A 57671-nucleotide genomic window follows, 5' to 3' on the forward strand; every position below is an offset into this window, starting at 1 on the left:
CTTCGGTGGTGGGAACGAACTGTCACCTTGCTCTGCATCACGAAAATGGACGCGGCATCGTCACCGAAGATTACGCCGATCAAATCGATGGCGAATGGTTAATCCAAAGTGGTCACGGGCGGATGTGTCCGCAAGTGCGAGACGAACTCGAGTCATGGTCATCGGAAGATTGGAACCGTCGCACCGGCTATCTGGCGGCCGACGCGACTGCGGTAAATTACCAATTGCGAGAATGGATCGAGAGCGAAGAGGCTAAGAACGAGCTACGCTATTTCCGGTTCTGGGAACAACATGCCGGTTCCATGCAGTGCAAACCGAAATGGAACCGCACGGTCGACACCAACGTCACGCCACGGAACAAACCGAATCAGATACGTTATCATCGCATACGGGTTTGACGATTCGCTGAAACGCACGCAGCGAGTTGGTGATCACACGTCGCCGTGTCACCGACCGGAAACGTGATCCGACGACACGATGAAATAGATGAGCGTAGTGAGAGGTGGTGGAGACACGGGTGTAGGTGTCGTCCGACTCATCACTATGCTCTTGCGCGAATTCACAGATTGGAAAATCAAACTCGGGCATCGTGGTGCCGCATTCTTGGAATCCGATCGATTTGAGTCGGCGAATATTGGTAGGACTTGCGCCAAACGAGACCATGCGGAAATCTTCGGCCATCGGATCGATCGACAACATCGCGATTTGGCAGAACACAGCGTAGCTGAGACTGTCGGTCACCTTGTACCATGCCGAACCTCCGACATCTTTGAATTCGACTGCGGAATCGAGCACCAGATTTTGGCTCTCGTCCAAAATGTCGTCCGGACCGATGTCCATGAACGAGATGACTCCATCACGCAATCGTTCATAGGCCGAATCGGTCACCGGCAACACCACGCTGGCGCCGTATCGCTTTCCATCTGCCGCCGCCAACAGAATCGTTTGCGGATGGCGTCGCCACAGCGCCAAATAGCGATCTTCGTAACGCACGTAGCGTTCGTTTAACTTCTTGTCGGCAGCAATAAACAAGCGGTCATCCTCGGTCGGATCCGAACCGTCAAGGTGCATTCGCCAACTGTCTCGCATCCGCTGGAAGACACCGCACGCGTCTGCTTCGTTTTCACAAAACGCTTCGTCGCTAGGTACCGTTTTGCTCTGAATGAATTGCGACAATGACCAGGGCCAAGCGTCAAATTGGTCATCTCGCTGCGAGGTGTCACTGATCACATCCTCGTAGGGCAACGACAAAGCATCGGCGATCCGGCGGAGCATTTTTGCAGACAAATGGCGTTTGCCTGCTTCTGCGAACTGCAAGGTCCGAACGGCAACTCCGGCCTGAACGGCAAGTTGAAGTTGAGAGAGCCCAAGTTCTTTTCGTGTCTGACTGATTTTGATGCTGCCTTTGGGCATTTCACGGTACTCGCTCGTGTGCGGAATAAACTGAAATTGACAACCGACTTGACCACTTTGCGCCAATATTGCGCACGGCAATATCGATATTATTCTAATCTGCAGCGTTCGGCGAGTCGGAGACTTGAGGCGGGTCTAGGAAAACAGACCAATGGGGCATCGCCTCAAGTCGCGGCTTACCCCATTTAACAGCCACACCGTATCGATTGCAAATCACGTGAATTCGGGTGCTTTCGCTAGTTTCAAGCGTTTTTAACGCCTTTAGGGACTCTTCTTAAACGCCATTAACGATTCTCCGCCCTCTCGCTGGCGTTCCAGTCTTCCTAGCTTACCAACAACGAAAAAGTTCCCAAATGAAAAATCTATCACAGGGCCCCAAAACTCCGTAAAAGCCGGATCAATGGGACTTTCCCTTCCTAAACACCTTCGTTGCCCCCCTACCCAACGTCTGCAATCCACCCGTCGCCAAACGACTTTTGTTCCCCATCGGTTAAGGGAAGCGAACATCGGCGTGACGACGGGCATCCAGGTGGGACCCTAAGACGAGCCAGACCCGGGGGACGTCTCCCGGCCCGATCGATGCGTACGACGGGGACGAGTCGCCAAGATTTTCCGCCCAGCCCTGCTGCTTTTGAATTCATAAGTCATGGAGGCAAAGATGATCGATGCTCCTGCACCTCTGAAAAAGGCATTCGCTTTACTTGCCAATGCCGAGGCGGGTGGCGATCCCGATTCCATCGCCGAGAGATCACCCTGGCAAGAGCTGGCCTGGGATAACTCGCCGCGACGCGGCAACGATGCTGATTCCCATCTTTGTCATCGGGTCGAGTCTCTTGCCGTCCTGTTTGACATTATTCCCCGCCGCTGTCGGTCCGAAATGAAGTCGATCGCGGCGATGTGGTGCGAGCAGTTTTCGGACCGTCAACGCGTCAGCCTGGATGAACTGCGAAGCGTCACGCGGCGTTGGTTGCGAGAACGCAACCGTCCTGCCGCCGCGATTCCTCGCTTTCTAGCCACCACGGTCTCGATCGCCCAATCCCCCATATCCACTCGCAGTACGTCCCCGCCCCGCGGTAACGATACCACCGGTCCATTCCCATCCTCGGTCCACCGTCCCGCAGCGGCGCATCGTCCTGCATCAGCCCACTGCACCGGCGGAATCCACGGTGCTGCGGAATCCGAACAACACTGTGTCTACGGACTTCAAACATGGTTTGAACATCTGTATCGCAAGCAGTGCTGGACCCACATTCCATCGGTAATCCCCGGCGACAAACCGGTGCCGATCGACGAGATGTTCGTGGAACTTGAACTGTACGAAGATCGAATTGATGAAATCGATGCGAACCTTGATGCCGACTGCTCGACGGAACCGAGGCGGCACGCGACGTCACCGCGCGCAGCGAGGCACCGCAAGATCATTGGATCGACGTACGATGTTCGTACCATCGTATCACGCACGCTTGATCGCTGCGTTATTGTGGGTGGCCCCGGCAGCGGCAAGTCGACGCTGATTCAATGGTTGGCACACACGATTGCGGAATCAGGCATCGGTGACTTTGACGTCCCCATCGTCGTCAAGCTAAAGGATTACGCAGAAGCGATTGCCGCGCAACCTGAGCTCACTCCGTTACAGTATTTCTTTGCTTCGCTTGACAATCACGACGTCGATGCAAACGCAGCTTCGCTGTGGCTTCGCCACGTCTCGCATGACCGACACCGTGTGCTATTGATGTGCGACGGATGGGACGAGGTGCCCGCAGCCCAACGAGACAACGTGCGAGAGCAATTGGAACGCGAATCCGACCACTTCGTGACGCTAATCACATCACGCCCGGCGGGATTGCCGCAATCGCTGCGGGACCGAGACCATGTCGATTTTTATCACATCGGCAAACTGACACCCCATTCGATGATCGATTTGGCGCACAATCTCGTTCGCAGCCGCTACCGGAAATCCCACCATCGTCGCGGCGATGCCAAACAAATAGTCGATCAAATCCGTGCCTCGGATGATTTGCAAACCTTAGCCCAACATCCGCTGTTTCTGGGCCAAATCGTGCATGTCCTGCTCGATGCCGACCACTACGATGGCGCGTTGTTATCGACCAAAGTGATCACACAGCTCGTCGCTTGGATGCGAAAACGCCCTCACTTTTCGGGAAATGCAACGGGGGGCATCACGCTGCAACATTTACAAGCGTTAAGCCAATTTTCGTACAATCGGCAATTTGGACCTCAGCGCGTACGCGACCCTTTTCACGAAACGGAATTGCAAAGGGCAACCGCCTCGTTCGGCGTTTCGGAATCGGCAATTTTGGAAAGCCGTCTGCTGGATCGAGGCAACGCGATGATCGATGAATACCATTTTTCCGATTCCGCGTTTCCAACTTACTTTGCGGCGCTGCAGATCGCAGAGATGGACGACGTCGATGCCCACACCGCGGTATTTGATCATGCGATCCAATCCGAACATCGCTCGGACGTTTTGTATCACGCCGCCGTGCTGAGCGAACGCTTCCGTAACGTTTGTTTGGAAAGGACCAAACACTGGCTTCGACATGGTGATTTGTTTCATCAAACTTTGCTGCGTTTGGCCAAGCTCGCCGCGGTCTCGCGAGACGCACAGCGGGACATGCATCAAAACGATTCCACACTGATCCAATGGTCTCGAACGATCGCCCCAATCCGCAACAAACTGTGGCGTTTGACACAGCAGAGCAGCGACCCGAGTGTGACGCGGTTGTACGTTGAGACGTTGGCATCGCTGGATCCAGCATTCTTGCAGTGGAAAGCAAATTCCCATGATGATTTAGACGATTTTGTCCTGCGACTGATTCGTCGGCTGATTCCCGACAGCGTTGGCGTTGCCAATGCATCGTCACTCGCAGGCACACCATCGATTGCCGCGGACGCTGGCCAAGATTCATCGACCTTGGAACATTGCTGTGTCGCATGCACCGGGATGCTCGGCCCCGTCCAACGTGATCAATGGGTACGCCGTCTGGCGATGTTGCCGCCGGATCACTCAGAAGTAAAACATTGCATCGAAACGCTCGCAGGCCACCCTGTCGATCAAGGGGCAAACGTGGTGATGGAAATTGCGTTGGCTCGCAGTTTGCCGGACGATTTACGCGTCAAAGCCATCGAGATCTCGATGCACTCCGCCGACCGAGCGATCGCCGAGTCATTGGTCAACCAGATTGATGTTACGCAATCCCCACGTTTGCAATCGTCGCTATTGCGTCTGGCGATCACGCGTCAGATCCCGCTCGACCTCGATTGGCTTGAAACGCAAATCAAAACAGACACGTCCAGCACACTGCAATCACTGCGGTTACAAGCCTATTGTGACACCGGTGCGGGACGGACGATGGCGGACCGGCAACGGATTCGTGATTTCTTAAGTGAATTGATGTTGTCGGCACTGAAGCACACCGAGGCCAAGTTACCGGGCCTGCTTAACCAACATTTTCGTCTGGTGGATGAACCGCGATGGTCATACTGGATCGATCACCGCGTCGTCACGGCAGCCATCGATTGCGTGATTCGTTTTGTTCACTCGCCGCAAGTGCAACACATCGATGCCACCGAACTCGCCGCCAATGTGTTGACCCACGCGCCGTGCGAAGGCAACCGAGTCCACTTGAGCAAAACGCTCGATGCGGCGTTAGGTTTGGTCAGATCGGCAACGTCGAATTCACGGTCCGGCAGCGATTTGATCCGCTGGGAACGATTCACCAAATTCATTGCCGATTGTCTGGCCAAAGTCGATCCTGGGACGTTGCTTCGCTACGAACCCTCATGTCGCCCGGTGCAGAACGCATTGCAGGATGCGGTTTACAAGCAAGGTTGGCTGATCTTCAACGACCGAATTTTGGACAACGATGGCATCGAGATCGCAGTTCGCGGCGATGATGATTGGCCGCAACTGGATCGCGGCACCGTCGCCGATGCGGACGTGATCGACGAAATCGTCCACGACCTTCCTCCGCGGCAACGCAATGATTTCCTCAGTTACTGGCACATGGTTTCCGAGGGTGATGCCGACTATGCGTTGACCGAGCGAGAACGGGTACACGAAGCAATTTGCACGCTGATGGCATCGGACCTAAACACCGAGTTGAGCGAGCGGCTATGGTCCTGTTACCAGGAAGGTCAACCGCCGAGTTTTGCCAGTTGGAAAAAGAATCTCGCTCGCGTGGTCCAGCGCTACGAGGACCGACCGGAATTGCTCGCCCATTTACAACAGCTTGGTTTGGGGATTCACAAGCGAAAACCACGCTAGGTTAGGGAAAGGTGCTTTGAATCAGCACGTGGATTTTCCCCTCGTTGTCACTTGGGTCGATATCAAACATTTTCAAAAACAATCGGCCTGTCTTTTTGTTAATGAAATCGAGTTGCTTGGCGACCACAAATGGTTTTTCAGTATCCAATTCTGACGGCGACGTTGCGATCACGCCGATCAGTGTCCCAAGTTTAATGTCGCTGCTTTTAGGTTTGATCTCATTGGGAATCTCTACCCCTTTGGCGTCGGTTTCGACCACCACTTTCCAGGCCCCTTTGACTTCCATGTGGACGGGCATTCCCTGAACCAGCGTGACTCCGGAATCTTGCCAACCGCGATTGGCGACGACTTCGGTCAATTTGCGATCTTGTACTGATTGGGCGGCGATCATCCGGCTGAGCCCCTCTTCGGCCGGTTGGTATTTGGGGACCAAACGCACAATCGCTTCGTAAACTTGGCGAGCTTCGGCGGTCTGTTTTTTCTTTTCGTAGTCGGCAGCTAACTTCTCGGCCTTGGTAATGAACTCTTTGTGTAGCCCCATCAACTGGGGATCGGTGGGCAGTGTGGGCGAGTTCTCAGCGGCCTCTTTGCGTTGTTGCTGTAAACGTTTCTGGAATTCTTGTTGCTGTTTCATCGCTCGCCGCATTTCGGCGGTTTGAGCCAAGCCGAGGTTGGCCGAGAAGGTGCCTGCGAAGGCCATCACGAGGGCGAGGATGACAAAATTGCGAGAGAATAGCAGCATGAGAACGAAACTCGTACGAGGAAACACCGGTTTTCGGACCTCCAGTCTACACGACACAAAATCGGATGTCCTGATTTTGCGAATCCGTCAAATTGCTCAACCCGCTGGAGACCAGTCTTCTAACGCCTCGGCAAAAACGTCGTATTGCCTTTGCTTAAATAGCACGAAGCGAACCAGCGAAATCGCTGGCGGCGTTTGCAGGAACGATGCCACCACATCGACCGCGATTCGCGCCGCGTCGACGATCGGAAATCGATAAGCCCCGGTTGAAATTGCGGGAAAGGCGACGGAACCACAGCCATGTTGCACCGCGGCTTGCAGAGCCAGCGTGTGGACCTGACGAAGCTGTGCATGGCATTTCTTGGCGTAACGCTCGTTGTAGAATGGCCCCACCGCGTGAATCACAAACTTTGCCGGCAAATTCCCCGCCGCCGTAACTTGAACATGGCCGGTCTGGCAACGGCGGCCCCGTTCATCCTCGGGCAGTTTTAGACACAGCTGTTTGAGCGTCGGACCAGCAGCACGATGAATCGCACCATCCACGCCGCCGCCACCGGCAAGCGAGGTGTTTGCTGCGTTGACAATGGCATCGGTGTCCTGATCAACGATATTGCCTAAGACAAGTTCCACACTGCCGTGTTTTAGTGGACGCATCAAGGGATCGCTCCTGCGTTCGTAGCATTCGCGGCATACCGGGAAAGTCCGCGTTACCTTAATTGTAACGCACTGCGAATCTTGGAGGTGACGATCGGGTCACGCTCGTCGGCCAACCGTGATCGCAGCTTCTGATTCATAGCCGCATCCTTCATGGTGGCGATCACCGAAATCGTTCGCAAACGCACCTCGCGATTGTCATCGTTCAATAACATCGTCAACCAAGGCCGCGGGTCGTCGATATTCGATCGTGATATCGTGTCAACCAATTCAAGACGCGATCCGACATCGGCTGAGACAACATGCGTCGCGATTTGAAGTTGAGCTTGCGAAAAACCACGACGAATCAATTCGTTTTTGGCTCGGTCCCGCAGCACCGCTTCGTCACTGGCAAGCCAGTAGATGACCGACTCGGTGGCGTACGTTTCCAGCGGCGACTGAGTTAAATAGCTGGTCGGCATCACTTCGCCCGCAGTCATCTGCGGTCGAGCAACGACTGCGGATGGGCCAGTGGATGAAGGGCCAGCGGGTGATGAGCCAGGTGAAGAAGAGGCTGCAATCGATTGCGACTGTGCTGCCGCGTCATGCACATCCTTCAAGTCAATCGCTTCGTTTGGCGAGACGGGTTTCAACAGGGTAGCGGAAGAGCGGTAAACCGATGCCGAGGGTTCGCCATCGCTGGAATTGGAATCGGTTGCCGGTGCACTCACCGAATCGGCGGACGTATTGCCTGGATCGTTTTTTCCCGATCCCCCCGACGAAATGATTGCCGGCTTGGCAAGCGGCCAATCGGTCCAAGTATCCAGCGCGTCGGCATCGGCAACGGGCAGCGGTTTGCTGCGGACCGCCAAGCGAACCGGTTGCCCTGGAACGAGCGGATCGTTGTCGATCACGCCAGGCACGGCACCTTCGGTGAGCGACATTTTTGACAGTGTGGTGGTGGCCAAGTTGTAAAGTGATTTGGATTCACTGTCATCTTTCTGGACCGATTCCATGATCGTTTGTTGCAGCAGCCCCGTGGTCCATCCGGTGCGGTCCTCGGGAAGCGACGCGGCGATCGAATCCATCGATGTCACCATCGTGTGGTGGTGTTGACGGGCGGCATCCCAATCGAGCGAGGTCCATGAATTCTGAGACTCGCGGAGCAATTCGTAAGCGGTCCGCGCCACTTCGGCCGATTCGTCGTTCAACGCACGGACCATCAACCCGATCGCAGGCGATCCGAGTTCCGAGATTTGAACCAACCGCTGTTGTTTTTCAGCGACACCGAGATCCTCAAAACCTCGCATCAAATGCGAAACGATCCACTGTTTGCTGTATCGGCCCACCGCCAACGTGCCGCCGAACAGAACCGCAACGATCAAAAAGAATTTTAGCGCCGCTTTGAATGCGTGGCCCCCAGAACCTGATTTGCCCGACCGCTTCACGGATCCATTGAGATGAAGTGCAAAAGGATTGGGAAGATCGTTTGGGTCGCCAGATTGCATGTCAAAATCACCAGAATCAAGGAGGCTGCGGGGCTGATGATTGTCGTGACAGACGGCTTTTCGAAGCAAGGTCATTTCGTGGACGTGCGAACAAGTCCCTGCTTTACTAAATCACTGTATTCGTCGCGTAAAACGCTGCGGTAAGCCGCCTGATCGCGTTCCTGTTGCTCCTTCATCCGCTGCGGAATATCAACTCCGCCGCTGATATCACTGACAATCGCCCCGAGCGATGGAAGCGATTGTGGCGTCACCCCAGGCTGGATCCAGACAATCCGTGCCGAGGAATCGACGAGCAACAAGGTGCCAGGGGCGATCGCAAACTTGCTAGCTAATTCGTTTTTTGGATCCCAGATCAGCGGCAGCATGATCGATTCTCGCAGCCACTGTTTAACCTCCTCTCGCAGTGCAACAGCGTCATGCAGCAACAGCACGACTCGCGTCTGGTCCGCCAATGCCGCCGGCAACTGCTGGCTCCACTGCTGAAGTACGACTGCGGAATTCAGTGCATTCACGTCATCGGCAAAACAGAGCACTGCCGTCACGGTGGGATTCGTTTCGGACCGGCTAGCCGAAAATTGAAATGGTTTGCGGCCCGAGGTGGTCAAGTCGACGCGATCAATCGGTGTCCCCAGAATCGCCGGAGGTGGCGAAGGAGGCAGCGGCACAAAATGACCGACAAACTTTGGGTTTTCCGGTAACGAATCGGCTTTCGGAGTCGTGGTGGGAACATCAAACGTTGCTGCTCGCAATTCCAGCGTCAATCGAATCGAAGGTGCCGCCGGATCCGCAGTGGCCGATACGGGGATCGACGGCAAATCGACTTGCCGGATTAATCCGCTGTGGATATCAACCCAAAAACCGTACTGCTGATCTCCCGCCTGGACTTGGATTTCTTGACATTGCGTTTGCTCGATCGTCTGTTGCTGGCCAAAGGCAAACTGGTGCTCCTCGAGAAACAACTGCTTCATCGGCTCTTCGGCGAACAACCATTCCAATTGAGGCGGCGGACCCGCCAATCCTGCGGCGACTTGTTCGACCAGAATCGGGTCGGTAAGCAATTGTTTCAATTCAGGTCGGCGGCCGATCGGCGGCGCTCGTAAGACTTGTGAATCAAAATTGCGAGTCGACGGGTCAACGATCCACGCCGTCACCCCTTCGGAATCGGACCACAACCGCGTGTCGTATGCTTGCAAATAGACCGTATCGTGGTTCGTCCAAACGCTCAGCGGAGCGACCTTGGTTTCGGATTGGGCGTCGGCGGTCTGCGGAACGGTCAGTCGAACGAGGCCTTCGTCGCGGTAGGAGCCCGCTGCGTGGTAGCGAGAAAAAATGGCTCGCAAATAATCACGCGGCTTCATTTCCTGGTACGCGACCGTGCGGACCGAACGGGTAGCGGCGTCATCGGTCGAGGTCGCGCTCACGCCATCGTCCGCTGAATCACATCCCGCGATCAAACCGGCAAACAGCGATCCACCGAGAAGCGACAAACAAAGAAGAATTCGCTTCATGGGGATCCTCGATTTGCAAGCAAAAATGCGTACGGCAACGGCACGGTACAACAACGGCACGGACAGACGGTTTATCTCGCTAGATTACGAAAACGGAGCGGTTGGTCACAATCGCAGCTGCACCCGCGATTTCGTCGCGGACGAGCCAAACTCCCTGCGGCTTGCGGGTGAAGATGAGGGAGGTTTTCCCGCGAAGCAACGCCGGGCGAAGGAGCCGGGCGACTTGGAGGCAAATTTTTTCTCACATTCCCCCCCTCGCCAGGACGATCTTGCAGAAATGGCCCTGGAGGAAGCGTGATATGCGAGCGTGCGGGGTGATGCCAATTTGCCTTACGCCAATTTGCCTGATGACTGAGTGGAACGATCAACATGCCAGACCGTCTTCGAAGCTTGGATGTTGCTCGCGGAATCGCAGCACTCGCAGTGGTCTTTTGGCATTGGCAGCATTTCTTTATGGACGTGAACCCGCTGGGGCACGACAACAACTTGGCGGCGTTCAATGCAGCGTCGCAGCCGCTGTACAGCTGGTTTAGCGGCTTCTATGACCATGGCTATCGAGCCGTCATGTTCTTCTTTGTGCTTTCAGGTTTCGTCTTTTTCTGGCTCTACAGTGATTCGATTTCCCAGCGTCGTTGTTCGCTTCAGAAATTTGCAGTCCTGCGATTTGCTCGACTTTATCCCCTGCACTTGGTAACGCTGCTGATTGTTGCGTTGCTGCAGTGGTATTGCCGCGAGCACTGGGAAAGCGATTTTGCCTATTCCTTTAACGACGGCTATCACTTTGGGCTGCATCTGATTGGGATTTCCTATTGGGGATTCGAAAGCGGCTATTCCTACAACGCTCCAACATGGTCGGTTTCGCTGGAACTCGGGCTGTACGCGATCTTCTTTCTTGTCGCTTACTTGGGTCACACCACATGGCGAAAGACGCTTGGAATCGCAGCGATTGCGTTGCTGCTTGAGCGTCTGCATCTTGGCGGGCGTTGGGCGGAACCGGTCGGTGCATTTTTTCTCGGGGGGCTGACTTACTATGGCTCGATGCAATATTTGAAGCGGCGAACGAATCGCAGCGACGCGGTCTTGTACGTCGCAACGCTGCTCGTTTGGGTTGGCTTTTCGATAACAGGAAAGTTCGTATTCCGAACGCCCGTGTTTCCCTTGACCATCCTGACACTGATCGTGACGGAGATTCGATTCAGCAAACTATTTCAGCCGCTCGCCTGGATCGGGGACATAACTTACTCCACATACCTGCTGCATTTTCCGCTACAGCTTGTCTTCGTGATCACTGCGATCGAGCTGGGATTTGATTCGGGGATTTTCTATCACCCGGCATCGCTTTTGATCTACCTTGCGATTCTGATTCCAGGTTCATGGCTCACGTTTCACTATTTCGAACGCCCACTCCAAACGTGGCTTCGCGGTGCGTTGATGTCGAAGCCCATCTCGCGCCCCGCTGAACGGCCGACCGCCCCATTGGCCGACGTTTCAGCAACATAATCACCGGCGTTCTCAGCAAATCCGATCCACCGCAGGGGTTGGCAACAAGGTTAACGTTCTTTGTTGCCATCGGTGGGTGCTGGCGAGCGACGCGGTTTTCAAGAGAATACAGGCTGATCACGCGGCGATTCCGTCGTCGTTGATTACTTTGGGGCGACGATTGGGTTGCCCATCGCAATCCCCCGCTGGCAGAGAACGCTGCATTGAATCCATCTACCAACGCCGCCCAGGTCGCCGACAAAGTCGCGGCGAATGAAGTTTGGCAATATGAAACCGGCTTTAACCAACGTGTCGGCGATGTCGCCAAGGCGACTCGCAACGCGCTTCGTGCCCCCGCCGATTTCCCTCCCCTGACCGCCGCAATCGCTCCGGGAGACCAGATCGCGTTGGCGGTCGACCCCAACGTGCCGGATCTGTGCAATGTCATTCGTGGCGTGCTGCTGGAGATCGAAGAGGCCGATGCGGAAACGATCGACATCGTGCTGTGGGATGAAACCAGTGACGAAATCCTGCAACAACTTGAAAGTGAATTCGAGACGATCGCGCATGTGATTCGCCATGATTCTCAGAAGCGTGACTTGCTGCGTTATCTCGGGGCCGACATCGATGCCGACCCGATCTACTTGAACCGCTTTCTTGCCGATGCCGATCTCGTCTTGCCAATACTGGCGGCTCGGCCGGGTGATGCCGTGGGCGATCATGAACTGAGTGGCGTCTATCCGATGCTGGCCGATTCCAACACTCGGTTGCGGCATCAGAAATCGCTGCAACAACCGCCGTCCAAGAACAAGACAACAAACGAGTCTCACGTTGGCTGGATGTTGGGGGTCCAAGTGATGTTGGCGGTGGCGGCGAATCCCGACGGCGATGTCGGCGGCGTTTTTGCCGGCACACCCGAAGCGACCCGTCGCTGGTTCGAACGGCCTCGCCACAGCGACGATGCCTTTCCTCCGTCCGCTCCCTTGGTGATCGCGACGCTCGAAGGAACGAAGCAGCAGAACTCGTGGGCTAATTTGGCCCGTGCCCTCGCCGCCGCTGCCACCCACACGATGCCTGGTGGCACCATCGTGCTGTGGAGCGAAATTGAGGATTCACCGAGTGATCGATTGGTGTTGCGACTGAGCAGCGATCGAGATCTTGAGGAAATCGAACGGGACAATGACGACGAGGACAACAGCGACGGGGATAACAGCGACGCACTCGCACAACGCTCACTGCTGGGCCAATCCGAGGACGGCTTTACGATCTGGGACGATTCGATCGCGATTGCTGATGCGATCCAACGTGTCGGCAGTGAATACCGGCTACTGCTGCACAGCAGACTTGGATCCGAGGTTGCGGAATCGCTGGGGCTCGGTGCGATTGAATCGCTCGATGCACTGCAGCATCTCAGCAAATCGTTCGACAGTTGCGGTATTCTACGAGCGGCACAGTTCGCGGGCAGCACGTTTGATCTGCCGCTCGCTGAATCCGACCCGGAATAATGCCGTTCGCTGCCCCGCCCCCAAAAAAACACTGCCAAGCTAAAACGAATGACCGAAGTCGCCATCGAATTTGCACATCGCTTTTGCCCTAACTGTGGCACCCCCAACGCCAACCTCGGCAGCATTCCGTTTCGCTGCGACGCGTGTGGGTTTGCAAATTTCTTTGGCCCCTGCGGCGCTGTCGGAGCGTTGGTCACCAACGAGCACAATCAATTGCTGCTAGTACGGCGAGCCCGCGACCCGGAACGCGGCAAATGGGGTTTGCCGGGCGGGTTCGTGGACCGCAGTGAAACGATTGAGCAGGCGCTCGCAAGAGAAGTCTTTGAGGAGACTCGATTAAAAGTTTCGAGCTACAAATTCTTGATGTCGCATCCGAATGATTATCACTATGGCGGAATCATTGTGGCGGTGATCGACACGTTCTTTGTTTGCAAAGTCAGTAACGCTGCGGAGATTGCCTTGCAGGCCTCGGAATTGACCGAGTTCCGTTATGTCGACAAGGACTCGCCACTGTTCGACCAGATGGCATTTCCTTCGAACCGAATCGCAATCGACTACTGGATCAACTCTGACTCAACCGATTGATTCTCTCAACCGATTCCCCTCTGCCAACTTGGATTCGGTCGGCGCATAAAAAAAGCTCCCGGAAAGTACGTAATCCTAGGGGGGCGGAGGACAACGCGCTTCAGTTCCGGGAGCCGGTGGATTGGGGGTTCGACTCAGTAGATACATCCTTGTATCAACTGGACGAACTCAACATTGCAAAATCATAGTCGCCGACGCAAGTTCACATCCGTGTGAAATTAACTTCGACGTGTTCCGCAGCAACAAATAATTTCGTTACCAAGTGCAGAATCGTCATGATTCTTTAATGCCTTCTCTGGGCGACACGCTGGGTGTCACTCAGTGATGGGCGAAGAATAGAGGTTAGCTTTTAGTCCGGTCAAGACGAGTTTTCCAAAAGTCGTAATTTGTTTCAGAATCGTTTCTTTTTACGGCAAAAACCGTGTTTTCAGTGCAACAAATTAAGCGTTGACAATCAATCACGCTGCATTCTTCGGTAAACCAGTTTGACATCATTGTCGCCGAGTCGCTGCAGACGGACCAATTGCAATGCTGCCGCATCAGCAACGCTTGCGAACCCGTCACCGGCGACCGGTCCTAAGGCACCGCGACCGCCAAACACTTTGGCACCAACATAGACCTCGTATTGATCGATGGCGTCGGCGGTTAAAAAACTCGCCATCAATTCACCACCTCCCTCGATCATTACGTTGGTCATTGATTGACTGCCCAGAAAATCAAGCGATTGATGGATCATGTGCACGAGATTGGAACTTGTACAGCGATAAACACTTGCACCAAGCTGTTCCAGTTTCGCAACCTCCGACGCGTCAATCTCCGGCGAGACGATCAACAGTACAGGCACCTCGGACGCCGATTGTATCAGACGCGAACGGGCTGTGGGCAATCGATGGGCACAGAAAACGACTCGCGTTGCGGTGCGAACGCCTGGCGGCCGGGCGGTCAACATCGGATCATCCGCGATAACCGTTCCCATTCCCACCGCAATCGCGTCGACACGGCCACGCAAAGCATGGACATCGGCGCGTGAGGCTTCGCTTGAAATCCACTGGCTCTGTCCCGTGCTGGTCGCGATTCGTCCATCGACGGTCATCGCCCATTTAGCGATCGTGAAGGGCCGACCGGTTTGCAGACGTTTCAAGTACGCCGCGTTCAGTTCTCGTGCTTCATGTTCGAGCACCCCAACGCGGGTTTCGATCCCGGCACGGTTCAATTGCGCCAACCCGCCACCGTCGACCTGTTCAAACGGATCGGCCATCGCCACGACAACGCGGCGGACTCCGGCGGAAATCAATGCGTCCGAACAGGGCGGCGTCTTGCCGTGGTGACAACACGGTTCAAGCGTCACGTAGGCTGTTGCGCCGCGAGCGTCACCTGCGTCGCGAAGTGCATGAACTTCGGCATGCGGCCCGCCAAAACGCTGGTGATATCCTTGGCCGATCACTTGGTTGTCACGGACGATGACACAACCAACCATCGGATTCGGTTCGACCGATCCGCGTCCCTGCTCGGCCAAGCCGAGCGCGAGACGCATCAAGTCATCATCGGATTCGAAACGAGAAGAGTTCATCAGCGATGGAATTCAGCGGTTTGAGATCACACAGATAAAAAGTGCAATGAGCTTTGAGCTCTGTCGCCAAAAGCCATGACAGGCTAGAAGCCTATCCCACAAAAGCCATGACAGGCTGGAAGCCTATCCCACTAAAGCCATGACAGGCTAGAAGCCTATCCCACGAAAGCCGCGACAGGCTGGAAGCCTATCCCACGATTAATCCATTCCGGGGACCCACAATTTGCTGCCGCCACCGGCAGCGGGATCCGCCGGCGGTGCTGCGGCACCGCCGCCATCGGGAGTCCAGATGCCGCCCGCTGCGGGTTCGGCACCTGCCGGAGCGACACCGCCGGGCGCGGGGCCACGTCGCGGGCTGCCATCGGGACGAATCAGTCCCATCGAAATCAGCATCTGCTGCAGCTGCGCCATCACTTCGGGTTCGTTGCCGTAACGCTGCGTCAGCGTTTCGATCGCTTTCTGGAATCCTTCGCCATCGCCCGCTTGCAATCGCAAACTGACTTCGCTGAGCAACAGATTCGCGGTCGGCAATTCGTTGGCTTCGGCGAATGCCTTCGCTTCATTGATGGTCGCGATCGCGTCCTTGGCGTTCCCCGACGCGTTGACCAAGGTGGAATAGGCCAACAGCTTCGCCATCTTCTGGTCTTCTGGCAAATCGGCTTCGATCAGCCGTTTTGCAAAGTGACGAATCGCCGGTGTCGACGAGATCTGCTGAGCTCGTTGCAACAAGTACAAGCAGGACTCTTCATTGAGCTGGCTCGAATCAATCCGGTTCAAATCGGTATTGGCAACCGATTCGATCTCGTCGTCGCCAATCGTCAATGTCGGCAGTGGCTCGATTTTGGCAAGTCGATAGACTTCACCGAGGACCTCCTCCCCTTTGGAAATGATCGCGTCGTACTGTTCTGCCACACGCACAACCACGGTTCGCTCAAGCAATTTCGAATCGTCGTCCGCGGTGTCAACCAAGGACGCGTTTCCGAGGATGCCCCATTTCGCGTTGGCAATCGCCAAAGGCATTCGCGTGTTGGTCAGTTCTTCTTGCATCGCGTCGGCTTCGACGGCGCTAGCTTTGAATCGCACCATGGCGACTTGCGGCTGCACGACGGCCAAGAACGGAAGCGGATCGCTTGGCTTCTGATTCAGCTGGACTGAATCGCCAATCGCTTTTTGAATTTGAGCTCGCACATCATCCAGAACCGACGAGGTGACGTCGTGGATTTCGACGCGGGCCGAGCGATCGGTCTGCTTGCCGTAGACGAACGCCATCGCGATCGCTTCGGGGATTTGATCGATCGGTGGCAAGCCTTCGGCGACTTCGGGGCGATCGCGGTCGAGTACTTGGAAACCGGCACGTGGCGGTACGTCGTCCTCGGACTCACGCATTTGAGCAAGCATTTCCGCGGGCAATGGGGCAAATCGCGAATCGGCGATCATTGCCATTTCCACCGGCTCGGCGCTTTCGATGTCGGCATCCAATCGGAAACATTCCGCCGCAAGGTCTTTGTCATCGGGATTGACCAAGCAGGAAACGGCACGGAACTGGACGCGTTCTTCGAAATCAAGCGATTCGCAAGCCGACAATTTCTTCAGGAAATCGCTTTGTGCGGCGACATCGCCACGCCAAATCGCACAGGTCAACAAGCCGGACAAGATCGCAGGTTCGTCGGGCAGCGTGCGGCGCAGCGACTGGAATTTGGCTTCGGCAAGCAAAACCTTGTTGCTGCGAAGCAGCGTGGCGGCTTCGTCATAACGTTCACCCCAATCGGCATCGTCAGGCCGTTGGATTGGCTGAGGAATCGATTTGACCAACTGGTTCAATGTCGGCGAGCTGTTGAGCTGACGCAGCAACGAGCCCGACATCTGGCTGCCTTCGTAGCCTTGCGCCATCATTGCCAAGCTGGCATAGACGCGAGCGGTCAAGAAAACGCCTTGGCGACCGAGCAAAAACGCGACGGCGGACGAGACGTCCAAGACAAACGCGTCGACGTCGCGACCGCTCTCGGTCAATGCTTCGAGCATCGAATCGGTGGCGGATTTGACATCACCACGGAAAACCTGAGCCGCAGCACGCTGGGTCAGCGCTAACGGGTTGCTGGGCTGCAAGCGAATAAATCGGTCCGCGTTCTCGGCGAGCGAGTCATATTCGCGTAAATCGAGCAGCAAACGTCCGCGAATGGCCAAAGCCCAAGCCGCATCGGGATGTTCCGAGAGAATCGTCGACAAACGATCCAGAGCGGGGACGACCTGCCCCCCCTCGACCATTTTCATCACGCGATCAAGCTCGCTCACGGATTCCTTGCACTTGCAAAACTTGATTTTTTTCCCACTGCCGCAGGGGCAGGTTGCATATTGGTCGACTGACATCAGATGCTAGCTTAAGCGATTAGGTATTTTTTGGTTGCCGTCGCACGACGCGGCGGCTTCCCAGGCCGAAGAATTTACCATGATTCACCCGCGAATCTGAACCCCCTGACCAAAATGGCTGAGATAAAAGCGTTCGTGCTCCGCAGCGGGCTAGTCCAACCCGGCTGAAAGCCGCAAAAATCAGGGCTTTGACGAGAATTCTTTGATCGATTCGAGCGAGGATCCCTCAGGAAACGCCTTTAATCCATGATCAGTCAACCGATCGAGCTCCTGGTAACGAATGTCGACGAGGTCAGAAATTCGCGAAAACAGATCCGCTACATTGGCGTCGACCAACGGATGGATGGTCGATTCATCGATCATTTCGCCTCGTTTAAATGATCGTGTGATCGACGCGTTGGCACGCAAATATTCTTGAAACCGTTTTTCGAGCAGCGGATCGATTGAAATCTGCACGTGATCGAGTTCGTGCAGCACCAACCGATCGGTCCAAAACGTCTCGGCCGCAGGCCGTTTGCGAAACCACACGGTGTGCTCGGTTTCGAGTCGTACGTCACTAAACCGCATGGTAATTCTCACTTCGCGAGATTCCGCGTTGCGATCTTGGCCAACAAACTTCCATCGATTGCGACTGCGATAGTGATACCCCATCCGGTATTCGGTCGTCGCTGCAAGTCGCCGCCCCTTTCGCGGTGCCGCAGACGAATCGCTCGATCGCAGCCCCGATTGCATCGATTCGGGTCGTGGCCCATAGACAAATTGCACTTTGCCAAGTTGGATCAGCGCCGCGATCTCAGCGGGGGGCGGCGGCAGGTCGGCTAATTCGATCGTTTGCAGATCGGCCGCGTCATCGCCAAACGTGGGCGGCGCGAATGTGAAAAACACGCAGCATGCCAGCGAGATCCCCAGTCCCCGCCTTGCTACGGTTCGCAGCAAACAGAGCCAATGCACAGGCGGTGTCGGGTTCATGAATCTCGCTTGTACACAGATGAATTCAAAAAAACGAACGTTACATCGATCCATTAAGTCTACACGATCACACCGTAGGATAGGCTTCCAGCCTGTCGACTCCACCGTGGGATCGGCTTCCAGCCTGTCGAGTGGGAAAGGTCTTTGCGTAGCAAAGAATCGCCAAAGGTTTTGGAGGGCGGTAGGAGGACACGAAAGTCTTCGCGACTTTCGCTACGAGAAGCCTATCCGACATTTTGTATCTACGGATCCCGGCGACATCCGGCGACGATTCAATCGCGATGTCCGGCGGCGACGAAATTGTCGCGTTGCGATACATGGGATTGGCGGCCCTCATCGAGCTTGTTCCGCCCGAGCAACTCGCGAGGCGAATCGATCAGTTTGCGGTAAACCTCGGCGGTTCCCCAGGCCATCGACAGGTCCGAAAACGATTGAGTTTGCCGCTGATGAGCGGCTTCCGCCATCGTGGTCCAATCATATTCACCCATCACCAGCGAGCGAATTTTGTTAGCGAGACTAACGGCATCACGAGGCTCGGCGAGCAAGCCTTCGACGCCATCGGTGACCGCTTCGGGGGTGCCTTCGACGCGAGTGGCAATCACCGGGACCGCAGCCGCCATCGCTTCGAGCACCACCATCGGCAACCCTTCGCCAAACAGACTCGGTAACACCAACGCATCGACTTTCGCGAGTTCTCTGGGCACATCGTCTGTAAACCCAACACGTTCCACGTAACGCCGCAGATTTAACCGATCGATCTGATCGTTGATCTCCGTTTCATACTCGGCGGTTTCAAACGGACCGATACAACGAAGCACCACATCGAGTCCTTCGCCACGAAGGATTTTTAAAGCATCCAACACCACTTCGAGTCCTTTCCGGGGCCGCATCAATGCGACCATGCCGAGCACCCAGCGACCGCCAACGACCGGATGATGAATCCGCTCGGGCCGAATGCTGGGAACGCCATTATGGACCACGGTAACCTTGTCTTCGCTGGCCCCTTTGGCAATGCAATCGAGCCGCAGACTTTCCGAAACCGTGATCAAATGTGAACACCCCGAAAGCGACGCGCGTTCCATCAGCGAGTTGATTCGATTGCTCCAACGATTGACCGAATCGCGTGCCGCAGGGCTGTGTACGTGATAGACCCACGGGACTCCGGTCAAGCGGGATGCTGCCGACGCGACCATCGCGGTCCGCGGGGTGTGAGCGTGCAAAAGTTCGTAACCATAGGCCCGCACCAAGTCACGGATGCGAAAGACGGCGCGTAGATCAAAGCGACTTTTCATCGGGGCCAGATGGCAACGTCCCCACTGCCGATCCTGTTCCGCCATCACTTGCGGGAATTTCCCAGGCTTGACGCAAACAAAATCGGCGGCGATTCCAAAGTTCGGCAAACAGCGGCCGAGATGGGACTGAACTCTTTCGGCCCCCGAAAAATACTCGCCATTGATCACATGCAACACACTGGCTTCGATCGAACACGGGGGTGACGCCGCCGGTTTGTTTGGCAGAACGACGGGCACCTGGACGGGGATCGACGCCAATTCGGTTTGGTTTTGCAGCATAATAGCGAGGGCAGAGAGTGTGTTTTGGCTAAGAGCGTGAGGGCAATGACCATCGGGTCAGCGACGGTTGCAGCGGTCAGGAAATCCCGCCGACAGAATCTCGACGGATACTGAAACTTGGGACGGTCTTGCGGCTCAGGCAGCCAGGATCCGGATGAACGTCTCGGCCTTGTTCACGCATCGATCGGGTTGCGACGGATGTAGGGATTGGGGCAGCGAGCAGGGCAGCGAGCAGGGCACGCGAGACATCCCCGGCCGCAACGGCCGTTTTTTTCTAGCGTGACATCGGATTGGGCAAACGAGGCGATTGGATTAAATTGGAGGCTCATCCATTCAAACCTCTCGCCCCAAGGGCACACCGTTGAAAGCGAATCTCGTACTATTGCCAGGCGATGGCATTGGCCCTGAAATCGTCTCCGAAGCCCAGCGAATCCTCGAAAAGATCGCGGAATTATTCGGTCACGAATTCTCGTTCTCGTCCCAATTGATCGGCGGCATCTCGATCGACAAAACGGGCGATCCTCTTCCTCAAGAAACCATCGACGCGTGCAAAGCCAGCGACGCGATCCTGTTGGGCGCCGTGGGCGGCCCGAAATGGGACGATCCGTCGGCGAAAACGCGTCCGGAAGCAGGACTGCTGAAAATCCGCAAGGAGCTCGGACTGTTCGCCAATTTGCGTCCGATCCGATTGTTCGACCAATTGGTCGACTCGTCGCCGCTGAAACGCGAAATCATCGAAGGCACCGACATCCTGTTCTTTCGTGAACTGACCGGCGGAATTTACTTTGGTGAATCCGGCCGCTCGGGCAGCGGCGAAGACGAAACCGCGTTCCAGTCGATGGCGTATAGCGTTCGCGAAGTCGAGCGAATCGTCCGCATGGCTGCCAAGGCGGCTCAGCAGCGTGATAATCGTTTGACCAGTGTCGACAAGGCCAACGTGCTCGAGCCAAGCCGCTTGTGGCGTCAAACCGCCGCTCGCGTGATGGCCGAAGAATTTCCTGACGTGCAGTACGATGTTGTGCTTGTCGATGCGATGGCGATGCACCTGATCAACCGCCCTCGTGACTTTGATGTCGTCGTTACCGGCAACCTGTTTGGCGACATTCTGACCGACGAAGCGTCGATGTTGCCCGGCTCGCTGGGGATGCTGCCAAGTGCGTCGCTCGGTTCGGACGGCCCTGGGTTGTACGAACCGATTCACGGTTCGGCGCCTGATATCGCCGGCCAAGAACTTGCCAACCCATTGGCCACGATCCTGGCTGCGGCCATGCTGCTGCGTCACTCGTTGTCGTTGTTGGACGAAGCGACCGCGATCGAAAATGCGGTCGCTGCCGTGCTCGCCGATGGACTTCGCACCAAAGATATCGCTCGCGGCGGAAAGCACATCGGCACCAAAGAAATGGGCGCCGCCGTGCTGGAGCGATTGAAGAAGTAGCTTTTAGGTAGGAGAAATATGGGATAGGCTTCCAGCCTGTCGTTTTGGGAAACGGCAAGCTTGGAAGGCTAAACCACGGTGAAAAAGGACAGGCAGGATGCCTGTCGGGACGCTTGATGACAGGCTAGAAGCCTATCCCACTGTGATTATTCGCGGGCGGTGGGTGTGATTTTCATCGGCACCGTCTTTTCGCCTCGCTGGACGACGATCTCGACTTCTTCGCCAATCTTCAACGCCTCGATCGCGTAGGTGTAGTCGTAGATATCTTCGATCTTGCGACCCGCCAAACGAATGATCACGTCACCTCCGCTGACGCCCGCTTTGGCGGCCGGCCCGTCGCCTGCCACGCCGCTCAGTTTCAATCCCTTGACCTCACCCGCTGCATAATCGGGGATCGTGCCAAGGTACGCGGTCAATACGGCTCGCGGTGCCTCTTCACGCTTCTCGCCTTCGTCGAGCTCAAACTTTGGTGGCTCGGCAGCGGTCAGAAAACCGCGAGCCAGCAAGGCAAACAAACGAGCGGTCTGCGCGGCACCGTCATAATTCAACTTGTCCGCCGTATCACGCGGTGTGTGATAGTCCTCGTGAGCCCCGGTGAACGCCGCCAGGATCGGCACGTCGCGTGCCACAAAGGCCGAAGCATCCGTGGGCAATCGTGTGCTGGTTTTATCGAGCTGCAATTCTAAACCGACCGGGACGTTTCGCCGCTGAACTTCGCCTGCGAAACCAGGCGAAGAACCGATCCCTTGCACGATCAACTTCTCGCGCAGTCGCCCCACCATGTCGAGGTTCAAATAGGCGGCAATCGCTTGAGTCAATGGTTCGGCGTCCGCCGCGACGCCGTGAGCGTGTGCTGCATGAGCATGCGCCGCGTCGCCGCCGTGATCGTGCGCTGGCGTTTCCAGTTTGGGAGCCTGCGGATAGAGATTGAAGAACTCGTTGACGTAATGCTGAGAACCAAACAGTCCCAATTCTTCGCCGCTCCAGGCGGCGATCAATAAATCGCGTTTTGGTTTCAGTCGCCCTGCGGCTTTTTCGGCTGCGAGATACTGAGCGATTTCGAGCATCGCTCCCACACCGCTGGCGTTGTCATCGGCGCCAAAGTGAATCAGCTCTTCTTCATCATCGCGAGCCAAACTGTTGCTGCCTCCGCCACGACCGAGATGATCGACGTGAGCTCCGATCATGACGGCGGGATAGGTCTGATGATTGGGTTTGACGGGCAAGCGAGCGACGACGTTTCGTCCCACCCCGGTTTTCCGTTCGATCTCGATCGTCGCCGAAACCGAGACGTTCTCCAACGGGAATCCCATTTGCGGTGATCCATCATCAAGCGATGCTTGAGTTTTCGCCAGATCCTTGTTGGCCTTCTGGAACATCCCTTTGGCAATTTCGTTGCTGACCGTCACCGCCGCGATACTAACGCCGGCCTGCGACGCGTTGCTATCGAACAGGATCAACTCTCGAGTCACTTTGCTGGTCGGTCCGGCCACGAACACGATTCCTTTGGCGCCGTGATCGCGAGCGACCGTGGCTTTCCGTCGCGGCGAGCTATAGCGAGCCATCTCTTGCCGCCGCTCGGGCGTGATCTCTTGAGGCATATCCCGTAGCACCATCACCCATTTGCCTGCGACGTCCAAGTGCACGTAGCTATCGTATTCTTCGACTTCATCGCCGCCGGGCACGTGCATTCCATAGCCGGCAAAGACCACTTCGGCGGCATCCGTTTTACCGTCGTCGGAAAACGAAAGCGGTCGCCAATCCTGGTTCAACTCGAGCGATTTATCCCCCACGGCCATTGCATTTTCGGGCGTCAAACTCGAACCGGCAGGGAACTGAAACTCTTGAAAAAACGTGCCGTTTTCGCCAGCGGGTTCAAACCCCAAGCTTTCCAAATAAGCCGCGACATACGCGGTCGCACGTCGTTCCCCTTCACTGCCCGTCAAACGGCCAGCCAACTCGGGACGCGTCAGAAAATCAACATGCCGCATCACGTCGGTCGGTGAAAATTCAGGAGATGTGTTCTCAGCCGATGCGACGGCTGCCTTCAAATCATCACTTGACCCCGAGTCGAGCCCTAGTAATTCGCGAGCATGAGCGTCATTCCAATCGCCCATGAAAATCTGAGATTGTTTTTCCTTGGTACGTGTCGAGGTCCACGACAATCGCTCGCCCTCGGGCAAGAACACTGGCAACCCATCAAAGCCATCGGTGTAAGTCACGCGAACCGGTTCCCCCTGGCCATCGGCCCGAACCAAGTACAGTTCAAAGTTGGCAAAGCCGTGCTTGTTGGTGGTAAAGATCAAATAGTCACCGCTGGGGTGATAAAACGGCGCCCAGCTCATCGCATTGAAATTGGTCAACCGGCGCACATCGCTGCCGTCGGTTTTCATCGTAAAGACTTCGGCAGTCGCACCATCCTCCGAGAAATGACGAAAACAGATGCGTTCGCCATCAGGCGAGAAAAAAGGACCTCCGTCGTAACCCGGCTCGGTCGTCAAACGGCGGACATTCGTGCCGTCGGCATTCATGATGTAGAGATCGATCATAAACGCGGGATCGATTTGGAACTTCTCTTGTTCCACCGCGGTTAATTCACGCGAATAGGCATCGCGATTCGATGCAAAGACAATTTGAGTGCCATCTGGGCTGTAACTCGCTTCGGCGTCATAGCCCTTAGCATCGGTCAATTGTTTGTATTGACCTTCGGCATTTCGCTCGACCAATTCATAGTTTTCGTCGTAATCCCATGCATAGCGGCGTTGCTTCCCACTGGCCCGCAGCTCCAGTTCGTCCTTCTGCTTTTGCTCTGCCGCCGGGTCCGCTTGCGTGCTGGCGAACAAGACGCGGTCGCCATCGGGATGGATCCATGCACAGGTGGTCTTTCCGATGCCGGGTGAAACCTTTTCGATGTCGCCGGTTTCCAGATCGGTTAAATAGATTTGATAGAACGGGTTCGCCGGATCCCGTTCGCTTTGAAAGACCATGCGTGTGCCGTCGGCGCTAAAATAGCCTTCGCCCGCACGGCGACCTTCGAACGTGATTTGGCGAACGTGATCGACCAAATCGAGCTCTTGTTGGCCGGTCTCGGGTTGGCCGGTATTGGGCGTTTGTAATTTGGCTGCGGCGGCCTCCGCGTCATTGTCCGCGTCGTTGTCCGCCGGGTTCACTTCGGCGTCCGCTGGCGCGGTCTTGCTCTCCGTCGGCTTGGTCACCGATGGTGGCTTTGCGGAGGCTCCGCTATCAGCAACGAAACAACGAGCCAACAACGTGGCAACCAAAACGAACGAGTACAGGAGCCTCGACATTTTCAATCCATTCGAGTTAAGGGTAACGCGTACAGTCGCGTACGATTCTAAGCGATTTCGTGAGGTTTAAGAGTTTTTTAGACCGTGAGCACCACGCAGGCAGATCATATCTTCGCTCCAACGAGTGAACAGAGAACGCCGCTCGTGTTCGCAATCAAACACTCGAACCACATTTATTTTGTGACGAATGTCGTCTTTCACCAACCCGTAGAGATCGTGATAAACCGGGGGCGGGTCCGCCATCTCGCTGTCCGCTTCGGGAGGGACGAGCCGAGCGGTCACATCGAAACGAAACACCTGCAGCCAACCGGGACGCTGGACTGCGACAATGCGAACGTTTCGAAACTTGGCAGTCCTGCCGTAGTAGCCGTTATCCGACAGGTGCTTGCGGATCGCCTCTTCCATATCGTGATCGCCGCACCAATTATCCCAGCGCTGGCGGAGATGTTTCAGCCAAGTCAGCATCACGTTCCCCCTCTCTTCCGCATGCCGCGTCGAAAATTGAACTGACGACGCTACAGTGACCTATTGATTTAGTGAGCCGCACGCGTGTGAACAGCGGGCATTGGACGTTACCCGGTGCCTTACGGCCCACGGCTTACACTTGCGTTCCGAGCATCAATTAGATCAACAAGCTGCTGACTCATTAGCCCACACGCGACAGGAAACTTTACTCGATAGGCAAGTCAAAGTCGCCGGTCAGGTCACGCCACACGCAGTGGATGTGATTGGCGGGATTCCCAGACGCATCGGCTTGTGTGTTGACAAACTCGATCAAAAAATCCTTGCCACGAATTCGGTAGTAATGTCCGACGCCCGGCTTCAGAGCCCCCGCCCAGGCGAAATAGACGTTCGACCAACCGTTGCTTTCGATCAAATCACGCCGCGCCCGCGATGTCTTTTCCGGAACCGCATCTGCGTAGACACCGACCAGCTTCTTCAGCACTTCAGCCTGCTTGGCATTCAGTTTGTCAAAGGGAATGCCTTCGGGCTCGCCCACTTTGGGTTGAGCCTCACCGGCGAACCGAATTTCTGCTAGTGCTTCGTCGGCGATCACAGCCGCTTGCTTTTGAGTATCGTTCAAGCTGTTGACCAACTCGAACCCAAGATCCTCTTCTTCGCGAAGCACGCGAGTTCCCTTGCCCAGCGGCCCTTCCACATCGGTCATGATCTTGGCAGGATTGGACGCAAAGAATTGAGGAGTGCTGTCGACCAACTCGCCGCCTCGGCAGCTGAAGTTCAGCGACATGTGATGCCCTTCGAAACTGAGCCCCCACGGTTCGGAATCGCTCGGGGTGCCAAAGATAGTGACATAGTATTTTTGAGGATCGCGGCGTGATTCGCTGCCGGGACCTTCGAGTTGGCGGAGCACGCCTTCGAGCAACATGATCTTGCTCGCCTTGCTGTACCCCGCTTCGCTCAACGCGGAACGCAGCAGCCGAAGGGCCGCGGTGCGCTGAGCCGTATTCATCTCTTTCAGCACAAGTCCCTTGCGAGTCGGCATGGGGATGAAGTGCCACGCGACACGCTCGGCCGAATCGTAGTCCATGGTCGCTTGCGCCGCCTGTTTTTCGTCGAGCGTCTGCAAAAAGGCGTCGGCGAAGGCCTTCATCTGCATCCCTGGCGGGTCACTGACCTTCATACCGAAGAAGGCCGCGAGAGTCACGGAAACAGCAAGAAACACCGCGGCGGGGGCCGCAAAACGGAACGAACGCATGAAACGTCTCTTTCACAGGAGAGGGTGGGATTCGGGTGGGACGCCCACAGTGTAGTAGACATCGCGTCGAACCGCAAAATGGGCACCGCGACACCAAGACCCTCTACTTTGGTAGCGGACGGCGCGGGAAATCGTCCAGCGTCAGCGAGTGAAACGTTCGAACGAGACCGCGCGGCATCGGTTACTGGCCTGCCAGACCTGAATCCGCAAACGCTTGGTCGACCACATGAGGCTGCAGCGGTCCGTAGGGGAGGGCAGTGGGGGGGGCGACCGAATCGATCGCCCTTGCAGCAAAGCGGCTCGCCGATCCAGGCCGGGAAAAATCAGAGCGTCCGACTAACGAAACGGGAACATAGGACTGTGGCGAAACCACCTCAGCGTTGGGCCCGCCAGGCCACGGACAGGGCTCGTCATGGATCAGCGGACGGTTGCCCCAATGATTTGCCCAAGACTCGCTCGATCGCTCATCGACTCGGGTCACGTGAGTCACGCTTTCGCTGGCCCGCGTGACGATCTTGCCGTCACTGGCGTCCGCACCAACGATGGGGGGCTCGGCTAACGAAATTTGGCCTTCGTTGAGCCGGACCTGCTGCAGGTCAATCTCAATCGGCTTGGGACTGGGGCGATCTTGTTTGACGGCAAAGCCAATATCAATCAGCCCTCCTTCATCGTGAGCCACCGGTTTGGTCGAGTAAACAAACGCGACAATCGTCCCGGCGTGTTCGTCAACGTTGGCAATCACCGTGCCGCGGCCATTCCATACCGAACCGGCTTGGATTCGCGTCGCATCGGTAGTGACTTCCGCGGGGTCGAATTGAATTCGCACCTCGGCAGCCCTTACACCTTGAGCCCCCGAGACTTCGACGGGGGTAGAGACTTCGACCGCCGTCGAGATTTCCGGGACCGAGTCAACGATGGCACTCGGCATGGAAACGCTTGCCAACAAGCGTCTCGATTCCAATTGCTGAACACCCAATTTGCATGCTTTTGTCGCCATCCGTTGCCCACTGATTTGAATTGCGAATCAACCGCTCACCGCAGCTTTCTATGCAGTGGTTGGTAACGAAAACACAACTCAATTCGCAATGGCACTTGGGGCGTGATTCTAGTTTCACGCCGCGGCGATGACGCGGTCTACCAAAGCGTGTTGGTAGCAAAAACCTGATCCACCGACTCGTATCCATCGCGGACCGAATCCTCTTTGCGATCCTCTTGATCACTCAATGACAACATGCTGTCAGCGGAGAATGAATCAGCAGCGGTCGATGGTAGCAAGAGGGGCAATTCGCCTTCCGCCGATCGTGAAACGCTCGCCACAGAATCGGCCGAGGGGTTGGTGGTCACCGCCATGGTGTCGGCAGCGCTGGACGCGGATGCGATCGCGGCGTCAGCGGAGGCAACGGGCGAGGAAGCGGCCACTGGTGCGACGCTTCCCGCCGTGGCATCAACGTTGATCTGCCGAATGACATCGGTCCACGCGGTCGATCCAGCGGGCTGAGTCGATGTCGTCAGCAATCGGTTGTAGATGAATTGCGGCAGGAGTCCGGTTTCACGAAAATTCTGATCTGCCGTCGTTTGCCCCGATACCAACGTTAACGACAACTCGTTCACTCCGCCTTCGGAGTAAGCAATCGGCTGGATCTCGGTCAGGGTATAGGCGCCAAACGCCAGATCGGTGAACTCGTATTTGCCGGTGGCGTCCGTGGTTGCCTGAGTCGTCGCGCCGGTGGACACATTGGTCAACGTGATCACGACACCTGGGATCCCCTCGACGGCATCGGGAAGATTATTGGTGTTGGTATCGGCGTACACGAACCCCGCTATCCGCTGGTCACCTGCCGACCCCGCAGTGACGGTCAACAATCCATCGGTCGAATCGGCACCAGCCACCGGGGCTGGATCTACCGTGATCTGGCCTTCATTCAGAACGACTTCGACAAGGTCAAACACCGCTGTATTGCCAGCAACCGCATCGTTGGCAATGGTGAACGACATTAGCACCAAGCTGCCGCTGGTCGATGAGAGCCCTGTCGACGCCGAGACAAAAATCACGACGGTTCCGGCGGCATCATCCACGTTTGCGGTAACCTGGGTGTCCTGTGATGCACTGAACACCGACCCCGCCGTCACGGCGGCCGACGTCAAATCGAGCAGATCGGTGTCATAGCTCAGCCGTATTTCGACGCCCCGAATTCCAGCAGCATTGTCCACATTGACCGGGACAGCGACCTGCGCCGACACATCTCCGGTCAAATCATCGGGGATGTCCACCGCGGCAAGCAGACGACGTGATTCGAGACTTTCAAGCCCCAGCCGACGTGATTTTTTTTGTTTCATGTTCGTTAGACTCGCAAAGTCAGAAGAGGTTTCCCAATTCTGGTTCCCAAGTGTCTTTTTTCCAGCGTCGAATAAATAAGTTGCTTCGACTTTTGCTTGTAGCGGCATGTGCTCAACGGTATTTAACGTTACAACCCAACTCACAAATAAATAATTTCATTTGCCGGAACTTACTCACGCTAGTGACTCTCTAAGCCCGGGTTCTAGAATGTCCCGACACCGGACATCTTCCATCATCGTCACCCTTTAACAAAGACAAGCAAAGCGACAGCGTTTCCACGTTGCTCGCTTCCCCCCAATAAGGATGTTCGAAACGTTTCGATTTCAAAAGCGACCTCAACATCCTTGAAGATGCGGCTCGCTTTCGATGCCCCAGCTCGGCTGGGCAGTCAAGTCGTCATCGTGTCGTTGTTGCCCCCCTACCAAACTCAAAGAGCAGCCCCCGGTCGCGGTGGGCCAGCCCTATAGAAACAAGCTCAGCAGAAATAGGTCAAACGTTATGCGCAAGTTCTTCAAATCGGTTCGTCCTCTACAGAAAAAACGTCGTGGTGCGGCCAAAGCAAGGCACCTGAGCTTGCAATCGCTTGAAAATCGCCGCGTATTGGCAGCGACGATCACCTCCTTTACCCCCACCGCCAGCGGTTTCACGGCGGAGCTGAGCGAAGAAGTCAGCACGTTGAACTTGAATCTGTATGACACCCAGGGGCAAGCGGCTGGCGCAGCCGACGTTACACTCACAGGAGCCTCCAGTGGCAATGTCCGCGGTTCGCTATTCGTCAAAGACAACACGGTTACCTTCATTGCCAGCGGCGGCGCATTGGTTCCGGATACTTATTCGGTAACGCTGCGAAGTGCGGCGGACGCGTTCACGGATCTCGCCGATGGCGAACTGCTGGACGGTGACGATGATGGCACCGCCGGCGGCGACTACACCAACACGTTTACGGTTGCGGCAGGCAATGCGTTGACTGTGGGATTACCTGACATTGTGCGAGGGCCGACACAGAGCATCCAAGTTCCCGCAGGTGGAAGCGGCGTCCCGCTGCCCGCCGGACTGCCCATCCAAATCAGTAATGCCGAAGGCGTCACCTCGGTCACCCTGACGATTCAGTATGATCCGGCGCTGCTGGATATCAGCGACGTGCAGCTCGGAGCCGATGCACCGTCGGGAAGTCAAGTCGAATCCAATTTGACCGTTCCTGGCACCGCGACCATCTCGTTTTTCTCGGTGGCACCGCTAGCGGCAGGCCAAACAAGCCTGGTCGATATCATCGCCTCGGTTCCCGAAGACGCTCCGTACGGTGAAACACAAGCGATTCGTATCACCTCGCTTGACGTCAACGCCGGAGCACTGACGGCAACCGCCGATGACGCTGTTCAGGTTGTCGCGTTTCCCGGCGATGTGAATCGCAACCAACGTTACGACGCCGAAGACGCTCGCTTGATCGCCCGCGTGGGTGTCGGACTCGATTCAGGGTTTGTGTTCTCGGAACCAACCAGCACCTCGGCGACCACGCGATTGTTTCCCACCATCGACCCTGTGTTGCTTGGCGATGTCACCGGAGCGGACGGACTGAGCCCTCTGGATGCCAGCGATCTCTTGCGACGCGTGGTGGGATTGTCGACACCTAACATTCCCGATCTGCCCGCTAACCAGGCTCCGATCAATTTATCGTTGTCGGTCAGCACGGTGGCGGAAGCACAACCGATCGGCACCACCGTGGGGACGTTGACCACCAATGACCCAGACATCAACCAAACACATACCTACACGTTGGTTTCGGGTACCGGCAGCACCGACAACGCATCCTTCACCATTAGCGGTAACCAGCTTAAAACCGCTGCGGTGTTTGATGCGGATGTCAAAGATAGCTACACCATCCGTGTCAGAACGACCGACCCCGAGGGCCGCACCTTCGAAAAGTCTTTGGTGATTAACATCACCGAAGCCAATGTGGCTCCGACAGCCGTTTCGATCACGAACAATTCGGTTGCCGAAGACACGGCGGTCGGCACCGCGGTTGGCACGCTGAGCACGACCGACGCGAATGCCAGCGACACACACACCTACACGATCGTTTCGGTCGACTCGGTCACCACCAGCAACCTGTTTACCGTTTCAGGCAACACGCTCAATGTCGGCGCCTCGTTGGACTTTGAAACCAAAGCCAGCCATACCGTCGTCGTCCGCACGACCGACCAAGCAGGCCTATCGTTCGACCAAACGCTGACGATCACCGTCACCAATGTCAACGAAGCTCCGACCGCGATTGCACTGAGCGAAACTTCGATCGCCGAAGATGCTGCAGTGGGCACCACCATCGGCACGCTTTCGAGCACCGATGTGGATGCCAGCGACACGCACACCTACACGTTTGTTAGCGGCACCGGCGATACCGACAATGGATCGTTCACGATCGACGGTGACACGCTAAAGACCGCCACAACGCTCGACTTCTCGACAAAATCCAGCTACAGCATCCGCGTCCAAAGCACCGATGCAGGTGGTGAGACCTTCGAGCAAACCTTTACCATTACCGTCACCGAGGTCACGGCCAACGTTGCACCGACTGCGATCACACTGAGCGAAACCTCGATCGCCGAAGACGCCGCAGTGGGCACCACCATTGGCACGCTTTCGAGCACCGATGCGAACGCAGGCGACACGCACACCTACACGTTCGTTAGCGGCACCGGCGACACCGACAACGGATCGTTCACGATCGACGGCAACACGCTAAAGACCGCCACAACGCTCGACTTCTCAACAAAATCCAGCTACAGCATCCGCGTCCAAAGCACCGATGCCGGCGGATTGACCTTCGAGCAAACCTTTACCATTACCGTCACCGAGGTCACCAATGTTGCACCGACTGCGATCGCACTGAGCGAAACCTCGATCGCCGAAGACGCCGCAGTGGGCACCACTATCGGCACGCTTTCGAGCACCGATGCGAACGCAGGCGACACGCACACCTACACGTTCGTCAGCGGCACCGGCGACACCGACAACGGATCGTTCACGATCGACGGCGACTCGATAAAGACCGCCACAACGCTCGACTTCTCGACAAAATCCAGCTACAGCGTCCGCGTCCAAAGCACCGATGCCGGCGGATTGACCTTCGAGCAAACCTTTACCATTACCGTCACCGAGGTCACCAATGTTGCACCGACTGCGATCGCACTGAGCGAAACCTCGATCGCCGAAGACGCCGCAGTGGGCACCACCATCGGCACGCTTTCAAGCACCGATGCGAACGCAGGTGACACACACAGCTACACGTTCGTCAGCGGCACCGGCGATACCGACAATGGATCGTTCACGATCGACGGCAACTCGATAAAGACCGCCACGGCGCTCGACTTCTCGACAAAGTCCAGCTACAGCATCCGCGTCCAAAGCACCGATGCCGGCGGATTGACGGTCGAAGAAACCTTTACCATCACTGTCACCGAGGTCACGCCCAACGTTGCACCGACCGCGATCGCACTGAGCGAAACCTCGATCGCCGAAGACGCCGCAGTGGGCACCACCATTGGCACGCTTTCGAGCACCGATGCGAACGCAGGTGACACACACACCTACACGTTTGTCAGCGGCACCGGCGACACCGACAACGGATCGTTCACGATCGACGGCAACTCGATAAAGACCGCCACGGCGCTCGACTTCTCAACCAAATCCAGCTACAGCATCCGCGTCCAAAGCACCGATGCCGGCGGATTGACGGCCGAAGAAACCTTTACCATCACTGTCACCGAGGTCACGCCCAACGTTGCACCGACCGCGATCGCACTGAGCGAAACCTCGATCGCCGAGGACGCCGCAGTGGGCACCACCATTGGCACGCTTTCGAGTACCGATGCGAACGCAGGTGACACACACACCTACACGTTTGTCAGCGGCACCGGCGACACCGACAACGGATCGTTCACGATCGACGGCGACTCGATAAAGACCGCCACAACGCTCGACTTCTCAACCAAATCCAGCTACAGCATCCGCGTCCAAAGCACCGATGCCGGCGGATTGACGGCCGAAGAAACCTTTACCATTACCGTCACCGAGGTCACCAACGTTGCCCCGACCGCGATCGCACTGAGCGAAACCTCGATCGCCGAGGACGCCGCAGTGGGCACCACCATCGGCACGCTTTCGAGTACCGATGCCGACTCGGGTGACTCGCATACCTACACGTTCGTCAGCGGCACCGGCGACACCGACAACGGATCGTTCACGATCGACGGCGACTCGCTGAAGACCGACACGACGTTCGACTTTGAAACGAAATCGAGTTACAGCGTTCGCGTTCAAAGCACCGATGCCGGCGGATTGACCGTGGAAGAAACCTTCACGATTAACGTCACCAATGTCAACGAAGCTCCGACAGCGATCTCGGTTTCACGCACCACCATTGCCGCGAACGAAGCCGCCGACACCGAGATTGGATTGCTGAGCAGCGAAGATCCCGACGCGGGCGACACATTCACCTACACCATCGTGCCTGAGGCCGGCGCAACGTCAGAACCATTCAAGATCGCGGATGGCAAACTTGTCTCGAACGAAGTTTTTGACGAGGCGATCCAGAGCTTGTATGCGGTCCGTGTCCGCAGTGAAGACGCGGGCGGATTGTCATTCGAACAAGTACTTGAGATCACGATCAGCGAACCCAACGTGGCTCCGACCGCGATCGCCCTTGATAACACCACGATCCCCGCCAATGCCGCGACCGGCACCTCGGTAGGCCTGTTGTCAACCACCGACGCGAACGCCGATGACGAACACATCTATCTGCTCGTTAGCGGATCCGGCAGCGATGACAACGCGTCATTCACGATCGAAGGCAATGTGCTAAAGACCAACGTCGATCTCGACTCGAGCTCGCCGACAACGTTTAGCATCCGCGTGCAGAGCATTGATCGTTACGGTGTTTCAACCGAAGAGATCCTTACGCTTTCCGTCGAAACGACGGCGTAAGCGTACTGGCTTGACGATTCGCGTTAGAACGAGAACTTCACGCCAGTCGTCAAGCCGTGGGCGACAAAATCGTCGGTTTCAAAGCCGAACCGGGGATTTCCGCTGCCCGATGAAGGTTCCGGTGGAAATTGCGAAACGCTGCGGTCGATGATGTCAGCGACTCGCGTGGCATTGGACCAATACAGCAGACTGTAACCAATCGAGAGCTCGACAAAATCATCGATTCGTTTGGACAAGGTGATTCCCACTTCGGGGATCACCGTGAACTGCGAATCGTCGTATTGACCGATGTTGGTTTGTTGAGCAAGCAACCCGCCCGTGAACGACGCGGAACCAGAACCAGGAACGGTATTGGTGGTCCCGCCATCAATCGTGACTTCGGCGGTATTGACGCCGAGCCCGACTTTCAGCAGCGTGGCCAATGTCCAGGTTCCCGAACGGCGGCGGTAATTGAATCCGACCTCCGCACCATTGAATTGGTTTTCAACGTCGAAATCATCAAACAAAACGACCGACGTTCCGGACACGATCTGGCCTCGCGCCGCCGTATAGGTGGACGCTTGATCGATGCGAAGCATTTCGTCCAGGCGAGCATGGCGATAACCAATCAACAGATCCAAGCTATCACAGGCCGACGAGACCAATCGTTGACGCCGTAGCACATCGAAGGCGTACAGTTCGTTTTCGACTTGCACTCGAACCGCCCCGCTGAGGAAATCGGGATGCGCAATTAACATCGCATCTTCCGCGCCGGTTTGTGTGTTGAAGACTGGCCGGGCGAGCAGGCTGCCGCTATTGCTGAAACTCTCGCCATCGCTGAACACGCCAAGCGCCGACAATTCAATTGCCCCGTCGCGGTTGGAGTCGATCCGTCCCACGCTGATGCGGGCCCCGGATCGCAGTGAATCCAAGATCTCGTCTCCCCCGAACAACACCGTCGTTCCCGATTGGCCGAGCACGCCGGTGTTTTCCGGCGTGGTGCCTGCGGGGCTGGTGGTCACCAACGGCGGCAAACGGATTCCATCAAGTGCCCACGCCAGATATTCGGCGCGTGCCCAAAATTGATTTCGGTGGCTCGCCATCCCCATGCTATCGCATGCGTCGCAGCCATCGCAAAATCCGCTGTCACAACCATCAAACTCGATGGCAAACTCTTCTCCGGGCGACAGCGGGTCGCCCACGAATGAATCATAAAAATCGTACGACACGGGAGCCACGGCGGAAGCCTCGGCGTCGGCCGATTCTCCGCTGGCTAACTTTACCGTCTCCGAATCCTGCGAAGCGTTTCCGGACACGGGTCGCCACGTCATTTTGCGGGGCGACGCCGTCTCGGCGGACTTGGTTTCCGGTGAATCTGCTGCGTAAAGAACGCAGACATCGACGAAAACGATCGCCATCGCAAAAATGGCAAGGCTCAGTCGGCTAATATTTGTTTTGATGGACAACATTGTCTTCAGGGCGCAGGGGAAGCACAAGTTTTGGCGTGAACCCTATGTCGCTGATCAAAGAAAGCGGTGTCAATGGCGAATATTGCCAGCTTTGCGGCCCCTAAGGTCCCCGGTGGGAAACCCAAAAATGATCCAAGTCGGCCAACATTGTTAGTTGCCCGAGGGATCCCCCCGCCGTATATTACCAGCGAGTTCCAGGCCGGGATGTGCAGATGAATGTACCGTAGAGGCCCTGAAACGCCGCTCCGATGTCGATGATGACGCTGGTGGCGGCTAGAGTAGGTCACAGCTCGAAATCCTTGTGACCCGCCGAAGTTTTTTGCTTCCCCGCTTTCGCCCTCGCATGCGAATCACCGCAAAAAACTTCCTCAGAAGGTATTCCAACTATGTTGGTTCTCTCTCGCCGCTCTCAGCAGCAAATTGTTTTTCCCAATCTCGGTGTCACCCTTCAAATCCTTCAAGTCCGCGGACAAATTGTGAAGGTTGGGATCGATGCACCACCGGAAGTCTCGATCCTTCGTCAAGAGATGCTTGCATCCCAATCGGATCTCGCAAGCGACACACATGCCGCAGGCCCACTGCGTGACGACGCCGAACATCGACGACGCAACCAGCTGAACGTGCTTCAGTTGCACCTCGATGCGATCCAGTCACGAATTGACCGAGGCGAATTGATCGACGCCAAAGCGATGATCGACACGCTCGTCGCACGGATGAACCAGGACAACCGCGAAGTCGATTCGTCTCGCGAAAGCGTCATCCCCCAAGCTGCCATCCCCCAATCCAGCAAGCCTCAAGCTTGCACGCGTGAATCCGGCATGACCGATCCGCGGGTGCGATTGCTTGTCGTGGAAGACTCTGATAACGAACGCAGCTTGATGACTTATCTACTCGCATCCCAAGGATTTGTCGTGCACGTGGCCCGCGACGGAGGCGAAGCGTGCGAGCGACTGCAATATTGGGGAACGCTGCCCGACGTGATCCTAATGGACATGCAGATGCCGATGCTGGGCGGACTCGAAACGCTGCGTCGGATTCGTGAGAACGAGCGGACACGAGACTTGCGCGTCTACGCGATCACAGGATCACGTCGCCGAATCGAAGACGAGCCCGCTGGCCGCGGATGGGACCGCTGGTTCGCCAAGCCACTGGATATCAAAGAATTGGTGCAAGCGATTCAGCAGGACCATTCACCTCGCCTCGCTTCGACGAATCTGCCGGCGACCGGAGGCCTGCAGTGGTATCGATCTTAAACGACCGCAGCAGTGGCCCATGGCGGGCACTGGTTCGACGTTATGGCACCGCGATCCTCAGCACGGGAGTCGTCATTTGGGTCCGTTCGCTTTTACAACCGTGGTTGAACGAGGAGTGTCCGTTTAGCCTGTTCTATCTCAGCGCGCTGTTGACGGTTTGGATCGCCGGCACGGGACCGGCGATCTTCGCGGTTGGGTTGGGCACCGTCGCCGCAGCCCACTTTTTCATTCCTCCCTCGTCGAGTTTGTTGATTGATGACGTTCCTGATTTGGTCCAATTGATCATTTACGTTTTCGTGAACTGCGTTGCAATCATGCTGTTCAATCGCGCCGAACGCCAACGCGACCTCGCTGAAAATCGTTCGCTCGAAAACGAACGACTCAGCGATGATTTGCGAAAAGCCGACCTGCGGAAAGACGAGTTCCTAGCGCTGTTGGCGCATGAACTTCGCAATCCCTTGGCTCCGATTCGCACAAGTCTGGCATTGCTCGAGCGAAACGAAAGTTCGCCTGATGTGGTCCGCCGCATGCGTGAAATCATCCATCGGCAAACCATCCACCTGATCCGCATCACCGATGATCTGCTTGACGTGTCACGCTTTTGTCGTGGCAAGGTCGAATTGCAAGTCCGGCGAATCGATCTCCGTTTAGCAATTGCCGATGCGATCGAAATGGTCGAGAGTTCGCTGGAGTCCAAATCGCAACGTTTCCAATCGCTGATCCCCGATGAACCAATTTGGGTCGACGGTGATCGAGTTCGACTCGCTCAATTGCTTGCCAACCTACTTGGCAACGCGTCCAAATACACGCCCGAGGCGGGACGGATCACGCTAAACTTAGAACCGATCGACGACTTGGTCTCGATCATGGTCAGCGACAATGGGATTGGCTTCGCTCCGGTGCAAGCCGACCGCATCTTTGAACCATTTGTTCAGATCGATGCGAGCCGCACTCGCGAGTACGGTGGGCTCGGCGTGGGATTGACCATCGTGAACCGCTTGGTCGCCTTGCACGGGGGTACGCTATCGGCAACCAGTCGCGGCCCCGGCATGGGCAGCTGCTTTACCGTAACGCTGCCAGCGGCAACGACGATGCAGCCGAGCGACGCAAGCTTGTTTGCTGATGATTTCGCGGACAACGCATCGCGAACGTCATGCAAATCCGAAACCTCCGTCACGACCAAAGGCAAATCGCTACTGTTGGTCGAAGACAACAAAGACGCATCGGCACTACTTGCCGAACTCTTTGAATCCGAAGGTTTCCAGGTGTACCAAGCCTACGATGGGGTCGAAGCGATCCAGAAGGCAACACAGGCCCATCCCGATGTGATCATCATGGACATCGGATTGCCTGGCATGGACGGCTATGAAACCGCGCGTCGCATTCGTCGTTCGCGAACCATTGCCGGCATCAAAATGATCGCGTTAACCGGATGGGGTGGCCCTACGGATCGTGACCTCGCCATCCAAGCGGGCTTCGACTTGCATCTGATCAAACCGATTGCCTTTCAAACGCTACACGACCGCGCTCAAGCTATGATTGATGAACTGGCTGCCTCGGAGAAGTGCGATAAGCCAAGTTTTGCGCAAACTTAACAGGCGGTGCCGTGCCGCTACCAAAGTAGACGGCATTGGGTTAACGCCGTCGGCTCCGTTTTGCCGTTCTAAGAACGGACAATATTTGAATGTTCGATCCTAGCCGAACAACACTTCGTCCTGGGGTTTGACTCCGGCGTCGCTGCGGCGCACATAGAGCCGCAACTTTTGCAGCGTCAATAAGGAAACGAAGGCGGGGTTCGTCGTCGCGTAGCGTTTCCATAATCGCTTGGGCTCGCGAGTAAAGCGAAATAACCACTCCAACCCATTGCGTTGCATCCATGGTGGCGCCTGGGCAAGCACGCCAGCGTGAAATGCGAACGCGGCACCGACTGCGATCAATGGCATGTTGACGCGGTCTCGCATTTCGTAAGCAAACACCTCTTGGCGAGGGCAGCCCAAACCGACAAAACAAATTCCAGCGCCGCTGTCGCGAATCTCTGCCGCTAACTCATCCCGTTCAGCGACTGACAAATTGCGGAACTTCGAAGCTCGCTTACCCGCGATTTGCAGCTTGGGAAATTTTGCACACAGGTTCTTGGCAAAACCGTCCAGCATCTCTTGGGTCGCTCCAAACAAGAAGATCGAAACTCCCGCCTCGGCCGCCGCTTCACAAATCTTTAGCGTCAGCGTTGGCCCGTACACCCGGTCGGGCAAGTCACATTGGTGCAGCCCGTTCAGCGCCCAACGAACCGGTTGGCCGTCGGGACAGACCACATCGAATTGGTTCAATCGATACTGGTGTTCCTTGTCGCCCACCCCTGTCATCACGCCATGTACCGCCAGCGCCGTGACGGCGAGCGGTTGGTGATGTTGGCCCGCTTCGATCACCCGTTTGACCGCGGCTTCGTAATCAATCGCACTGACGTTGATCCCCAGAACGTTGTATTTTCCTAAATCAATCATCATTTGGTTCCGCTGAGCTGATCTCACCGCCGGACTACCGTTCCAATTGAAACGCCGCGGGAGCGTCGTTTTGTACTGATGCCAATGTGTTACCACAAAGCCCAATGTGCCACCACGCAGCACTATTCCGTAAGCCCCCGAGCGTTCTGCAATCTGTTTGCCGGTTAAACAGCGTCCGTTCCGCTGCGGTGGCCAGGCAGCAAAACCATAAGATGGCTAACGGGGCACGGGTTTAATGCCCGATAGTAGTCAGACGAACACGTTTTGAAGTCGGCATCGCGAAATTTTCATAGATTGGGCCAGAAGCATCCCGTAAAATCTGCACTCACGTTGCACACCGCTCTGTCCTCTCACTTTTCAGGAATATTACGTGACACTCGCTCGTACGCTCGAACCTGAAACGATGGACGCATTTGACGAAGCGGTGGCCTATTTGCAGATGAACCATGCCGAGGTCAATCGCATTTTCGTCGACGATTTGTTTGCCGGCGGCACGACCGGCCCCCGGGTGATCGACTTGGGATGTGGCCCTGGGGTTCTGGCGATCGAAATTGCGTCACGTGACAAGGCAATCGAAGTCATGGCGGTCGATCTGTCGACCGAGATGCTGGGACTTGCCAAACAAGAAGTCGACTTCGCTGGAATGCTGGACCAAATTATGCTCCACCAAGCGGACGCAAAAACGATGACAGGGTATGAGGACGAGATTGCCGACACGGTGGTTTCCAACAGCCTGATCCATCATCTGGAACAGTCCGGTGACGCGATCAAAACCTCGATGCGATTAGTCAAGAGCGGGGGACGCGTGTTCATCCGTGACCTGATGCGTCCGGAATCCGCAGCCGAAGTCGAATCGCTAGTGCAAACTCACGCAGGGGACGAAAACGAGGTGGCCAAGCAATTGCTGCGACAATCGCTGCACGCCGCATTGACGCTGGACGAAATCCGAGTCGCTGCTGCGGAATGTGGAATCGACGCCGAGTGCGTTCATGCGACCAGCGACCGACACTGGACGCTCGATTGGACTCGGCCGTGACACGATACGGGCCGGGCTGACAGGGACCGGGCCGACAGGGACTGGGCCGACAGGGACTGGGCCGACAGGGACCGGGCGCCGAAGATATTGGAGATGCCAGCACTCGGCAAACTCATTCTTAACTGGATAGAATTAGCAATCGAATGATTGCGTGGTCGCCCGGCCGTGCCGTCGACCGACGTATCCTCTTATTTACTCTTATTAAATCCAAACTTCATCCGATGCGAACTTACCTTCAATTGCTCGACGAAGTCTTGAATCATGGCCTCGACCGCGACGACCGCACCGGGGTCGGAACGCGTGGCTTGTTTGGTCGCCAAATGCGATTTGACTTGAGCGAAGGCTTTCCGCTGCTGACGACCAAAAAGCTGCATATGCATTCGATTTTGCACGAATTGCTGTGGTTTTTGCGTGGCGATACCAACATCAGCTATCTCCGCGAAAATGGGGTCAGCATCTGGGACGAATGGGCTGACGAAGAGGGAAACCTGGGGCCGGTCTACGGCCAACAATGGCGTTCATGGGAAGGCGGCAACGGGGAAACGGTTGACCAAATCGCCTGGGTCACCAACGAAATCCGCGAGAACCCTCAATCCCGTCGCTTGATCGTTTCGGCCTGGAACGCTCATCAGATCGACAAAATGGCGTTGCCCCCCTGCCATCTGCTCTTTCAGTTCTACGTTGCGGGCGGAAAACTCTCTTGCCAACTGTACCAACGCAGTGCCGATTTGTTTCTTGGCGTTCCCTTTAATATCGCCAGCTACGCACTGCTGACGATGATGATGGCGAAGGTCACTGGACTCGAACCGGGCGATTTCGTTCATACCTTGGGGGACGTCCATCTTTACCGCAACCATTTTGACCAAGCTAGCGAGCAGCTGACACGGCATCCCAAACCGCTACCAAAGATGCAAATTCAATCGACCCCCGACTCGATCGACGGATTCAAGTTCGAGGATTTCCAGTTGACCGATTACGATCCGCACCCTCGCATCAAAGCCCCAATCGCCGTATGAGTTCTGCAGGTGTGAGGACCGACGACGCTGTGGCCGCCAAGCAGCGCACAGACCGATCGCGTGTGATTGCGTTGGTGGCGATGACCCCCACGGGAGTGATCGGCAAAGACGGCGATATGCCGTGGCGATTGCGGAGCGATCTGATGCGGTTCAAACAGCTGACGATGGGGGGGACGCTGATTATGGGTCGGCGGACGTACGATTCGATTGGCCGTCCGCTGCCGGGCCGCCGCACGATCGTGGTCACTCGCAACGCCGATTGGAAATGCGAAGGGGTGTGCCGCGCCGAAAATCCGGAACAAGCGGTCCAGATGGCCCGCCAAGCCCCAGCTTCGCAATCGTCCCCAACTTCTCAACAAGAAAGTTCCGCTGACTCGGACACTTCCTCCAAGAACCGTGGAATCTATGTGGTGGGCGGTGCCGAAATCTACCGACAATTGCTACCATGTTGCGACGAAGTTTGGCTAACTCGAGTGTGGTCCTCGGTTTGTGGAGACACGACTCTGTCGATCGAGCTCTCCAAATTCCGCCAAATCGAGCAAACCCGCGTCATCGCCTCTTCGAAAAACAGCGTCCCAACGGAGTTCATCCGAATGGTTCGTGAAAATTCTTAGAAAAATCATCCCACGTCCCCATTGAGCAAAAAGGGGGCCAGACGGTATAGTCCGGGATTCTTGGCCGATGCATCGTGCACCTTGACCCAATGTGTCACACGTTCGTCGTATTTTGCCGTCCCTCTGATCGATACTTGCAGGAGTTCCGTTATGCCCCGTCTGATGGGCGTCGATGTGCCAAACGACAAGCAAATCCAATATTCGCTGACCTATTTGTATGGGATCGGTTTGCATACGGCCCGTGAGGTGTGCGAAAAGCTTGGGATTGAGCCGACACGAAATGCAAACGACTTGGCTGAAGATGAGCTGAGCCGAATCACCGCACTACTTGAGCGTGAATACACGGTCGAAGGTCCTCTTCGTCGTCAAGTCACCCAAAATATTAACCGACTTCGCGAAGTCCGATGCTATCGCGGCATCCGTCATCGCGTCAGTTTGCCAGTACGTGGCCAGCGAACCAAAACCAACGCTCGGACTCGTAAAGGCCCTCGCAAGACGGTTGCGGGCAAGAAGGGCGTCAAGGATTTGCGTTAATCGCCGTCCTGTGGCTGAGAAACGCAGAAAGTCTTCGTTTCTCGTCCTGCCTGAAACACCCCATCGTCAACTTACTGAACCTCACCCAATTTCACTGATAGAGACTTTGCAGTGGCAAAGACCAACAAAAAGAAGCGAGTTCGTCGCAACGTCACCAGCGGCATTGCCCACATCCACGCAACGTTCAACAACACCACCGTCACAATCACCGATCCCAAAGGTGACACATTGTGCTGGGCGAGTGCGGGAACCAGTGGTTTCAAGGGAAGCCGTAAGAGCACCCCGTTTGCGGGCCAATGTGCTGCACAACAAGCCGCTGAAAAGGCAACCAAGTTCGGCATGCGTGACGTCGAAGTCCGCGTGAAGGGCCCAGGTTCAGGCCGCGAAAGTGCAATCACTTCGCTGCAAGCCGCTGGTTTGAACGTGAAGTTGATCGAAGAAGTCACTCCGATCCCTCACAACGGTTGCCGACCACGCAAGAAACGACGCGTGTAATCAACCTTGGCGTCCCGCTCCTGCGGTGACGCCCCCCTTTGTCTGCGTTGCGATGCAGGGCGGTGCGATCGACCCGACGTGTTCAATCACCGAGTGGCCGATTTACCTAGCCCGACGTAATTGCAGCTGACCCCACTCCCACACACCCACAAACATATTGAGGCTTTATGACGATGCACATTCGATGGCGTGGCATGGAACTTCCAAGCTCGCTCGAAGTCGATCGCGATACCCTCACATCGACCTACGGTAAGTTTTCAGCAGAACCATTCGAGCGCGGCTTTGGTGCAAGCGTCGGCAATAGCTTGCGTCGCGTACTGCTAAGTAGCTTGATGGGCAGTGCGGTCACTCAGATTAAAATCCGTGGCGCTCAACACGAATTCACCACCATCCCAGGCGTGATGGAAGACGTGACCGAAGTCGTGTTGAACGTGAAAAGCCTTGTCGTTCGCAACCACACCGAAGCGACTCGCGTGATCACGGTTGAACGTGACAAAGCGGGCCCGATCACCGGCGCGGACATCCAAACCGATGCCGATGTCGAAATCATTAACAAGAATCACGTCATCGCGACCCTCACCGACGATGTTCCATTCATGATGGAAATGGTTGTCGAAAATGGTCGTGGTTACGTGCCTAGCACCGAGCACAGCAGCGTTGACCACGAAATTGGAATCATTCCAATCGACGCGGTCTTCAGCCCGATCACCCGTGTCCGTTACGAAGTCGAGGAAACGCGTGTTGGTCAAAAGACCAACTTCGACCGTTTGATCCTCGAAGTCTGGACCGATGGCAGCCTGAACCCCGAATTGGCATTGGTGGAATCAGCGAAGATCCTTCGCAAACATCTCAACCCATTCGTTCAGTACCGCGAACTCGGACCGAGCATTTTCTCGGCTGCACGCGGTGGAACGGGATCGCCCGAGGCTCAACTCGAAGCGAAACTGAACATGACGCTAGCCGACCTGCGTTTGTCGGTCCGAGCCAACAATTGCTTGGAAAGCGAAAACATCATGACGGTTCGCGACCTAGTCCAACGCACCGAAGATTCGCTGCTTGAAGTTCGCAACTTTGGCGACACCACGCTAAACGAAGTACGCGAGAAACTTTCTCAGTACGGGCTGCATCTTGGCATGCGAGTGCCAAACCAACCTTTGTTCTAAGATGACGCTTGCGTCATCGAAAACCCCTTACAATTTCTATAGAAACTTTTTGACGGATATTCCGCCATGCGACACCGACGACGAGGCCGCGTGCTTGGACGAAGTCCAAGCCACCGCAAGGCGCTGCTGAAGAACTTGGCCAGTGCACTGTTCCTTACTGAACGCGATGCAACTTACGACGACAACGCCCCTAAGGTTGCCGGACGCATCACGACCACATTGCACAAAGCCAAAGAGGTTCGCCCCTTGGTAGAAAAGTGCATCACGATCGCGAAGAAATCGTTGGTTGCGGCTGAAGAAGCTCGCAAGTACGAAGCGCCAGCGGAACGTGGCACCGACGCCTACAAGAAATGGCGAACCAGCGACGATTGGGCAAAGTGGGCTGCAGCCCGTGCTCCCGTTGTTGCCGCTCAGCGACGCGTGGTGCAGTTGATTGGCGATCGCCAAGCGACTCGCATTCTGTTCGACACGATTGCCGAACGCTACGCGGATCGTCCCGGTGGATACACACGCATCTTGCGTCTGGCCACACCTCGTTTGGGCGACGCCGGTACCCGCGCAATCCTCGAACTCGTTGGCAAGAACGATCGCGTCAAGCGTAAAGCGGAACGCCCTTCGTTTGAATCCGAAGCTCCGCAACAAGAGCAAGAAACCGTTGCTGCAGGCAGCGACGAGTAATCGAAATCCTGAACCCGCGATCCCGCGGTTCAAAACACAAAAAGCCAATCTGCTTTTCGCAAAGCAGGTTGGCTTTTTTCATGGACTGATATCGCCCCCCAGGCTTCAATCGCAGAAGGCTTCAATCTCGGAAAGCTTCAAACGCAGAGAACCGTGCGACATTGACGGCCCTTTTCTAGCTGCCGCCGCTTTCGCTCGCGTTAGGCTCGAGCACAAATCGGTAGCCTGCGTCACGGATTGTCAGCAGATGGACGGGAACGGTGCTATCGGGCTCGATGATCTTTCGCAGCCGGGCGATGAATTGATCCACCGCTCGCGTCTGCAGATTGCCCGACATCCCCCATACCTCGCTTAACAATTCGTTGCGACTGATGACGCGATTCGGGTTTTCGACAAAGTAACGCAGCAGCCGCAACTCCTTGGGGGTCATCCGCACCGGTTTACCGGCAGCTTGAACTTCGTGGGTTTCAAAGTTGACGTCGAGCGAACCGAACTGCACTTCGGATACCGCTGTTCGAGCCTTTTTAGGTGCGGGCTTGTTCCGTTCGAAGCCTGCGATTTGGAGCAGGTTTTTCACCCGACTGAGCAATTCATCCAACTCGAACGGCTTGCTCATGTACTGGTTCGCCCCCACGTCGAAACCGCGAGTCCGATCCTCGGCAAGCGTGCGGGCGGACAACATTAGCACTGGAATCATCGATCCTTGCTCGCGAATCGCTTCGCAGACCGAATACCCGCTCATGCTGGGCAGCATCAGATCCAAGACGACCAAATCCACCGGTGCCGAACTGGCGTCAATCAAACGCAGCGCGGTGGGACCGTCCTCGACCAGCGAGACGCGATATCCCTCGGCCTCGAGGTTGTACTTGATACCGACCCCAAGGTGCTTTTCATCTTCAACAACAAGTATATGCGCGGGCATGACGATTACTTTCTAAATTCATCTCGTTGCGTGAGGATCTTCATTTGCTGCGTCGCGAGAGGAAGCCTCTTCGCCGCGAACGAGCCCTTTAAGAATCACCTGAAACTCAGTGCCGGGTTGATCACTGCGATCGAGAATTCGCACCGACCCTCCGACAGATTTGGTTACGTTACGAACCAGATGCAGCCCAAGCCCGGTTCCCGGTTGGCTGCGTTCGAGTTCGTTTCCCAGCCGAACAAAGCGACCAAAAACCTTGCGTTTCTGGTTCGCTGGAATGCCGTTGCCGTTGTCGATAATGGAGACGATGACCTGCTGCTCATCAGCCACTCGGGCGCGGACCACCACCGCCCTGGGGGTGCCGCCATATTTCACTGCATTGTCAATCAAGTTTCGAAACAGAATCTCTAACTGAACCGGTTGGCTTCGCAAGGTGATGGTGGGACTCTCGACGATGATCGTGTCCTCGGGAACACGATACCGCAAGCAGGCTGCCGAACTACATTGGAGCAACAATTGATCCAGCCGCACCTCTTCCTTTTCACTTGGCTCGGTCCCACGCTCGATGCGGGCGGCGTCAAGCAGATGGTTAATCAGCGAATCGAGTCGCTCGACATCCTCGAGCATGAACCGATGAAAGTCCTTTTGTTGCTCTTCGCCCACGTTCCGCCGGGTCAGCGTTTGCAGGTACAGCTTCAGTGACGCGATCGGGCTTTTCAGCTCGTGAGTCACCGAGTCAATGAAATTGGATTGCCGGCGATTCAAGTTCACCGCTTTGACGGTCAACGTCAAATAGGCGATCGAGCCAGCCAGCATGCCGGCGAGCAAAATCACTCCGGTGGCAAGAATTACCCAAAAAACAGGCTTCGATGCTTGCCCGCCTTGCGCGCTCAACCAGCTGGCAATAATCCACACCGCCGCCAACACCACGACGATCACAATCATCACCACCCCCAAAGTAATGGGAGCGGTCAAGGAACGGCGTTCAAACATGCTGATGGCCATAAGGGATATTGCTGCAATTCAGAGACAAAAAAACAAGCCGCAACGCCCCCCCCCACTCTAGAGAGTGATTTCGTTGCAACGAGGCTGTAAAAAGAATCGGCTTAGGAAAAATAAAAGAGGACGATCTTCGCGGATCCCCGCTGAGTTTTAAAAAAACGAGAGTTCTGGCAGTGACGCTACTACCGGAAGCCGCAATAATAATGGGATGAGGCGATATAACCCCCTTTAACGGCAAAATCCGGAGCAGGCCGATGGGCGCTGATACGCGAACACGACGTTTTTCAGAGCGAACGATCCGACAGGTTCGGTTGGATTGTAACCGCGCGATGACGCGAGCACGATTCTGTCCCGAGCGGAGTGACGTTGTCCAGTTGCGGTGCGTGGATGAATCGCTCGAATCCGAACATTCCTTCGGGAACCAGCTGTGGTATTTCGAGGGAGTCGGCGTCGATATCGATCAACATCGCTGCAGCGTGTTCGGGGTGGTCGAATATTCGGTTCAATTCGGGCTGCATGAATTAGTCGACGATGGCGTGTTTGATTCCGAACAACAGCGTGAACGATTTCGCCATATCTACGAACGCGAAGTTCATCCTCCATCGTGGCGTCAACCCGCCCACCGCTGGTTGGCGATTGGGATGGTCGCGGTGACCTTCACCTGGCTGTCGTATCTACTCCTCCGCATTTTGTCGGTCTAGCGTTTGGACATCACGGACCGCAACTCTGTGGATCTCGACGAGACGCCGCCCGCAGACCATCGACATCGCGAATCTGTCGATCCTTTGTCACATGGATCGCCATCGCAACGGGTGGTGATTGATGTTTCGGATCTGAAAAAGAAGTACTCGGCTTGGTCCTTTCGCGGCCGCCATGTGGTCGAGGCCCTGCGAGGGGCGAGTCTGCAAGTTCGCGCAGGCGAAGTATTTGGGTTGCTCGGCCCCAACGGTGCCGGCAAAACAACGCTGATCAAAATCTTACTCGGCGTCATTCGCAGCAGTTCAGGTTCCGCGTCGCTGTTTGGTGAACCCGCAGGCAGCATTGCCGCACGTATGCGAGTTGGTTACCTGCCAGAATCGCTGCGGGTTGATCGCCATCATTCCGCGCGATCCGCGCTACGCTATTACGCTCGCATGAGCCAAATGTCGGGTGCTGAAATCAACCGACGCAGCGACGAACTGCTGGAACTGGTCGGGCTACGAGGACGCGACCGCGAATCGGTTCGCCAATTCAGCAAGGGGATGTATCAGCGGCTCGGACTCGCCCAAGCGCTGATGCATGATCCCGATCTGCTCGTCCTGGACGAGCCCACCGACGGGCTCGACCCCGTGGGCCGCAACGAAGTCCGCAAGGTTATCGATCGATTGCGAGAATCAGGAAAGACGATTTTTCTGAACAGCCATATTTTGCAAGAAGTTGAACTGATCTGTTCCCGTGTCGCGATCATGTCTCATGGCAAGATCTGTGTCGCCGGACGCATCGACGAACTGACTCAATTTGATCGCTTCGAAGAAGTCGCATTCGAAGTCGCGATGCCCGCACCAGGGTCCTCGGCTCAAGACCCCGCGCAATGGCTGCGGCAAACCTTTCCTGCCATCCAATTCGCTGGCGGTACGCCCTCGGACCCCATACCGTCGGCGACCGATCTTGATGCTCCGCATGCGATGACGCTGGAGTTCACGTTGCCACTGTCCTCGCAAAGTGAGGTCGATGACGTGGTCGATGGCTTACGACGCAATGGATTTTCGCTCCGCGGGCTGAAACTGAAACGCGAATCGTTTGAAGAGACATTCATGCGTGAAGTCTCAAGATCCAAGGAGACGACGTGAGACGTTTGTGGCCTTACATCGCGATCATTCTTGATTCGTTTCACGCGGCGCTGTCGTCGCGAATTTTATGGGTGGCATTTATCGCGATTTGGATACTGCTAGGAGCTCTAGCGCCAATCGGGTATCGCGAAGACTTTACCACCACGTTCCGCGATCGTGATATCGATAACGGCGGTCGACTCAAAGCGATGTTGGCGGCGGGTATCGCCGACCCCAGCAAAGCGAACACACCGGTCGGCAAGATCGCAAATGGTTTGCCCGAAGATGTCAAACGCGAACTGCGTCAGGTTGGCCAAGGCGAAGATGTGCGGTTCTACTTCACCACGCTGGCGGATTCGCTTAACTCGTTGTTCGAGGACGAGTCGTGGTACGACGCCGAGCTATGGAAATCGACGGCCCGTCTGCGTGAGCTTCGCGAGCTCGATGAACTCGGCCCCGACGAAATCGACGAAACGCTACGCAAACGCCGGGCGCGACTGCGGATCGAGGCCGCGATCCCTGGTGTGTTTGAATCACGCTCGGCTCGTTCGATCATGCTGACCTATCTGGGCATCGATTTCCCTGCACGCTTTGCCGTCGACAAAACCCAATTTCTGATTTTGTTAAACCAGATCGTGGTGCCAACGATCATCAATTGGCTGCTCGGATTCATCCTGGTCTTTTTGGGAATCCTGGTCACAGCATCAATCATCCCCGACATGCTGCAGCCGGGGTCGCTTCACCTGCTGCTCAGCAAACCTGTCTCGCGTTGGCTGCTGCTGCTCAGCAAGTTTGTGGGGGGGTGTGCGTTTGTGTTTCTGTGCGTCATTCAATTGATCATCGGACTGTACTTGATCGCGGGACTACGGTTGGATGTCTGGAATGCCCGTCTGCTGCTGTGCATCCCAGTTTCGGTGTTTGTGTTTGCCGTCTTTTACAGCGTCTCGACGCTTGCGGGGCTTCGTTTTCGATCGCCCATTTTGGCGATTGGAATCACATGCATGTTTGGCGCCTATTTGGTCGTCGTGGGCATGATCGGCGGCTTCTTTGACGGCTTTGTCACACGCCCGAGCACGATCAACCAAATGACGATCGCAGGCGATGAAGTGTTCGCGACAACGCGGGGCGAGGGCCTGTTACGGTGGGACGCAAAAACCGAACAGTGGGACGAGATCTATGAATCCGAAGCCCTCGGACGCAACCGCGTGCTTGCGCCAGTGGCAATCGATGACTCGACCATCGTGACCGCGGTCGTCCGCGGCGGTCGCTTTAATCCATTTGGACTCGGCGGCTTTGATTTGCTCGTGCTCGACGAATCAAACCAGTGGCGTGCTCAACCAAGTCTGCGATTGCCGACGGCGACCTTGCAGCTAGTCAGTGCCGATAACGGCGTGTTTGCAATCAACTCCAGTGGCATTGCCGTTACGTCAAAACAACAAATCCGCGAAACGGTGGGGGATTCCAGCCACAACCCAAAAACAGACGACGATTCCGTAGCGGCAGCAGCGTCCGCCAGCGGAATGTCATCCGCGGCCCCACAGAACAGCTGGCTGCAAAAATTGGCGAGCATGATGGGGGCGGCTACCGAAGGATTCCAAGACATCCTGCCCAGCGACGTCCTGCTCACTCCGCCCCGCAGCGTTGGGATCAGTGCCTCGGGTGATACGATGGTGCTGTTTAGCGGCAGGCAACTGTCACGACTCCAACCGACAACGGATTCCACAACGACCCAACTTGCATCCAGCGCGGCATGGCAAGTCGTCGCCACACACACCATCGATGCCCCGCTACCTCGCTTTGCGTTTCTCTCGCTCAGTCGCGACTCGGTACTGCTAGCCAGCAACGACGACTCGCTTCAGATTTTTGATCGCGACACCCTCACACCGACGGCAAGCGTGCCGCTACCTGACCGTTTGTCGGTCGTGTCCTCGATTGCGATTGGCGACGATTCGCGTTTCGCCGTTTTAACCAGCGATCAGCGATGTCGCGTCTTGACGCGTGACCCTGATTCGGAAAAGTGGATCCTCGCTGATCCCTTGCCCCAATCCAACATCGAAGCGATTGCCACGGACAAACGATCCTCGACGCTGATGATCGCGCATGACATCGACCAAGTGGACCTGCTTGATGCCGATACATTGACGCTGCACCGCACGCTGCGACCGCAGTTGTCGACATGGCGTCAAATCGATCGTTTTCTGATCGGTCCGCTTCGCAGTATCACGCCTCAGACGAGCGAACTGGGGGGCACTATCGCTGCGATTGTCAGTGGCGAATCGTCGCTTGAAATGAATCGTGACGAGTTTGGCCCCGTCGAACTGGTCCGCTACAAAATCCTCGAACCGGTACTCAGCTGCACGCTGTTTATCGCGGTGCTGTTAACGACCAGCTGCGTCTACTTTTCACGACGTGACTTCTAGGCTCTGCCAGAGAACGCATCGGCGCCGGAAATTTAGCAGCGGAATTCGTCAAGAATTTCGATTTCCCAATGATTCATGCCATGCTTCCGAAAGTCTTGACGGCCTGCTGGTTTTATCAAGATGTGAATGCCCTTGGTGAGCCAAGGGCCGTAGGACGCCGGGTTATGCGTCGCGTCCGGCCGCTCACACGCCAGCGGCCCATAAACTTAACAAGCCGAATTTGCCGGTTAGGTAAGCATTGCTAGCAATGCCGATTTTGATGACGTTTTTCCCGCTGGGGAATGACAGAAAGAATATTTCAGAAAAAACGTAGGCCGGTGACCAGACGTGTCTGGACCTGCACTGATACTAAGAGTGTGGCAAGTAAATCGGACGGAGACGCAAGTTTCACCAAGCAAGTCACTGCGAATGCAAACGTAATGCTTGGCAGTCCCGCTTTACACCGGTACGATAAACACGTTCACCTCACACGAAGATTGACTGATCCAAGGTGCGGGAACTTTCACGGGATTTTTCTGAAAGGGAATAATACAGTGGCTAAGAAAGCAGCAAAATCAGCGGCAAGCAAAGGCGCAAAAGTCGATCCAAACTTGAAGGAAATCCTTTCCCGTGAGCCAGGATTAAAAACCACGCTTCAGCAGATCGAAAAGACCTTTGGCGAAGGTTCGATCATGCCTTTGGGTGCAAATCAAACCTTCAAAATCGACGGCATCCCGACAGGCAGCTTGGGGCTCGACATGGCCCTCGGTGGCTTTGGCGTTCCACGCGGTCGTATCATCGAAGTGTATGGTCCCGAATCGAGTGGTAAAACCACGTTGGCACTGCACATTGGCGGCGAAGCCCAGAAACTAGGCGGCATCGCCGCGATCATCGACGCCGAGCATGCGTTTGACCCCAGTTGGGCCAAAAAGCTTGGCGTCGAACTCGACACACTGTTGGTCAGCCAACCGAGCAGTGGTGAAGAAGCGATGCAAATCTGTGAAATGCTGGTCAAGAGCAATGCCGTTGACGTGATCATCATCGACTCGGTCGCCGCGTTGGTTCCCAAGAAAGAACTTGAGGGCGAAATTGGTGACAGCCACGTCGGTCTGCAAGCTCGACTGATGAGCCAGGCGATGCGTAAGTTGACCGGTGCGATCTCGAAGAGCAAGTGCTGTGTGATCTTCATCAACCAGATCCGCGAAAAGGTTGGAGTGATGTTCGGCAGCCCCGAAACGACTCCGGGCGGTCGAGCCCTAAAGTTTTACGCATCCTGCCGTATCGACGTGCGTCGAATCGGAGCCTTGAAAGATGGCGAAGAACAGGTCGGCCAACGAGTCAAGGCAAAGATCGTCAAAAACAAAGTGGCACCTCCCTTCCGCATCGCCGAGTTCGACATGATGCACAGCAACGGGATCAGCTACGAAGGCGACCTGCTGGATCTCGGTACGACTCACAACATCGTCAACCGCAGCGGTGCTTGGTTTAAATACGGTGAAACGTATCTGGGACAAGGCAAAGAGAAGGCTCGTAACTTCCTGATCGAGAACAAGGATGTCGCGGACGAAATCAAGCAACAAGTGCTTGCCGCTGGAGGGTATGCAGCTCCGATCGAAGAGGGCGAAGACGCGGAAGATGCAAGCGCGGAAGCGGAAGTCGCGAACGTTAACAATAGCTAGTTGGATTCAGCCGAATCGAAACTGAAAACGAACAGGGCACGGTTTACCGTGCCCTGTTTTTTTGTTGAATGAGCACGGTGATCAGATTGAAATCTCTCGCACACGCGCTTTGAAGATGCTCAATTTTGTGCCGGAGGCACTTTACGTGATAGCCTTGGACTTTAGCCCAAGGCTTTGGTTCTGAAATAGACACCAAGTCGCGGAGCAACGTTTTGTGGCGAATGATCGAATCGCAAAACTTCCACGAGCGACTCAGTTCGCTTTGCCCTTGGCTTCCATTTTGCCCCAGGTGTCGCGAAGCGAGACGATTCGATTGAAGACCCTCTTCTGCGGCGTGGTATCGGGATCGACAACGTAGTAGCCCAATCGCTCGAATTGAACGCGATCACCCAATTCGGCTTCCGCAAGCGCCGGTTCGAGATATCCGGTGATCACTTTTAGCGAATCGGGGTTCAAGTAATCAAGGAACGTTTTGCCTTCCTCGGGGTCGCCAGGGTTTTCGACGGTGAACAAGCGGTCGTACAAGCGGACTTCCGCCTCGACGGCATGCTCGGCGCTGACCCAGTGAATCGTTCCTTTGACTTTGCGTCCCGAGGAATCGGAGCCACTTTTGGTTTCCGGATCGTAGGTACAGAGAATTTCGATCACGTTGCCATCGGCGTCTTTGACTACATCGTGGCAATCAACGATGTAACCGGCACGCAGACGGACCGCGCCCCCTTTCTTTAGACGAAAGAACTTGCGTGGCGCCTCTTCGCGGAAATCATCTTGTTCGATCCACAAGCTGCCTGAAAAAGGAATCTCGCGTTTGCCTGCCGACGGGTCTTCGGGATTGTTGATTGCCTCGGTCATCTCGACCTTGCCCTCAGGCCAATTCGTGATCGTTAATTTGATCGGATCCAACACCGCCATTCGCCGCAGCGCGACCGCATTTAGATGTTCACGAACCGCGTTTTCAAGCCGGATAATGTCGATCGTACTGTTGAATTTTGCGATTCCCGCGTCAGCGCAAAAGTTGCGGATCGATTCGGGCGTGTAACCTCGACGGCGGTACCCCGAGATCGTCGGCATCCGCGGATCATCCCAACCGTTGACGTAGCCCTCTTTGACCATTCGCAACATGTGGCGTTTGCCCATCAACAGCGTGCTAAGTTTCAGCTTGGCAAACTCAATTTGACGCGGGTGATGGATGCCGAGTTTTTCACAGTACCAATCGTACAGCGGACGATGATTCTCGAACTCGAGCGTACAGATCGAAAAGGAAATCCCTTCGATCGAATCGCTTTGCCCGTGCGTCCAATCATAGGTTGGATAGATACACCAAGCATCCCCGGTGCGATGATGCGTTGCACGAAGAATGCGGTACATCACGGGGTCCCGCAGATTGATATTCGGCGATGCCATATCAATCTTGGCGCGTAGCACACGTGAACCATCGGGAAATTCCCCCGCACGCATCCGCCGAAACAGATCGAGGTTTTCTTCGACCGTGCGGTCGCGGAAGGGACTATTTTTCCCGGGCTCAGTCAGCGTTCCACGGTACTCGCGAGTCTGTTCCGCAGTCAAATCACAGACGTACGCGTGCCCTTCGCCGATCAGTTTCTCAGCCCACTGGTACAGTTGGTCAAAGTAGTCGCTGGCGTAATGCAAACTGTCCCACTCGAAGCCTAACCAACGGATGTCTTCTTGAATCGACTCGACGTACTCGGTTTCTTCTTTGGTGGGGTTGGTATCGTCAAAACGGAGGTTGCAGGTGCCACCATATTCCTTGGCCAATCCAAAGTTCAGGCAGATACTTTTAGCGTGCCCGATGTGCAGATAGCCATTCGGCTCAGGCGGAAACCGCGTGAACACGCCTGAAAAACGCCCCGCCGCCAAATCGGCCTCAATTGCCTGTTGAATAAAGTGTTTGCTTTCGCGTTTCGCTTCTTGCTCGCTCATAATCGCTTTGACTAATTAAAAAAGTGGGAATAGATAGGGCAACTTCCATCGGCGCTAAACGCGTTGTCGTAGCGAAAGTCGTGCGTGACTTTCGGCATCTCAGGATACATCCGAAACTCTTGACGAATTTCGTCACCCAAATACCCCGTTGCGATGAGATACCAGGAAAGGTATCGCTGTCGCTAGATCGCGGGGCTCGCTTTCGGCTCGGTGCCCACCGCTTCGCTTGCCGCCGCATCGGCACTCGCTGCATCCTCGGCATCTGCGGTTTGCAGCGAGCGAATGAAGTTGATCAGATGCCAAACATCTTGCTTTTCAAATTGGCCTTCGACAAACGTCGCTGCGGGCATCGGGCTACCGTCAATCCCTTGCGTGATCCGGCGGTACAGATCACTGGATTCCGAACCTCCGTGGAACAAGCCTTCCGAGAAGTTTCGAGGCACCGCATTGATTGGCGGCAGCGCTCCGCGGGCAAGCAGCGGGATCAACGCTTCGCGGTCTTCGGGTTTGATTCCGATTCGAGCGGTCCAGTCTTTGGTCCATTCGTCATAGTCGGTGGTCTGGCCGTTACCGAGCCCCTTCTCACCATGACATTTACTGCAGGACGCCACTTTGCCAAGGAATAGTTCGCGGCCTCGCTCAACCGACTTCGCCAACGCATCGGCCTGATCGCCTTGGCTCAGCTTGACGAAATCCTTGTGCGAATTGGCAACGGGAAAATCGCTTGGTGGCTCGGGTACCTCAAGCACTTCGTCTTCCGCTTCGAGCCAGGACTCGGCGATACCCATCGCGATCTCCTCCGAGATTTCCCATTGCTCCTCGTACAATTCCTGTTCTTCTTCGTCGGAACTGTTGGCCAATTCAGGATCGATGATGCGTTCGCCGCCTTCGAAATCGACACCTTCCATGACGGCGTCGTCGATCAAGGCTCGTTCGGTCTCACCACGCCACGACAAATAGATCACGTAGTCGGTGAGCGCTTGCACGTCGTCTTCGGTCAACTCGGGGATCTTGACCATCGCGGTACCCGCGATCCCGTTGCGAATCGAACGAGCGATGTCCTCTCGTGTTGGCTTGTAGCTAAGCGGAGTCGATTTGAACTTAAACACCCCCATCCGGTAATCGCGTGGATACGGGTTTAAGATTGCCGCAGTGGTGCCACGTCCATTTCCGGTCACGCCATGACACAACGCACAATGTTTGCGGTACAGGCCACGTCCCTCGGCATCAGCAGGCCCCGAAGCACGCACGAGCCGATCGAGATCTAGCAGCTCGGCAAAATCCTCTTCCTCGGCAACGAAGTCAGGCAGTTTGGGCTCGTCCGGCGTGCCGAACATCTTCGTCACCACCCACATCGAGTCTTTGGAGGCTTGATCCATCGAGACGTTGTCTTTGATTTGGTACTTCATCGCGTGGACAAAGTTGGGCTCAAATGTCACCGGTGTCTCTTCACGTTTGCATCCGGCCGCGAAAACGCAAACCGCCGCGCACACCACGATCGCGACGGAGGATGAGAAACGGAAACGTTGCATGGCTAACACTCGCAATGGAACAAAAAGGGGTGACGAAATATCCATGATACAGTTTACCCGAAATCACCCCAAATCTGCATGGGCACAGATTGTCGCGGTTTCGCGGGGCAAACGGGTTTGTGCGGCTGTCGGAACCGGCGTTACGTTTTTTGAAGTTGCGTTATTGTCGTTTTCCAGGCAAATCCGAACCCGAAGCGAGTCAGCGAGGGACCACGTCAAGATCGAGATGTCCTCGCTGACGCTTCGAGTTGTGAAGAAGACGCAACTTCAAACGTTACGCTTGGACCACCTTGTCGATTCGCGCCAACACTCGGTCTTTGCCGATCACCGCCAGCGTTTCGAACATGCCAAATCCGGCTGCGGTGCCCGTGGTCGCCACTCGCAACGCATGAATGATGTTGCCGAGTTTGATGCCTTCGCCCTCACAGAATTGCTTGACGAGCGTTTCAACCGACTGGATCGACCACGAGTCGGCGGCCGCAAACTGGTCTCTCAATTTTTTCAGCAGATCTTTCGCTGCCGCGTCACCGTCGATCCGCTTGGCGTAGGCTTTGGCATCGACCGGAAACTCGTCCAGAAAACAGTAATCAAAATCGAGGATATCGCCTGCGATCTTCAGTCGGTCACCGGCTCCGTGAACCACTTCGCCGAGCTTCGCGTCGGAGCCCGGTTCCTCGAGCAATCCTGCTCGCTCGGCGAACGGTTTGACTCGCTCGATTCGTTCTTCGAGCGGCAGTGCGGCAAACGCGTCCCCTTGGAACGACAACAGTTTTTGCGGATCAAATGAGGCGGGCGCCTTGGTGACTCGCTCGAGCGAAAACAGTTCGGTCATTTCAGCAATCGTGAATTTTTCGCGTTCGCCGTCGAGCGACCATCCCAACAGCAACAAGTAATTCAAAATCGCTTCGACCGTGAACCCAATTTCGCGATAAAAGTCGACAATCACGGGGTTAAACGTATCGGCTTCGGTTTGGATCCCACAGCGGTCTGCGATCCGACGTCCCCGTGCAAGCAGCTCGGCGAAATCTTTGTTCTTCTCGTATTTGGCCAGCTTTCGCTTGCTCAATTTTGCATGACCGCCGGGTTCGGCAACGTAGGGCAAATGCGCATAGGCCGGTCGTTGGTACCCGAGCGACTCGAGGATAAAGATCTGCCGCGGCGTGTTCGACAGATGTTCTTCGGAGCGGATTACGTGGGTGATCTCGTAGTCGTGGTCATCGACCACGCTGGCGAGGTGATACAAACAACTGCCATCGGCGCGTTGGATCACATGGTCTTGCTCGGCCCCCCATGCCACCCGCACTTCGCCGCGAACGAGGTCCGAAATGACACATTCGCCTTCGCGTGGCATCTTTAACCGAACGACGGCGGTGCGTCCTTCAGCTTCAAACGCCGCTGCGGCGGCATCATCCTCGGCCATCCAGCGGCGATCGTAGATGAACTGCTTGCCCGCCTTTTGTGCTTCCTCTCGCAGCGCCGCGAACTCTTCGGGGCGTGAGTAATCTCGGTAGGCATGACCACTCTCTAACAGCGACTTGGCAGCCGCAGCATGGCGATCGGCGCGTTGGGACTGGAAATAGGGCTCGTGGGGTCCGCCGACCTCGGGACCTTCATCCCAAGTCATTCCCAACCAGCGAAAGCCATCCAAGATCGGCTGGATCGCCTCGTTCACGTTCCGCCCGGCATCGGTGTCATCGATGCGAAGAATAAACTGACCGCCCATCTTTCGCGCGACCA

Annotated in this window: 42 protein-coding genes (2 of these 42 cut by a window edge); 21 read left to right on the forward strand and 21 right to left on the reverse strand. The window is 55.9% G+C overall.

Annotated elements, in window-relative coordinates; genetic code table 11:
* Positions 1 to 398, forward strand: partial view of a hypothetical protein gene (locus ABD971_RS17835; protein WP_345324263.1) — the end only. The gene continues 583 nt to the left of window position 1, outside the view; the window shows 398 of its 981 coding nt (coding positions 584-981); its start codon lies beyond the left edge, outside the window; it ends in the stop codon at positions 396 to 398.
* Here ABD971_RS17835 and ABD971_RS17840 read toward each other — a convergent pair.
* A complete protein-coding gene (locus ABD971_RS17840; protein WP_345324265.1) occupies positions 346 to 1413 on the reverse strand; it encodes a helix-turn-helix domain-containing protein in 1068 nt (355 codons plus the stop codon). The genes ABD971_RS17835 and ABD971_RS17840 overlap by 53 nt on opposite strands.
* A gap of 658 nt (positions 1414 to 2071) precedes the next feature.
* On the opposite strand from ABD971_RS17840, the gene ABD971_RS17845 reads away from it, so the two are divergent.
* On the forward strand, positions 2072 to 5701 hold the full coding sequence (locus tag ABD971_RS17845; RefSeq protein ID WP_345324267.1) for an NACHT domain-containing protein: 3630 nt from the start codon (positions 2072 to 2074) through the stop codon (positions 5699 to 5701).
* A gap of 1 nt (position 5702) precedes the next feature.
* On the opposite strand, the gene ABD971_RS17850 is transcribed toward ABD971_RS17845, so the two are convergent.
* The 4 genes from ABD971_RS17850 to ABD971_RS17865 all read right to left on the reverse strand — a co-directional run bounded on the left by ABD971_RS17850 (position 5703) and on the right by ABD971_RS17865 (position 10092).
* Entirely contained in the window at positions 5703 to 6443 is a 741-nt protein-coding gene (locus ABD971_RS17850) for a hypothetical protein (protein ID WP_339946287.1), read from the reverse strand.
* Between the two features lie 96 nt (positions 6444 to 6539).
* Positions 6540 to 7097 (reverse strand): macro domain-containing protein, encoded by a 558-nt coding sequence (locus ABD971_RS17855; protein ID WP_345324269.1) that lies wholly within the window; start codon positions 7095 to 7097, stop codon positions 6540 to 6542.
* A 53-nt stretch (positions 7098 to 7150) separates the two neighbouring features.
* Positions 7151 to 8584 carry a HEAT repeat domain-containing protein gene (locus ABD971_RS17860; RefSeq protein WP_345324271.1) on the reverse strand — a complete coding sequence of 478 codons (1434 nt, stop codon included), beginning with the start codon at positions 8582 to 8584 and terminating at the stop codon, positions 7151 to 7153.
* A gap of 71 nt (positions 8585 to 8655) precedes the next feature.
* Complete coding sequence (locus tag ABD971_RS17865; protein WP_345324273.1) at positions 8656 to 10092, reverse strand: hypothetical protein; 1437 nt, start codon at positions 10090 to 10092, stop codon at positions 8656 to 8658.
* Between ABD971_RS17865 and ABD971_RS17870 the strand changes: the two genes are divergently transcribed.
* The 4 genes from ABD971_RS17870 to ABD971_RS17885 all read left to right on the forward strand — a co-directional run bounded on the left by ABD971_RS17870 (position 10091) and on the right by ABD971_RS17885 (position 13661).
* Complete coding sequence (locus ABD971_RS17870; RefSeq protein ID WP_345324275.1) at positions 10091 to 10390, forward strand: hypothetical protein; 300 nt, start codon at positions 10091 to 10093, stop codon at positions 10388 to 10390. The genes ABD971_RS17865 and ABD971_RS17870 overlap by 2 nt on opposite strands.
* A 71-nt stretch (positions 10391 to 10461) precedes the next feature.
* Positions 10462 to 11592, forward strand: coding sequence for an acyltransferase family protein (locus ABD971_RS17875; RefSeq protein ID WP_345324277.1), 1131 nt, complete (start codon positions 10462 to 10464; stop codon positions 11590 to 11592).
* A 203-nt stretch (positions 11593 to 11795) separates the two neighbouring features.
* Positions 11796 to 13076: a nickel-dependent lactate racemase family protein gene (locus ABD971_RS17880; RefSeq protein ID WP_345324279.1), complete on the forward strand. Its 1281-nt coding sequence runs from the start codon at positions 11796 to 11798 to the stop codon at positions 13074 to 13076.
* Between the two features lie 48 nt (positions 13077 to 13124).
* On the forward strand, positions 13125 to 13661 hold the full coding sequence (locus ABD971_RS17885) for an NUDIX hydrolase (RefSeq protein ID WP_345324281.1): 537 nt from the start codon (positions 13125 to 13127) through the stop codon (positions 13659 to 13661).
* A gap of 454 nt (positions 13662 to 14115) precedes the next feature.
* Here ABD971_RS17885 and ribD read toward each other — a convergent pair whose 3' ends face one another.
* From ribD to ABD971_RS17905, 4 genes are all read right to left on the reverse strand, one after another.
* Positions 14116 to 15231 (reverse strand): bifunctional diaminohydroxyphosphoribosylaminopyrimidine deaminase/5-amino-6-(5-phosphoribosylamino)uracil reductase RibD, encoded by a 1116-nt coding sequence (ribD, locus tag ABD971_RS17890; protein ID WP_345324283.1) that lies wholly within the window; start codon positions 15229 to 15231, stop codon positions 14116 to 14118.
* A gap of 198 nt (positions 15232 to 15429) precedes the next feature.
* The gene (locus tag ABD971_RS17895; protein WP_345324285.1) at positions 15430 to 17598 is read right to left on the reverse strand and encodes a tetratricopeptide repeat protein; all 2169 of its coding nucleotides are present in this window, start codon (positions 17596 to 17598) and stop codon (positions 15430 to 15432) included.
* A gap of 180 nt (positions 17599 to 17778) precedes the next feature.
* The gene (locus ABD971_RS17900; RefSeq protein ID WP_345324287.1) at positions 17779 to 18567 is read right to left on the reverse strand and encodes a hypothetical protein; all 789 of its coding nucleotides are present in this window, start codon (positions 18565 to 18567) and stop codon (positions 17779 to 17781) included.
* A gap of 272 nt (positions 18568 to 18839) precedes the next feature.
* The gene (locus ABD971_RS17905; RefSeq protein ID WP_345324289.1) at positions 18840 to 20138 is read right to left on the reverse strand and encodes a glycosyltransferase family 4 protein; all 1299 of its coding nucleotides are present in this window, start codon (positions 20136 to 20138) and stop codon (positions 18840 to 18842) included.
* Positions 20139 to 20499: 361 nt separating this feature from the next.
* Between ABD971_RS17905 and leuB the strand changes: the two genes are divergently transcribed.
* The gene (leuB, locus tag ABD971_RS17910) at positions 20500 to 21573 is read left to right on the forward strand and encodes a 3-isopropylmalate dehydrogenase (RefSeq protein WP_339946299.1); all 1074 of its coding nucleotides are present in this window, start codon (positions 20500 to 20502) and stop codon (positions 21571 to 21573) included.
* Positions 21574 to 21719: 146 nt separating this feature from the next.
* On the opposite strand, the gene ABD971_RS17915 is transcribed toward leuB, so the two are convergent.
* From ABD971_RS17915 to ABD971_RS17935, 5 genes are all read right to left on the reverse strand, one after another.
* Entirely contained in the window at positions 21720 to 24881 is a 3162-nt protein-coding gene (locus ABD971_RS17915) for a M28 family peptidase (protein ID WP_345324292.1), read from the reverse strand.
* Between the two features lie 66 nt (positions 24882 to 24947).
* Positions 24948 to 25346 (reverse strand): hypothetical protein, encoded by a 399-nt coding sequence (locus ABD971_RS17920; protein WP_339946301.1) that lies wholly within the window; start codon positions 25344 to 25346, stop codon positions 24948 to 24950.
* A 205-nt stretch (positions 25347 to 25551) separates the two neighbouring features.
* Positions 25552 to 26598: a DUF3500 domain-containing protein gene (locus ABD971_RS17925; RefSeq protein ID WP_345324295.1), complete on the reverse strand. Its 1047-nt coding sequence runs from the start codon at positions 26596 to 26598 to the stop codon at positions 25552 to 25554.
* Positions 26599 to 26779: 181 nt separating this feature from the next.
* A complete protein-coding gene (locus ABD971_RS17930; protein ID WP_345324297.1) occupies positions 26780 to 27595 on the reverse strand; it encodes a cohesin domain-containing protein in 816 nt (271 codons plus the stop codon).
* Between the two features lie 137 nt (positions 27596 to 27732).
* Positions 27733 to 28935, reverse strand: coding sequence for a cohesin domain-containing protein (locus ABD971_RS17935; protein ID WP_345324299.1), 1203 nt, complete (start codon positions 28933 to 28935; stop codon positions 27733 to 27735).
* 499 nt (positions 28936 to 29434) lie between these two features.
* Between ABD971_RS17935 and ABD971_RS17940 the strand changes: the two genes are divergently transcribed.
* On the forward strand, positions 29435 to 33916 hold the full coding sequence (locus ABD971_RS17940; RefSeq protein ID WP_345324301.1) for a beta strand repeat-containing protein: 4482 nt from the start codon (positions 29435 to 29437) through the stop codon (positions 33914 to 33916).
* Positions 33917 to 33939: 23 nt separating this feature from the next.
* Here the strand turns inward: ABD971_RS17940 and ABD971_RS17945 are convergent, their stop codons facing one another.
* On the reverse strand, positions 33940 to 35364 hold the full coding sequence (locus ABD971_RS17945; protein WP_345324303.1) for a BBP7 family outer membrane beta-barrel protein: 1425 nt from the start codon (positions 35362 to 35364) through the stop codon (positions 33940 to 33942).
* 386 nt (positions 35365 to 35750) lie between these two features.
* On the opposite strand from ABD971_RS17945, the gene ABD971_RS17950 reads away from it, so the two are divergent.
* Both ABD971_RS17950 and ABD971_RS17955 read left to right on the forward strand, forming a co-directional pair.
* The gene (locus ABD971_RS17950) at positions 35751 to 36617 is read left to right on the forward strand and encodes a response regulator (RefSeq protein ID WP_339940574.1); all 867 of its coding nucleotides are present in this window, start codon (positions 35751 to 35753) and stop codon (positions 36615 to 36617) included.
* Positions 36602 to 38212, forward strand: a complete 1611-nt coding sequence (locus tag ABD971_RS17955) for an ATP-binding response regulator (protein WP_345324306.1) — start codon at positions 36602 to 36604, stop codon at positions 38210 to 38212. Before ABD971_RS17950 ends, ABD971_RS17955 begins: the two co-directional genes overlap by 16 nt.
* 99 nt (positions 38213 to 38311) lie before the next feature.
* Here ABD971_RS17955 and ABD971_RS17960 read toward each other — a convergent pair whose 3' ends face one another.
* The gene (locus ABD971_RS17960) at positions 38312 to 39118 is read right to left on the reverse strand and encodes a WecB/TagA/CpsF family glycosyltransferase (RefSeq protein ID WP_345324308.1); all 807 of its coding nucleotides are present in this window, start codon (positions 39116 to 39118) and stop codon (positions 38312 to 38314) included.
* A 370-nt stretch (positions 39119 to 39488) separates the two neighbouring features.
* Here ABD971_RS17960 and ABD971_RS17965 point away from each other — a divergent pair, with 370 nt between their 5' ends.
* The 7 genes from ABD971_RS17965 to ABD971_RS17995 all read left to right on the forward strand — a co-directional run bounded on the left by ABD971_RS17965 (position 39489) and on the right by ABD971_RS17995 (position 44654).
* Positions 39489 to 40154: a class I SAM-dependent methyltransferase gene (locus tag ABD971_RS17965; RefSeq protein WP_345324310.1), complete on the forward strand. Its 666-nt coding sequence runs from the start codon at positions 39489 to 39491 to the stop codon at positions 40152 to 40154.
* 221 nt (positions 40155 to 40375) lie between these two features.
* Entirely contained in the window at positions 40376 to 41170 is a 795-nt protein-coding gene (locus ABD971_RS17970) for a thymidylate synthase (protein ID WP_339940581.1), read from the forward strand.
* A gap of 80 nt (positions 41171 to 41250) precedes the next feature.
* Positions 41251 to 41784: a dihydrofolate reductase gene (locus ABD971_RS17975; protein WP_425571332.1), complete on the forward strand. Its 534-nt coding sequence runs from the start codon at positions 41251 to 41253 to the stop codon at positions 41782 to 41784.
* 162 nt (positions 41785 to 41946) lie between these two features.
* Complete coding sequence (gene rpsM, locus ABD971_RS17980; protein ID WP_425571333.1) at positions 41947 to 42318, forward strand: 30S ribosomal protein S13; 372 nt, start codon at positions 41947 to 41949, stop codon at positions 42316 to 42318.
* A gap of 111 nt (positions 42319 to 42429) precedes the next feature.
* A complete protein-coding gene (gene rpsK / locus ABD971_RS17985; RefSeq protein WP_008696448.1) occupies positions 42430 to 42813 on the forward strand; it encodes a 30S ribosomal protein S11 in 384 nt (127 codons plus the stop codon).
* Between the two features lie 167 nt (positions 42814 to 42980).
* Complete coding sequence (locus ABD971_RS17990) at positions 42981 to 43976, forward strand: DNA-directed RNA polymerase subunit alpha (protein WP_008696446.1); 996 nt, start codon at positions 42981 to 42983, stop codon at positions 43974 to 43976.
* A 66-nt stretch (positions 43977 to 44042) separates the two neighbouring features.
* Entirely contained in the window at positions 44043 to 44654 is a 612-nt protein-coding gene (locus ABD971_RS17995) for a bL17 family ribosomal protein (protein ID WP_339940589.1), read from the forward strand.
* A 175-nt stretch (positions 44655 to 44829) separates the two neighbouring features.
* Here the strand turns inward: ABD971_RS17995 and ABD971_RS18000 are convergent, their stop codons facing one another.
* Both ABD971_RS18000 and ABD971_RS18005 read right to left on the reverse strand, forming a co-directional pair.
* Positions 44830 to 45576: a response regulator transcription factor gene (locus tag ABD971_RS18000; RefSeq protein WP_345324323.1), complete on the reverse strand. Its 747-nt coding sequence runs from the start codon at positions 45574 to 45576 to the stop codon at positions 44830 to 44832.
* Positions 45577 to 45594: 18 nt separating this feature from the next.
* Positions 45595 to 46566, reverse strand: a complete 972-nt coding sequence (locus tag ABD971_RS18005) for a sensor histidine kinase (protein ID WP_345324325.1) — start codon at positions 46564 to 46566, stop codon at positions 45595 to 45597.
* A gap of 338 nt (positions 46567 to 46904) precedes the next feature.
* On the opposite strand from ABD971_RS18005, the gene ABD971_RS18010 reads away from it, so the two are divergent.
* From ABD971_RS18010 to recA, 4 genes are all read left to right on the forward strand, one after another.
* Positions 46905 to 47276: a hypothetical protein gene (locus tag ABD971_RS18010; protein WP_345324327.1), complete on the forward strand. Its 372-nt coding sequence runs from the start codon at positions 46905 to 46907 to the stop codon at positions 47274 to 47276.
* 84 nt (positions 47277 to 47360) lie between these two features.
* Positions 47361 to 48404 carry an ABC transporter ATP-binding protein gene (locus ABD971_RS18015; RefSeq protein WP_425571334.1) on the forward strand — a complete coding sequence of 348 codons (1044 nt, stop codon included), beginning with the start codon at positions 47361 to 47363 and terminating at the stop codon, positions 48402 to 48404.
* Positions 48401 to 50803 carry an ABC transporter permease gene (locus ABD971_RS18020; RefSeq protein WP_345324329.1) on the forward strand — a complete coding sequence of 801 codons (2403 nt, stop codon included), beginning with the start codon at positions 48401 to 48403 and terminating at the stop codon, positions 50801 to 50803. The genes ABD971_RS18015 and ABD971_RS18020 overlap by 4 nt, the downstream gene beginning before the upstream one ends.
* 533 nt (positions 50804 to 51336) lie before the next feature.
* Positions 51337 to 52461, forward strand: coding sequence for a recombinase RecA (gene recA, locus ABD971_RS18025; RefSeq protein WP_339940600.1), 1125 nt, complete (start codon positions 51337 to 51339; stop codon positions 52459 to 52461).
* Between the two features lie 252 nt (positions 52462 to 52713).
* Here recA and ABD971_RS18030 read toward each other — a convergent pair whose 3' ends face one another.
* The 3 genes from ABD971_RS18030 to gltX all read right to left on the reverse strand — a co-directional run.
* Positions 52714 to 54402, reverse strand: a complete 1689-nt coding sequence (locus ABD971_RS18030; RefSeq protein ID WP_345324332.1) for a glutamine--tRNA ligase/YqeY domain fusion protein — start codon at positions 54400 to 54402, stop codon at positions 52714 to 52716.
* 182 nt (positions 54403 to 54584) lie between these two features.
* The gene (locus ABD971_RS18035) at positions 54585 to 55934 is read right to left on the reverse strand and encodes a cytochrome c (RefSeq protein ID WP_345324334.1); all 1350 of its coding nucleotides are present in this window, start codon (positions 55932 to 55934) and stop codon (positions 54585 to 54587) included.
* A gap of 274 nt (positions 55935 to 56208) precedes the next feature.
* Positions 56209 to 57671: the 3' portion of a glutamate--tRNA ligase gene (gltX, locus tag ABD971_RS18040; RefSeq protein ID WP_345324336.1), read on the reverse strand. 79 nt of this gene lie beyond the right edge of the window; only the last 1463 of its 1542 coding nucleotides appear in the window; its start codon lies beyond the right edge, outside the window — the gene reads right to left on this strand; it ends in the stop codon at positions 56209 to 56211.

The sequence above is a fragment of the Novipirellula rosea genome (genome assembly GCF_039541335.1).
Lineage (GTDB): Bacteria > Planctomycetota > Planctomycetia > Pirellulales > Pirellulaceae > Novipirellula > Novipirellula rosea.

Coding starts and splice junctions, on each gene's coding strand:
- ABD971_RS17840 (WP_345324265.1), bottom strand. CDS start 1,413: ATGCCCAAAGGCAGCATCAAAATCAGTCAGACACGAAAAGAACTTGGG.
- ABD971_RS17845 (WP_345324267.1), top strand. CDS start 2,072: ATGATCGATGCTCCTGCACCTCTGAAAAAGGCATTCGCTTTACTTGCC.
- ABD971_RS17850 (WP_339946287.1), bottom strand. CDS start 6,443: ATGCTGCTATTCTCTCGCAATTTTGTCATCCTCGCCCTCGTGATGGCC.
- ABD971_RS17855 (WP_345324269.1), bottom strand. CDS start 7,097: ATGCGTCCACTAAAACACGGCAGTGTGGAACTTGTCTTAGGCAATATC.
- ABD971_RS17860 (WP_345324271.1), bottom strand. CDS start 8,584: ATGCAATCTGGCGACCCAAACGATCTTCCCAATCCTTTTGCACTTCAT.
- ABD971_RS17870 (WP_345324275.1), top strand. CDS start 10,091: ATGGGGATCCTCGATTTGCAAGCAAAAATGCGTACGGCAACGGCACGG.
- ABD971_RS17865 (WP_345324273.1), bottom strand. CDS start 10,092: ATGAAGCGAATTCTTCTTTGTTTGTCGCTTCTCGGTGGATCGCTGTTT.
- ABD971_RS17875 (WP_345324277.1), top strand. CDS start 10,462: ATGCCAGACCGTCTTCGAAGCTTGGATGTTGCTCGCGGAATCGCAGCA.
- ABD971_RS17885 (WP_345324281.1), top strand. CDS start 13,125: ATGACCGAAGTCGCCATCGAATTTGCACATCGCTTTTGCCCTAACTGT.
- ribD (WP_345324283.1), bottom strand. CDS start 15,231: ATGAACTCTTCTCGTTTCGAATCCGATGATGACTTGATGCGTCTCGCG.
- ABD971_RS17895 (WP_345324285.1), bottom strand. CDS start 17,598: ATGTCAGTCGACCAATATGCAACCTGCCCCTGCGGCAGTGGGAAAAAA.
- ABD971_RS17900 (WP_345324287.1), bottom strand. CDS start 18,567: ATGAACCCGACACCGCCTGTGCATTGGCTCTGTTTGCTGCGAACCGTA.
- ABD971_RS17905 (WP_345324289.1), bottom strand. CDS start 20,138: ATGCTGCAAAACCAAACCGAATTGGCGTCGATCCCCGTCCAGGTGCCC.
- ABD971_RS17915 (WP_345324292.1), bottom strand. CDS start 24,881: ATGTCGAGGCTCCTGTACTCGTTCGTTTTGGTTGCCACGTTGTTGGCT.
- ABD971_RS17920 (WP_339946301.1), bottom strand. CDS start 25,346: ATGCTGACTTGGCTGAAACATCTCCGCCAGCGCTGGGATAATTGGTGC.
- ABD971_RS17925 (WP_345324295.1), bottom strand. CDS start 26,598: ATGCGTTCGTTCCGTTTTGCGGCCCCCGCCGCGGTGTTTCTTGCTGTT.
- ABD971_RS17930 (WP_345324297.1), bottom strand. CDS start 27,595: ATGGCGACAAAAGCATGCAAATTGGGTGTTCAGCAATTGGAATCGAGA.
- ABD971_RS17935 (WP_345324299.1), bottom strand. CDS start 28,935: ATGAAACAAAAAAAATCACGTCGGCTGGGGCTTGAAAGTCTCGAATCA.
- ABD971_RS17940 (WP_345324301.1), top strand. CDS start 29,435: ATGCGCAAGTTCTTCAAATCGGTTCGTCCTCTACAGAAAAAACGTCGT.
- ABD971_RS17945 (WP_345324303.1), bottom strand. CDS start 35,364: ATGTTGTCCATCAAAACAAATATTAGCCGACTGAGCCTTGCCATTTTT.
- ABD971_RS17950 (WP_339940574.1), top strand. CDS start 35,751: ATGTTGGTTCTCTCTCGCCGCTCTCAGCAGCAAATTGTTTTTCCCAAT.
- ABD971_RS17960 (WP_345324308.1), bottom strand. CDS start 39,118: ATGATTGATTTAGGAAAATACAACGTTCTGGGGATCAACGTCAGTGCG.
- ABD971_RS17970 (WP_339940581.1), top strand. CDS start 40,376: ATGCGAACTTACCTTCAATTGCTCGACGAAGTCTTGAATCATGGCCTC.
- ABD971_RS17975 (WP_425571332.1), top strand. CDS start 41,251: ATGACCCCCACGGGAGTGATCGGCAAAGACGGCGATATGCCGTGGCGA.
- rpsM (WP_425571333.1), top strand. CDS start 41,947: ATGGGCGTCGATGTGCCAAACGACAAGCAAATCCAATATTCGCTGACC.
- ABD971_RS17990 (WP_008696446.1), top strand. CDS start 42,981: ATGACGATGCACATTCGATGGCGTGGCATGGAACTTCCAAGCTCGCTC.
- ABD971_RS17995 (WP_339940589.1), top strand. CDS start 44,043: ATGCGACACCGACGACGAGGCCGCGTGCTTGGACGAAGTCCAAGCCAC.
- ABD971_RS18000 (WP_345324323.1), bottom strand. CDS start 45,576: ATGCCCGCGCATATACTTGTTGTTGAAGATGAAAAGCACCTTGGGGTC.
- ABD971_RS18005 (WP_345324325.1), bottom strand. CDS start 46,566: ATGTTTGAACGCCGTTCCTTGACCGCTCCCATTACTTTGGGGGTGGTG.
- ABD971_RS18010 (WP_345324327.1), top strand. CDS start 46,905: ATGACGCGAGCACGATTCTGTCCCGAGCGGAGTGACGTTGTCCAGTTG.
- ABD971_RS18030 (WP_345324332.1), bottom strand. CDS start 54,402: ATGAGCGAGCAAGAAGCGAAACGCGAAAGCAAACACTTTATTCAACAG.
- ABD971_RS18035 (WP_345324334.1), bottom strand. CDS start 55,934: ATGCAACGTTTCCGTTTCTCATCCTCCGTCGCGATCGTGGTGTGCGCG.